At 43.7% G+C, this 57,671-nt stretch carries 45 protein-coding genes and 1 tRNA gene (1 of these 46 running past the window's edge); 24 read left to right on the forward strand and 22 right to left on the reverse strand.

The window, feature by feature from the left end; all coding sequences use genetic code 11:
• The coding region (locus tag G511_RS0113880; RefSeq protein ID WP_028470157.1) for an integrase core domain-containing protein at positions 1-292 on the forward strand (292 nt) is incomplete at its 5' end.
• A gap of 68 nt (positions 293-360) precedes the next feature.
• On the opposite strand, the gene G511_RS0113885 is transcribed toward G511_RS0113880, so the two are convergent.
• Complete coding sequence (locus tag G511_RS0113885) at positions 361-852, reverse strand: Lrp/AsnC family transcriptional regulator (RefSeq protein ID WP_028470158.1); 492 nt, start codon at positions 850-852, stop codon at positions 361-363.
• 244 nt (positions 853-1,096) lie between these two features.
• On the opposite strand from G511_RS0113885, the gene G511_RS0113890 reads away from it, so the two are divergent.
• From G511_RS0113890 to G511_RS0113935, 10 genes are all read left to right on the forward strand, one after another.
• The gene (locus G511_RS0113890) at positions 1,097-1,888 is read left to right on the forward strand and encodes a maleate cis-trans isomerase family protein (protein ID WP_245574045.1); all 792 of its coding nucleotides are present in this window, start codon (positions 1,097-1,099) and stop codon (positions 1,886-1,888) included.
• Positions 1,889-1,911: 23 nt separating this feature from the next.
• Positions 1,912-3,072, forward strand: a complete 1,161-nt coding sequence (locus G511_RS0113895; RefSeq protein ID WP_028470160.1) for a M20 aminoacylase family protein — start codon at positions 1,912-1,914, stop codon at positions 3,070-3,072.
• A 66-nt stretch (positions 3,073-3,138) separates the two neighbouring features.
• The gene (locus G511_RS0113900; protein ID WP_028470161.1) at positions 3,139-4,173 is read left to right on the forward strand and encodes a TRAP transporter substrate-binding protein; all 1,035 of its coding nucleotides are present in this window, start codon (positions 3,139-3,141) and stop codon (positions 4,171-4,173) included.
• A 118-nt stretch (positions 4,174-4,291) separates the two neighbouring features.
• Positions 4,292-4,807 carry a TRAP transporter small permease gene (locus tag G511_RS0113905; protein ID WP_028470162.1) on the forward strand — a complete coding sequence of 172 codons (516 nt, stop codon included), beginning with the start codon at positions 4,292-4,294 and terminating at the stop codon, positions 4,805-4,807.
• Positions 4,808-4,832: 25 nt separating this feature from the next.
• Positions 4,833-6,179 carry a TRAP transporter large permease gene (locus G511_RS0113910; RefSeq protein WP_028470163.1) on the forward strand — a complete coding sequence of 449 codons (1,347 nt, stop codon included), beginning with the start codon at positions 4,833-4,835 and terminating at the stop codon, positions 6,177-6,179.
• 46 nt (positions 6,180-6,225) lie between these two features.
• Entirely contained in the window at positions 6,226-7,407 is a 1,182-nt protein-coding gene (locus G511_RS0113915; protein ID WP_028470164.1) for a M24 family metallopeptidase, read from the forward strand.
• Between the two features lie 115 nt (positions 7,408-7,522).
• Entirely contained in the window at positions 7,523-8,404 is an 882-nt protein-coding gene (locus tag G511_RS0113920; protein WP_028470165.1) for a DMT family transporter, read from the forward strand.
• A gap of 130 nt (positions 8,405-8,534) precedes the next feature.
• Positions 8,535-9,131: a 2-hydroxychromene-2-carboxylate isomerase gene (locus G511_RS0113925; protein WP_028470166.1), complete on the forward strand. Its 597-nt coding sequence runs from the start codon at positions 8,535-8,537 to the stop codon at positions 9,129-9,131.
• Between the two features lie 146 nt (positions 9,132-9,277).
• On the forward strand, positions 9,278-11,161 hold the full coding sequence (locus G511_RS0113930) for a methyl-accepting chemotaxis protein (RefSeq protein ID WP_028470167.1): 1,884 nt from the start codon (positions 9,278-9,280) through the stop codon (positions 11,159-11,161).
• 159 nt (positions 11,162-11,320) lie between these two features.
• Entirely contained in the window at positions 11,321-12,223 is a 903-nt protein-coding gene (locus tag G511_RS0113935) for an HD-GYP domain-containing protein (protein ID WP_084629119.1), read from the forward strand.
• Positions 12,224-12,290: 67 nt separating this feature from the next.
• Here the strand turns inward: G511_RS0113935 and nirD are convergent, their stop codons facing one another.
• The 6 genes from nirD to G511_RS0113965 form a co-directional block, all read right to left on the reverse strand.
• Positions 12,291-12,629, reverse strand: coding sequence for a nitrite reductase small subunit NirD (gene nirD, locus G511_RS0113940; RefSeq protein ID WP_028470169.1), 339 nt, complete (start codon positions 12,627-12,629; stop codon positions 12,291-12,293).
• A gap of 11 nt (positions 12,630-12,640) precedes the next feature.
• Positions 12,641-15,184, reverse strand: coding sequence for a nitrite reductase large subunit NirB (nirB, locus tag G511_RS0113945; RefSeq protein ID WP_028470170.1), 2,544 nt, complete (start codon positions 15,182-15,184; stop codon positions 12,641-12,643).
• Positions 15,181-16,506, reverse strand: a complete 1,326-nt coding sequence (locus G511_RS22975) for an NAD(P)/FAD-dependent oxidoreductase (RefSeq protein WP_051222066.1) — start codon at positions 16,504-16,506, stop codon at positions 15,181-15,183. The genes nirB and G511_RS22975 overlap by 4 nt, the downstream gene beginning before the upstream one ends.
• 312 nt (positions 16,507-16,818) lie before the next feature.
• On the reverse strand, positions 16,819-18,534 hold the full coding sequence (locus G511_RS0113955) for a bifunctional protein-serine/threonine kinase/phosphatase (protein ID WP_028470171.1): 1,716 nt from the start codon (positions 18,532-18,534) through the stop codon (positions 16,819-16,821).
• A 60-nt stretch (positions 18,535-18,594) separates the two neighbouring features.
• Positions 18,595-20,064: a NarK family nitrate/nitrite MFS transporter gene (locus G511_RS0113960; protein ID WP_028470172.1), complete on the reverse strand. Its 1,470-nt coding sequence runs from the start codon at positions 20,062-20,064 to the stop codon at positions 18,595-18,597.
• Positions 20,065-20,334: 270 nt separating this feature from the next.
• Positions 20,335-20,976 (reverse strand): ANTAR domain-containing response regulator, encoded by a 642-nt coding sequence (locus G511_RS0113965; RefSeq protein ID WP_028470173.1) that lies wholly within the window; start codon positions 20,974-20,976, stop codon positions 20,335-20,337.
• A gap of 180 nt (positions 20,977-21,156) precedes the next feature.
• Here G511_RS0113965 and gltX point away from each other — a divergent pair, with 180 nt between their 5' ends.
• Positions 21,157-22,653 carry a glutamate--tRNA ligase gene (gene gltX, locus G511_RS0113975; RefSeq protein ID WP_028470174.1) on the forward strand — a complete coding sequence of 499 codons (1,497 nt, stop codon included), beginning with the start codon at positions 21,157-21,159 and terminating at the stop codon, positions 22,651-22,653.
• 144 nt (positions 22,654-22,797) lie between these two features.
• Here the strand turns inward: gltX and G511_RS0113980 are convergent, their stop codons facing one another.
• Together G511_RS0113980 and G511_RS0113985 are read right to left on the reverse strand one after the other, a co-directional pair.
• Entirely contained in the window at positions 22,798-23,382 is a 585-nt protein-coding gene (locus tag G511_RS0113980) for a VIT1/CCC1 transporter family protein (RefSeq protein ID WP_028470175.1), read from the reverse strand.
• Between the two features lie 5 nt (positions 23,383-23,387).
• Positions 23,388-23,654 carry a DUF211 domain-containing protein gene (locus G511_RS0113985; protein ID WP_028470176.1) on the reverse strand — a complete coding sequence of 89 codons (267 nt, stop codon included), beginning with the start codon at positions 23,652-23,654 and terminating at the stop codon, positions 23,388-23,390.
• A gap of 300 nt (positions 23,655-23,954) precedes the next feature.
• Between G511_RS0113985 and G511_RS0113990 the strand changes: the two genes are divergently transcribed.
• The 4 genes from G511_RS0113990 (at position 23,955) to G511_RS0114005 (ending at position 29,614) form a co-directional block, all read left to right on the forward strand.
• A tRNA-Ala gene (locus G511_RS0113990) sits at positions 23,955-24,030 on the forward strand.
• A gap of 300 nt (positions 24,031-24,330) precedes the next feature.
• Positions 24,331-26,064 carry a protein adenylyltransferase SelO gene (locus G511_RS0113995; RefSeq protein WP_028470177.1) on the forward strand — a complete coding sequence of 578 codons (1,734 nt, stop codon included), beginning with the start codon at positions 24,331-24,333 and terminating at the stop codon, positions 26,062-26,064.
• A 52-nt stretch (positions 26,065-26,116) separates the two neighbouring features.
• A complete protein-coding gene (locus tag G511_RS0114000) occupies positions 26,117-27,007 on the forward strand; it encodes a homocysteine S-methyltransferase family protein (RefSeq protein ID WP_028470178.1) in 891 nt (296 codons plus the stop codon).
• Between the two features lie 513 nt (positions 27,008-27,520).
• On the forward strand, positions 27,521-29,614 hold the full coding sequence (locus tag G511_RS0114005; RefSeq protein WP_028470179.1) for a methyl-accepting chemotaxis protein: 2,094 nt from the start codon (positions 27,521-27,523) through the stop codon (positions 29,612-29,614).
• A 95-nt stretch (positions 29,615-29,709) separates the two neighbouring features.
• Here G511_RS0114005 and G511_RS22980 read toward each other — a convergent pair whose 3' ends face one another.
• Both G511_RS22980 and G511_RS24395 read right to left on the reverse strand, forming a co-directional pair.
• Positions 29,710-31,587 carry an EAL domain-containing protein gene (locus tag G511_RS22980; protein ID WP_342664797.1) on the reverse strand — a complete coding sequence of 626 codons (1,878 nt, stop codon included), beginning with the start codon at positions 31,585-31,587 and terminating at the stop codon, positions 29,710-29,712.
• Entirely contained in the window at positions 31,588-31,761 is a 174-nt protein-coding gene (locus G511_RS24395) for a hypothetical protein (protein WP_156905222.1), read from the reverse strand.
• 301 nt (positions 31,762-32,062) lie between these two features.
• Between G511_RS24395 and G511_RS0114015 the strand changes: the two genes are divergently transcribed.
• Together G511_RS0114015 and G511_RS0114020 are read left to right on the forward strand one after the other, a co-directional pair.
• Positions 32,063-32,908, forward strand: coding sequence for a methylated-DNA--[protein]-cysteine S-methyltransferase (locus tag G511_RS0114015; RefSeq protein WP_028470180.1), 846 nt, complete (start codon positions 32,063-32,065; stop codon positions 32,906-32,908).
• Positions 32,909-32,942: 34 nt separating this feature from the next.
• Positions 32,943-33,554, forward strand: a complete 612-nt coding sequence (locus G511_RS0114020) for an alpha-ketoglutarate-dependent dioxygenase AlkB family protein (RefSeq protein ID WP_028470181.1) — start codon at positions 32,943-32,945, stop codon at positions 33,552-33,554.
• Positions 33,555-33,591: 37 nt separating this feature from the next.
• Here the strand turns inward: G511_RS0114020 and G511_RS0114025 are convergent, their stop codons facing one another.
• Positions 33,592-34,335, reverse strand: a complete 744-nt coding sequence (locus G511_RS0114025) for a sulfite exporter TauE/SafE family protein (protein WP_028470182.1) — start codon at positions 34,333-34,335, stop codon at positions 33,592-33,594.
• 289 nt (positions 34,336-34,624) lie between these two features.
• Positions 34,625-35,902, reverse strand: coding sequence for an aromatic ring-hydroxylating oxygenase subunit alpha (locus tag G511_RS0114030; protein WP_028470183.1), 1,278 nt, complete (start codon positions 35,900-35,902; stop codon positions 34,625-34,627).
• A gap of 319 nt (positions 35,903-36,221) precedes the next feature.
• Here G511_RS0114030 and G511_RS0114035 point away from each other — a divergent pair, with 319 nt between their 5' ends.
• The 3 genes from G511_RS0114035 to G511_RS0114045 are packed head-to-tail and all read left to right on the forward strand — an operon-like array spanning position 36,222 to position 40,007.
• Complete coding sequence (locus G511_RS0114035) at positions 36,222-37,325, forward strand: FAD-binding oxidoreductase (RefSeq protein WP_028470184.1); 1,104 nt, start codon at positions 36,222-36,224, stop codon at positions 37,323-37,325.
• Between the two features lie 58 nt (positions 37,326-37,383).
• Positions 37,384-39,270, forward strand: a complete 1,887-nt coding sequence (locus tag G511_RS0114040; protein ID WP_028470185.1) for a putative nucleotidyltransferase substrate binding domain-containing protein — start codon at positions 37,384-37,386, stop codon at positions 39,268-39,270.
• A 14-nt stretch (positions 39,271-39,284) separates the two neighbouring features.
• The gene (locus G511_RS0114045) at positions 39,285-40,007 is read left to right on the forward strand and encodes a 3'-5' exonuclease (protein WP_028470186.1); all 723 of its coding nucleotides are present in this window, start codon (positions 39,285-39,287) and stop codon (positions 40,005-40,007) included.
• Between the two features lie 186 nt (positions 40,008-40,193).
• Here G511_RS0114045 and fdhA read toward each other — a convergent pair whose 3' ends face one another.
• Positions 40,194-41,393 carry a formaldehyde dehydrogenase, glutathione-independent gene (gene fdhA / locus G511_RS0114050; RefSeq protein WP_028470187.1) on the reverse strand — a complete coding sequence of 400 codons (1,200 nt, stop codon included), beginning with the start codon at positions 41,391-41,393 and terminating at the stop codon, positions 40,194-40,196.
• Between the two features lie 500 nt (positions 41,394-41,893).
• Between fdhA and gbdR the strand changes: the two genes are divergently transcribed.
• Positions 41,894-43,018, forward strand: a complete 1,125-nt coding sequence (gene gbdR / locus G511_RS0114055; protein WP_028470188.1) for a choline metabolism transcriptional regulator GbdR — start codon at positions 41,894-41,896, stop codon at positions 43,016-43,018.
• 86 nt (positions 43,019-43,104) lie between these two features.
• Here the strand turns inward: gbdR and G511_RS0114060 are convergent, their stop codons facing one another.
• Both G511_RS0114060 and G511_RS0114065 read right to left on the reverse strand, forming a co-directional pair.
• Complete coding sequence (locus G511_RS0114060) at positions 43,105-44,301, reverse strand: amino acid aminotransferase (protein WP_028470189.1); 1,197 nt, start codon at positions 44,299-44,301, stop codon at positions 43,105-43,107.
• A 2-nt stretch (positions 44,302-44,303) separates the two neighbouring features.
• Positions 44,304-47,849, reverse strand: coding sequence for an indolepyruvate ferredoxin oxidoreductase family protein (locus tag G511_RS0114065; protein ID WP_028470190.1), 3,546 nt, complete (start codon positions 47,847-47,849; stop codon positions 44,304-44,306).
• 159 nt (positions 47,850-48,008) lie between these two features.
• Here G511_RS0114065 and G511_RS0114070 point away from each other — a divergent pair, with 159 nt between their 5' ends.
• On the forward strand, positions 48,009-48,461 hold the full coding sequence (locus G511_RS0114070; RefSeq protein ID WP_028470191.1) for an Lrp/AsnC family transcriptional regulator: 453 nt from the start codon (positions 48,009-48,011) through the stop codon (positions 48,459-48,461).
• A 121-nt stretch (positions 48,462-48,582) separates the two neighbouring features.
• Positions 48,583-49,317, forward strand: a complete 735-nt coding sequence (locus G511_RS0114075; protein WP_245574048.1) for a lytic transglycosylase domain-containing protein — start codon at positions 48,583-48,585, stop codon at positions 49,315-49,317.
• A gap of 40 nt (positions 49,318-49,357) precedes the next feature.
• On the opposite strand, the gene G511_RS22985 is transcribed toward G511_RS0114075, so the two are convergent.
• From G511_RS22985 to trpB, 6 genes are all read right to left on the reverse strand, one after another.
• Positions 49,358-51,580 (reverse strand): bifunctional diguanylate cyclase/phosphodiesterase, encoded by a 2,223-nt coding sequence (locus G511_RS22985; protein ID WP_051222069.1) that lies wholly within the window; start codon positions 51,578-51,580, stop codon positions 49,358-49,360.
• Between the two features lie 2 nt (positions 51,581-51,582).
• A complete protein-coding gene (locus G511_RS23925; protein WP_051222071.1) occupies positions 51,583-53,106 on the reverse strand; it encodes a sensor histidine kinase in 1,524 nt (507 codons plus the stop codon).
• 21 nt (positions 53,107-53,127) lie between these two features.
• Positions 53,128-53,955 carry a substrate-binding periplasmic protein gene (locus G511_RS22995; RefSeq protein ID WP_156905224.1) on the reverse strand — a complete coding sequence of 276 codons (828 nt, stop codon included), beginning with the start codon at positions 53,953-53,955 and terminating at the stop codon, positions 53,128-53,130.
• Between the two features lie 117 nt (positions 53,956-54,072).
• Entirely contained in the window at positions 54,073-55,176 is a 1,104-nt protein-coding gene (locus G511_RS0114095; protein WP_028470193.1) for a hypothetical protein, read from the reverse strand.
• Between the two features lie 75 nt (positions 55,177-55,251).
• Complete coding sequence (locus G511_RS0114100; protein WP_028470194.1) at positions 55,252-56,517, reverse strand: MFS transporter; 1,266 nt, start codon at positions 56,515-56,517, stop codon at positions 55,252-55,254.
• A 193-nt stretch (positions 56,518-56,710) separates the two neighbouring features.
• Positions 56,711-57,671, reverse strand: the 3' portion of a protein-coding gene (gene trpB, locus G511_RS0114105) for a tryptophan synthase subunit beta (RefSeq protein ID WP_028470195.1). It continues 242 nt past the right edge of the window; 961 of the gene's 1,203 nt are visible here — the last part of the coding sequence; its start codon lies beyond the right edge, outside the window — the gene reads right to left on this strand; the stop codon is at positions 56,711-56,713.

The raw sequence follows: 57,671 nt of genomic DNA on the forward strand, positions 1-57,671 counted from the left end.
AGTCTATCAGAAGGCATTGGAGGATAACGGTATGGTGCCGTCGATGACAGATGGTTATGATTGCTATCAGAATGCACTGGCAGAGAGAGTTAACGGGATACTCAAGCAGGAGTTTCTACTGTATCGATGTAAAACGTTTATTGAATTGAAAGTGTTGGTGGCTGAGTCAATCGCTATCTATAACCAAATGAGGCCGCACTTGAGCCTTGGCATGAAAACGCCAGAAGAGGTGCATAAAAAAAGCGGCTGCCTAGGGCAACCGCTTCTATCAAAAACCGTCAACGTATTTTAGGACGGGACATATTTTATGCCCCAGTATTTATGATGAGATTGCTAACAAAAGCATTCTATCAGTTATGTTTAACTCTCTTCTAAAATAACCGGTACTGAAAGGCCCACTTTCACAGAGTCCATCACGACATTCGTTAAGAAATTACGAATGTTGCGATTATCGAAAAATACCTCGCGGGTAAAAGCCTCGTAGTCTTCCATGTCTGTTGCAGTGACCACTAAAATAAAATCGGCGCTGCCTGTTACGTAATAGCATTGTTGAACTGCAGGGTTTGCCTTCATCTCTTTTTTGAAAGTATCAATTAGATCTGCACGTTCGCGTTCTAGCGTTACCTGTACTAATAAGGTGACGGCACGTCCCGCTGCTTTAGGGTTCACCACGGCGATATCCGCCTGAATAATATTTTGTTCGCGCATGCGTTTAATTCGACGTTGCACTGCGGCAGGGGATAAACCTACTTGCTCTGCTATCTGGTCAGAAGTGGTTCTATTTGAGTGTTGGATTATCGCAAGAATCTTCCGATCAAAACCGTCAATACTTGTCGTTTGAGGATTAGTCATAATTAGCCTTTCTTTCTACCCATGCAACATGATCCTAAGGATATAAGGCCTTGCTGTAAAGAAGTTAGTGCTGGTTAGAAGTTGTGGTGAATTTATGCATATTTTTGATTTTTTTGCGGTTAATCATCAACAAGTAATCGTTATTACACGAATGTCCGCAGATCAACGCCGTAATATTAACTCATAACTTATTCACCATCTAACAATAAAAAAAGCGCATGGCTATGACCGTGAGCAAAGGAACATGATGATGAAACTGACTACGGTTCAGCACAAACAGCCATTGGAACATCTTGCTCCAGCCGGTCGTATTGGCGTTATCTCTTTAGCGACAGATTTTAATATCGAAGCAGACCTGCATCGTATCTTTCCAGGTGATGTGCAGTTTTTCACCAGTCGCGTAAAGAATGTAAACCCACTGACCATTGAGAATTTACGCACGATGACGCCCGGTATTAGCACGACAGCAGATACCATCCTGCCAGGTGTTGAGTTGGATGCCATTATCTATGCCTGCACCTCCGGTACGATTGCTATTGGTGTTGAGCGTGTTACTCAGTTGATTAATGAAGTTCGTCCCGGTGTCCTTGTGACTAATCCGGTAACTGCTGCACTTTCTGCTTTCGAGTGCTTTGGTGCAAAACGGATCTCCATCCTGACGCCTTATACCGAGACTGTTAATCAAGAAGTGGCACAGTTTTTCATTTCACAGGGTTACGAAGTGCTAAGTGTTGCGGGTTTTGGTTTTGAAGACGATACCGCTATGACCTACCTCACACCGCAAGATATTACTGATGCAGCCATTGCCTGTTGTGACCCTGATGCAGAGTTAATGTTTATTTCTTGCACTGCTCTACGAGCATCTCTAGTGCTTGATGATATTGAACGGAGACTTGGAGTTCCTGTAGTCAGTAGTAACCAAGCGTTGGCATGGCACAGCCTTACATTAGTGAATTATCCCACTGCAGTTAACGGGTTTGGTGCATTGCTACGCGAGCACCTGACTGCTGATACTGCATTCGGTGAACTTGTTTAATTATTATCCTTGGAGATTGATCCATGACCATAACCCCGCAATTGATTACCCAGATGACAGAATGGCGTCGCCACATGCATCGTTTCCCAGAATGCGGATTTGATTTGCCATTAACCGCTGATTTTATAGCCGAAAAACTAGAAAGCTTCGGTATAGAAGTAACGCGTAATATCGGGCAGCAAGGCATTGTTGGGGTATTACGTTGCGGAAATGGCGATGCAAGTATTGGTTTGCGAGCAGATATGGATGCGCTGTTTATTCAGGAAGATAATAGTTTTGAACATCGCTCCCTACATGATGGAAAAATGCATGCCTGTGGACATGATGGACACTCCGCTATGTTGCTGGGCGCAGCTTGTTATTTAGCCAATACAAAAAGCTTTAATGGCACAGTGCACTTTATCTTCCAGCCAGATGAGGAGCATGGTGAGGGCGCTCAAGCGATGATTGATGATGGCTTATTTGAACGCTTTCGTATTGATTCTATATACGGGCTGCACAATATGCCGGGCTTAGCTGAAGGGCAGTTTATGGTTCGTCCGGGCTCTTTAATGGCCAGTGAAAGCAGTTTTGAAATTGTTATTAATGGCGTTGGTGGTCATGCAGCTATGCCGCATCGAGGCATAGATCCTATTGTTGTCGGCTCGCAAGTTATCTTGGGCCTGCAAACTATTGTGTCGCGCAACCTCAGTGCCATTGAAGAAACAGCAGTGGTCTCTGCAACTGAGTTTGTTACTAATGGAACCGTGAACGTTATACCTTCTCAGGTGACGATTAAAGGCGATTGTCGCTGCTTTACTGAAGACAGTTTAGCGAAAATTGAACAGTGTATGGAGCGGATTGTTGCCGGTATTTGTCAGGCAGCCGGTGCCCAATACAACTTCACGTTTACTAACACGTTTTACCCCACGGTAAATAACCCGTTACAGACAGAGCATGCTATCCGTGCGGCTATCGCCGTGTTAGGTGAAAGCAATGTCGAAACGAACTGTTTACCTCTCACTATATCAGAAGATTTTTCCAGCATGTTACGCGTCAAACCTGGCTGTTATGCCCTTATGGGTAATGGCGTGGAATCTGTTGGTGGCTGTGCTTTGCATAACCCTGAATACGATTTTAACGACCGTATTCTTGGGCATGGAGCGCACTATTGGGTGCAGCTAGTCTGCGATCAATTGATATAACCTTTAAACCAAAACAACAACCTAAAAAATAACCTTAATTCTAAAAATAAAATTTGAGGAAGACCCATGAAAAAACTATTAACCACTGTATTAGCTCTAGGTATCAGCTTTGGCGTAAGCGCCGAAACATGGAAGTTTGCCTCTGAAGAAGATAAAAAGGATGTACAGGATATTTTTGCGCAGTCTTTTGCTGACACTATCAAAAAAGAATCCGACGGTGATATTCGCGTTAAAGTGTATTACTACGGCCAGTTAGGTACTGAGAACGATATTGTTGAGCTAACGGCTAAAGGAACGGTTCAGTTTGTATCGGTGGGTACCGGCCATTTGGGCTCGTACGTACCGGAAGTTCAAGCACTTAGCGTACCTTACGTATTAGGCACCGAGACTGATGTCGTGCGTAAAGTGCTGACAGGTAGCAAAACTATTTATAATGATCTGGCTGACCGATTTGAGAGTGTAAACCTTAAGCTACTTACTATGATTTCTGAGGGAGAAATGGCATGGGGAGCAAACAAAGCTATCCGTACACCTGAAGATTTTGCAGGGCAGAAAATTAGAACATTTACATCAACTATCCCTGTAGAAACTTACAAAGCTTTTGGTGCAACACCAACGCCTTTGTCTTGGGGTGAAGTCTATGGCGCGCTTCAGTTGAAAACGGTTGATGGCATGGTTAACCCAATCTACTTTGTGTACAACGCTAAGTGGCATGAAGTGCAGGACTACCTGATGTTTCCTGGACAGCAGCCTTATGTAGGTACTGTATCTACTAACAGCAAATGGTTTAATGGGTTGTCGCCTGAGAAGCAAGCGATGGTGCATAAAGCAATTACTGTTGCTGAGCAAGCGGCCCATGATTATCAGTTACGCATTAACTCAGAAAACATGGATAAAATCATGTCTGAGCGCCCTAATATGCAGATCGTGACCTTGAATGCAGAGGAACGTGCACGCTTTAAAGAGTTAAGTAAGTCTTTGCATGAAACTTACTATGACGTAGTAGAAAATGCTTACGATAGCGCTGAAAAATCCGCTGCACGTAAGGGAGCACAAAAAATTCTTGGTAACTTGATCCAAGAAGTTAAGGACGCATCTTAATCCTGGATGATTATCAGGTAGCGTGGGGCTTATCAGTTAGATAAGTCTTTACGCTAATTGATTCATTAATGTGTCAATTAGCCACAAGCGCGTAGTGCGGCTTGTAAGGTGTGTTCTTATGAAAAAGATATTCCTCCACATTAGCAACGTTACTGAGCTGATAGAAAAGTTTGTCGTTATCTCTTCGATTCTACTCATGATGGCTAATTCAACTGCCAATGCCATCGGGCGATATGTTTTCGGTAAGAGCCTATTTTTCTCAGAAGAGTTGAATCAGTTTTTGATCGTAGCAATTACCTTTATTGGCTTCGCCTATGCTGTACGTAAAGGCCGTAATATCCGAATGACTGCTGTGTATGATTCTTTGGGGTATACCGCCAAGAAAACAGTATCGATCTTGATAGCGATTATTAGCGGTGTATTAATGCTTTATCTCTCTTATAAAGCGGTTTTTTATGTCATTGAATTAAAAGACCTTAATCGCTTGAGCCCCGCTTTGCAGCTTCCGGTTTATATCATTTACGCCATTATCCCTGTGGGGTTATTTGTGGCGGGTATCCAGTACCTGATTACTTTCTTTATGAACATTACCCATAAAGAGATCTACTTATCATTTGAAGTAATTGATAGATAATCGATAGTGTTATGGGTGACATATTATGAGTTCGATTTTTGAGTTTTTATCAGATGTTGTAGCGGGTGAGCTCGATACTTACGTTATTACCTTCGCGCTTATCGTAACGATGGTTGTTTTGTTGTTTCTTAGCTTTCCTATGGTTGTGCCTTTAGCCGTTGGAGCATTGTTAGGGTTAGTGCATTTTTCAGGCATAGATACCGGTGTGATTATCCAACAGATGGTCACAGGGATTTCGCCAAATGCACTGATCGCCGTCCCGATGTTTATTCTGGCCGCCGACATTATGACCCGTGGTCATACAGCGCATAATTTGTTGGGCTTGATTGAAGCATTTGTTGGGCACCTTCGTGGTGGTTTACCCATTACAGCGTGTATTAGCTGTACATTGTTTGGTTCTGTATCTGGCTCAACGCAAGCCACGGTAGTCTCTGTTGGCCAAATCATGCGGCCTAAATTATTACAGGCAGGCTATAAAGACAGCTTTGTCATGGCGCTCATCATTAACGCCAGTGATATAGCTTTCTTGATCCCCCCAAGCATTGGTTTGATCCTCTACGGAACATTGGCAAACACCAGTGTGGGCGAGTTATTTATTGCAGGTATTGGTCCTGGAATACTACTGGCTATTATGTTCTCTGTGTATTGCTATGTGTATAGCGTCTACCAAGGAGACAGCATTGCGTTGGTCGAAAAAACATCCAACAAGCAGAAGCTACTGGCCATTAAAAAAGCGCTGCTGCCTTTGGGTTTTCCTGCATTAATCGTAGGTGGGATCTATTCAGGAGCCGTTACGCCGACAGAAGCAGCATCATTCTCAGTGCTCTACGCCATTATTGTTGAGTGCTTCATTTACAGAGAGTTGAAATACAAAGATATCGTGGATGCTGCATTAAGCACGGGGTTAATTACCGCCGTGGTATTTATTCTTGTCGGAATGGGGCAGGCATTTTCTTGGTATATCTCGTTTGAACAGATTCCACAGGACTTATTAGCACCGTTGAATCTTGAAGGCGCATCTCAAGAGTACATTCTATTTGTTATTGCTTTGAGCTTCTTTGTGGGTTGTATGTTTGTTGATTCACTGGTGGTTTTGGTTATTTTAACGCCAATCTTTGTACCCATTGTTGCGGCTGTTGGACTGGACCCAGTACTCGTCGGCGTGATGATTACACTACAGATGGCTATTGGTTCGGCAACGCCACCGTTTGGTTGTGACATCTTCACTGCGATTGCCATTTTTAATAAACCGTATCTGGAAGTGATAAGCGGCACCTTGCCCTTTATTCTGATTCTATTTTTGATGTCTGGTTTGTTGATCTTTTTCCCGAGTATATCTTTGCTCTTGCGTGACCTGGCATTTGGGAATTAAACAAGCTGCATGACAGTGCAAATAAAAATAAAAGTTGAGTAACTCTATGACAAATATACTGACTGCTCCATCGCGTGGTTTTGAACATAGCGAGTTTGAGATACGTACTGAGAAGCTACAAAGCCGTATGGCCGCGCAACAAATAGATGCTGTTTTTTTTACAACTGAGCCTGAATTTCGCTATTTCAGTGGCTTTAAGTCGCAGTTCTGGGAAAGCCCTACGCGACCTTGGTTTTTGGTCGTCCCTGTTAAAGGTAAGCCTATAGCTGTCGTACCGGAGATTGGTGTAGCGGGCTTTGAACAAACCTGGATCGAAGATGTTCGTAGCTGGCCATCTCCAAGGCCGATGGATGATGGTGTAAGTCTGCTTGCTGATACGTTGAAAAGTATTGCTAACGGATCACATCACATTGGTGCGATGCTTGGCCCTGAAACGCATTTACGTATGCCGGCAGCTAACTACCAGGCTTTGCTAGAGCATTTGAGTTCGCACCAAATGGTGGATGTGAGTGAGATAATACGTAACCTGCGTAGTATTAAGTCTGCGGCTGAAGTGGCAAAGCTACGTTTTGCATGTGATGTAACGGCAGCGGGTTTTGATTACCTGCTAAATAACTTAAAAGCAGGTATGACTGAACGCGAAGCCTGCAAAGCCATGAATTTAGAAATGTTGCGCTTAGGTGCTGATTCATGTCCGTATCTGATCTCAGCATCGGGGCAGGGAGGCTACGACAACATCATTATGGGGCCAACAGACCGTAAGCTCACTCAAGGTGATGTATTGATTATTGATACGGGGGCAAACTTTGACGGTTACTTCAGTGATTATGATCGTAACTTTGCTTTTGGTGACGTTGACCGGGCAACCCATGATGCTTATGAGGCTGTTTATGCTTCGACTGAAGCGGGTTTAAGTATTGCGGCTCCAGGGCGCACTACAGGGGATGTATGGCAAGCCATGTGGTCGGTTTTGGAAGATGCCGGAGCATTAGGCAATGATGTAGGCCGCATGGGACATGGGCTAGGTATGCAGTTAACAGAATGGCCATCGAATGTGGAGGGCGGCGATGTGATTTTACAAGCGGGGATGATCTTGACCCTAGAGCCTGGGATGACATTTGCCTCTGGAAAAATGATGGTTCACGAAGAAAATATCCTGATCACGGATAATGGCTGTGAAATGCTACATAAACGTGCATGGTCGACGCTTCCTGTCATAACACGCTAACAATACTGTCTACACCTAACAATGGCTTTGTATAAACAGAGCCATTGTTAGTCATTTCGAATGTAGGCTTTTTGTACACATCAACCGCTTAAACTCTCTTCTGCACAGGTTTCCTATGAGTACTCATCAAGAGGGGGCATGGACCCGCTCAACAGGCATGTTGTACAGCTTAGTCGGAGCGCTTCTGTTAACGCCCGATGCTGTGGTTCTACGTTGGATCAATATCGAACATGCCGAAGTGTTATTATGGCGTGGTGTGTTTTTTACGTTAGGTTTTACACTAATAGTGTTAATGCGTCATCGCTCAAGGGCGTTCTCAGCTATTAAATTAGCGGGTTTGCCAGGAGTGTTTTGTGGTTTGTTTTTTGCGCTTAATACGTATTTTTATACGCAGGCATTACTGCAAACAAGTGCGGCTGCCGCCATGATGATTATCAGTACTGCGCCCATATTTGCTGCGCTGATAGGATGGTTTTGGTTGCGAGAACGGTTAAGTCTTAGTGTCGGTTTAACGATTGTCGTAACCATGATTGGTATGGGAATCATCGTCAGTGATGAAAGTGGAGAAAACAGTTTGTTCGGCAATTTTATGGCCATCGGATGTGCTGCTTTTATGGCCATTAATTTTAATTGGGCACGCCGCTATGCGCCTCGCGATATATCGCCTGGGCTTATCTTTGGCGGGATGTTCGTTTTTATTTTTGGTTGGTTAGAAACAGGAACTATACAGGCGCGTCCTGATGAGTTGGGGGCTATGTTTCTGTCAGCAGCGATTGCTATGCCCATTGGTTTTGTACTACTACAAATTGCGCCGCGTTATATCAGTGCAACAGAAGTGAGCTTGTTTTTACTATTAGAATCAATCGTAGCGCCTATTTGGGTGTGGTTAGTACTAGATGAAGCACCTAGCGTCACTACACTGGTTGGCAGTGCTGTTGTTGTTTTTGCTCTGCTGCTTTATAGCTATCAGATGCTGAAGAGGTCAAGGCGTATTTAAGCCTTAGGTAATTGTTTTTTAGGTTTAATTATCAATATAACTTTTAAACTATTTGTAACTCTAGGGCGTATATATCCTTTTATAGAAGACTTATTATCAGCTTAACTGACAATATTAATGAGCTTTCAAAATGACTAAAACAATACAGTATTACTTCGTTTTAAATTCGCCTTGGAGTTATTTTTCGGGCTCTCGTTTAGCCTATATAGCTAAAGATAAGAACGCCACAATAGATCTAAAGCCAGTAGTGCTTAGTGAGCTATTTCCACGTACCGGTGGGCAGCCTTTAAAGCAACGTTCTGAGCAGCGCCAAGCTTATCGAATAATAGAGTTACAGCGTTGGAGCCGCCAGCTAGGCTTGCCTATTCATCTTGAACCAACTTTTTTCCCTGTTGATGAAAGCCTTGCCGTACGTACGGTGCTTGCTGCTATTGAAGGTGATCATGACGCCCTTCAGCTCGTTATTGCATTAGGCGCTTCACTTTGGAGAGATAATCTTAATTTAGCCGACGAGCAGGTTATAGCGGATGTATTAGTTGATTTACAGTTACCAGTAACGCTTATTCAGGCTGCAAAAAATCAACAAAGCTACTCTCAACTGTTAAGCGACAATACGAGTGAGGCTATCTCTCAAGGTGTGTTTGGAGTGCCATCGTTTATTGTTGAGTCAGAACTTTTTTGGGGACAAGACCGATTAGATTTTCTTGAGCAAGCGCTTACTGATTAAGGACCAGTTAAAGGGCTGATAAAAACAACCAGCGAGTAAATTGCTTTAAAGAGAAACCAGTACTAAAGTTTACGAGTGTTTTTTTGTAAATTGGTATTACCAATTTATATGTAGTATTAAAACTAAATAATAAAAATGAGTACGCTATGCCCAAACTGTCCTTTAAGCAAAAACTGATCGCTTTAATTATTATTACTCTTGTTGGGATTATATGTATTAGTGCAGTCGCATTTAATACGCTGTATACGTTAAATAGCGCTGCATCACGAGTGTCTCAGTTGACCTCTGTTAGCGACACGTTATCCAGCATACAACTGGATATGATCACCACAGAGAATAATTTAGCTCAACTAAACGATAAAAACTCATCAACATTTACAGCGAATGTCACAAAACTGGTAAGCAAGTACCAGCCATTGCTCAAACAATATGTTGCAAATACGGACTCTTTGCCATTAAAAGAAGCACTAAGGGACACAGAGAGTGCTTTTCTTAAATATCATGCATCTATTCTTTCTCAAATAGGGTCACTTAAAAATTTAGGGTTTGATGATAGCTCTGGTGTGCTGTTATCACTGCAAAAAAGTGCAGTCCAGCTTGATAGCCAGCTTTCATCATTTAGCTCGTTTTATAAATTATTTGTAATTGCTCGCCAATTAGAAAAAGAGTATCTCATAAGCCCAAGCAACATGACCGCGGATAAGCTTACAACACAAGTGGAACTTGTCGTTAAAAGCTTAAAAGATGCTGAGTTTTACGACGCTTTTGATAAAGATGTTGAAGCTTATCAAGCGTCGCTTAAGCAAGTTATTGTGGCTGCCTCTGCTAAGAATAAGACTCAGCAGCAGATGTTAAATACAAGAACTGCATTTAGTAATAATAGCCAGCAAACACAAAAACTAGTAAAAACAGATCTATTGATCAGCGCGCAAGCAAAAGCGGAAAAAGCGACCAGTAACGCTGAGTGGACCTTAGGGGGCGTCAGTATTGCGGTTGGTATTATTGTTACCTTTGTTTTGATTATGATTAGTCTGAAAACAACCGCAACACTTAAACGAATTATCCGCCACCTACGTGCTATTGCCCAAGGCGAGCTAAACCAAAATATCGCTGTGGATACCAATCACCCCGATGAGTTTGACCAAGTGTCCTCTGCGGTAAATACGACGGCCAACGATTTAAGAACATTGATCGGGCAGGTTATTAGTAGCCAAAAAATGCTCAATCAACAAGCCGCAGAGTTAAGTACGTCTGTACAAACTATCGCAGAAAACAACAATATAGTGTCTGACCAATCTAATACGTTAGCCAGCGCCACAGAGCAGATTAGTGTTACGGCAAACCATGTTGCAGACAGTATAAAAAGTCTTAATAGTGAAACAGATAGTGCGCATAGTGCTGCTATCAACGGTGGTAATACGATACAGTTAGCCATGCAAGCACTGACCAGTACTTCTGATATTGTTGAGCAATCATCTCAGCAGTTAGTGCAGTTGCAGAAAGATTCTCAGAAAATCGACAGCGTGCTTGAAATCATTAATGGCTTAGCCGACCAAACTAACTTGCTTGCACTTAATGCGGCCATTGAAGCGGCACGAGCAGGTGATGCCGGAAGAGGCTTTTCTGTGGTTGCTGATGAGGTACGTTCTCTTGCTGAAAGAACCGTATCGGCTACCGGCGAAATAACGCAAACCGTTAGAGCAATCCAGAAACAAACGGATTGTGTCATTACCACTATGGAGCAAAGCCAGAGCAGCATCGACAATGTGAAAAAGCAAAGTGATGATGCTCAAAGTGCGGTTAAGCAAATAGAGGAACAAACGCGACAAGCCTCACTGACTAGCAATGACATTTATGATTCGATTGCAGAAGTCGCAAGAACAACCAGCGAGATGGCTACTAGCATGGATAGCATTGCGCACGTAATTGAAGACAACAAAGACGCCTCACAAGCTATTGTCGTGTCTAGTGATAGCTTGTTAAGCAGCGCTGCGAAAATGGGTCAGATGACCAGCAAATTCACATTATAAACTGATAAAGGCGCAGAGTAGTCAGCAGGCTTTGCAGTGATTTTGGGTTCGATCAATAGCAGATATTGATCGAATCTGGAATAACTGAGAAGTCGTTCTATACTGCAAAGCAAGCGTTTGGATTATGTATTTTTTTGCTTTCATTTTTCAGGGTTATATATGAGCTTATTCAATGATATAAGTCGCTTTCTTGGTAACGGTACAGCGCAAAAACAGAACCTTCAGGAAGATCTATTACGCAGTCTTTTAGTGATGGCGTGGATGGTCGAAGCACGTGACCCTTATACTGGAGGGCACCTATGGCGTGTGTCGCGTTTCTCGTACTTATTGGCAAGTGCATCAGGGTTACCAGAAGCCGATGTTGCTCGCATTGCTTTAGGCGGTTTTTTACATGACCTTGGTAAAATTGGTGTACCAGACCATATCTTGAATAAGACCGACAGACTTAGTGAAGAAGAATACGCTGTTATTAAAACTCACCCTGAAGTTGGCTGGCGTACATTGGCTGGTCATCCTCTGGCCTGGTTAGCTGAGGCCGCTATCCGCTCTCATCATGAGATGCCTAATGGCAAAGGTTACCCTAATGGTTTGTCGGGAGATGATATCCCAATCGATGCGCGCATTGTGGGTATCTGTGATGCTTTTGATGCAATGACCAGCACACGGCCATATCGGCGAGAAATGCCGATTAAAAAAGCACTCTCCATTATTGAAGAAAACCTCGGTAGTCAGTTTGATCGTACTTTCGGGGAGCGTTTTCTAGCGTTGGGAGCCGCCGGTAAACTTGACCATATTGTGGGTCATAGTGACCAAGGTATTCCACTGCATGAGTGTGTAATGTGTGGGCCAACATTGGTGCTACGTAAAGATCAAGTCGCTGGTGAGCATGTGTATTGTCGAAATTGTACGGGTGAATATCTAGTTGAAGAACAAGACGGTGCTTTGGTAACAACACCAACACAAAGAGCGGGAAGTGCGAAGGATCTCGAGCCGGATGTTGATAACGCTTTAATTGCACGGCTTATTCATGAATCGGCAAGTGCGCTGTTGCTGAAGAACTAATACCACTGCCCTGATACTTGCCCATCTATTACTTAGATAACGAATAATAGATGGGCGATCTGTTTTTTTACGCTGTATTAATCATCACTCTCTCGTTGATAATCTGGGTTTTCCAAACGGGCAGGCTGATAGCTGCATCTTCTAAGCAGCTACCATCTTCCAGCAGAAAGTGTTGCTTATAAAGAGGAGAGGCGACAAACAGTTGCCCCTGTTTAGAGCCGATAATACCGCGCGACATCACATTGGCATTACCAAAGGGGTCGTATTGGCCAACGGCAAATACCTTTTGTTCGTTTGGTAGGTAGAAAAGGGCAACTTGCTCCTCTTTTAATAGTGCACATACACCACTGTTTGCGACTAGGTCGTTGATGCTGCACAGGTCAAGCCATTCGTTTGTAGTTGTCATTTTTTCTCTCCTCACACCATCATCTTGATGGGTTCAGCAACTGATTTTTCGACTTCATTGGCTGGACGAATTTGGCCGCGTTCTTGGATAAAGACAATGTTATTGTCGGTTTTTTCGCTGTTAACGAAGGTGCGGAAGCGTTTTAATGCGTCTTCATCGTTGAGGGTGCGTTTCCATTCGCACTCGTAAGCATCAATTACATGAGCCATTTGGCTTTCGAGTGTTTCATTCAATGCTAGATGATCGTCGATGATCACTTTTCTGAGGTAGTCTAAACCACCTTCGAGGTTCTCCATCCAGACGGATGTACGCTGTAAGCGTTTACCGGTTTTGATATAAAACATCAGAAAGCGATCGATATATTTAATCAGGGTTTCTTTATCTAAATCGGTAACAAATAGATCACCGTGGCGAGGTTTCATGCCGCCGTTACCACACAGATAAAGGTTCCAGCCTTTTTCCGTGGCTATTATTCCAACATCTTTGCTCTGTGCTTCAGCACATTCGCGTGTGCAGCCTGATACACCAAATTTGATTTTATGCGGTGCTCGCAAGCCTTTGTAACGGTTCTCAAGCTCAATAGCGAGGCCAGCACTATCATCTACACCATAGCGGCACCAGGTACTACCAACGCAAGATTTAACTGTACGTAGAGACTTACCGTAAGCGTGGCCGGTTTCCATTCCGGCATCAATTAGCTCTTTCCAGATAGTCGGTAGTTGCTCAAGGCGTGCACCAAACAGGTCGATACGTTGCCCACCAGTAACCTTGGTATAGAGGTTATATTTTTTACCTACCTGCCCGATGGCAATAAGTTGGTCGGGTGTAATCTCACCACCAGGTACACGAGGCACCACCGAGTAGGTGCCGTCTTTTTGCATGTTGGCCATAAAGGTGTCGTTGGTATCTTGTAAACCAACATGTGGCGTATCAAGAATGTACTCATTCCAACAGGATGCCAGTAATGAGCCAACTAACGGTTTACAGATCTCACAACCATGACCTTGGCCATGTGCGCTGAGTAAGCTCTCAAATGTTTTGATCTCTTCTATGCGGATAATGTTGTATAGATCTTCGCGGGTATAGGCAAAGTGCTCGCAGATGTCTGTACACACTTCAACACCGCGCTGCTCTAACTCATAATTGACAAGATCGGTTAGCAACTGATTACAACCACCGCAACCAGAAGCTGCTTTCGTGTCAGCTTTAACGTCGCACACGGTTTGTGCACCTGCTTCAATTGAGCAGAAAATGGCACCTTTGGTTACATCATGGCATGAGCAGATATGTGCCGTATCTGGGAGCGCGCTAACACCTAAACCGGTTTCTGCATCGTCCCCACCAAAGTTAGGTACGATTAATGTTTCGGGGTTAGCAGGTAATTTTATTCCGTTGAGCGCGTACTGCAGTAAGGTACCATAGTCATTGGCCTCGCCTACCAAAATAGCACCGAGTAATTCATTGCCGGTTTCTGATACGACAATCTTTTTATAGATACCGTTTACTTGGTCATTATAGGTATAGTTGAGCGCCCCTTTGGTATGGCCGTGTGCATCGCCGATACTCGCAACATCAATGCCCATCAGTTTAAGTTTGGTGCTCATGTCGGCACCAAGGAACTGTTTTTCTCCACCAATAAGCTGCTCGACTACCACTTTTGCCATGGTATAGCCGGGTGCAACCAGTCCGTATATGCGGCCATTCCATAGAGCACATTCGCCAATAGAGTAAATTTTCTCATCGGATGTTTGGCAGTTATTATTGATCACGATACCGCCACGCTCACCGACCTCAAGGCCACACTCGCGTGCCAAGTTGTCGCGTGGGCGTATGCCCGCAGAGAAGAGAATCAGGTCTGTTTCTAATACTTCACCATCAGCAAATTCCATTCGGTGGAAAGCATCGTCACCATCGACAATTTGTTGGGTGTTTTTACCGGTATGTACTTGTACACCGAGATCTTCAATTTTTCTGCGTAGAAGGTCACCACCGCCCTCATCTAGCTGTACAGCCATTAAGCGGGGTGCAAATTCAACGACGTGTGTTTCTAGCCCTAAGTCTTTGATCGCTTTAGCCGCTTCTAAACCCAGTAGACCACCGCCTACAACAACTCCGGTTTTAGCACCGCTTGCTGATGCTTTAATCGCCTCAAGATCTTCAATTGTGCGATAAACCAAGCAATGTTCACGGTCATGCCCGGGAACAGGGGGAACAAAAGGAAAAGAACCTGTAGCAAGCACCAGCTTGTCGTAGAAGAGGGTCGTGCCTTTGTTCGTATGCACACGTTGTGTGTCTCGATCGATAGAGATAACCGCTTCACCAATCAGAACGTTTAAACCCCAGCTTTGGTACTCTTCAATATGCCCCATCGCTAGATCATCTGCGGTGGCACCACTAAAGTAGCTGCTAAGATAAACACGGTCATAAGCTAAGCGAGGCTCTTCACAGAAGACGGTTACATTGAACTGCTCCATTTGGCCGCTATCGGCAAGGCTTTGAAGGAATTGGTGTCCTACCATTCCGTTACCAACAACAACGAGGTTTTGCTTGTTCATAGGGTGGCTCCTGTCAGCGCACTATGTGGCTGATTTTCTGTATCTGAAAAGAAATGATCTGCCGATTCACAAGATGGTGTATCGGTTGTCTGTTGAAGGCTTGAACAAAACGCTTGTCCAAACAGTAAGGTTGGTAGTAGGTGGTTTACATTTATCTGTTGCTCTAATAGTTCGAAGTACCAGTTGCCGTCTTGTACATCGCCGAATAACACGATGCCAACAATGTGTTGGTTTCTGATAATAAGTTTGCGATAGACGCGGCGTGTTTCATCTTGAAGGACGAAAACACGGTCTTGCTGTAAGCCATCAACTTCCCCTGCTGAGAACAGATCGATACCGGATATTTTTAGTTTGGTGGGTGTGGCGGTTGTGCTGTAATCGGACTGCACATTAAAGACTAAACGGTCCGCCAGGATACGTGCCTGGTCCCATATAGGAGCGACTAAGCCGAATGTTTCGCCACGATGCTCTATACACTCGCCTAATGCGCTAATCTGCTTATCTGATGTGACCAACTGATCGTTTACAACGATACCGCGTGCGACCTCTAAAGAGGCTGCTTTTGCCAAAAGAGTATTGGGTGTGATGCCTATGGCAACAATGGCTAAGTCTGCATCGAGTGTTTTGCCACTCTTTAATGTGATGCTGCTAAGCGCTTCACTTTGAACACAAGCGATGCCATGAAAAGCCTCTACTTCGGTATTAAGTAAAGTTTCTATACCGCGCTCTTGTAACGAAAGGCGTAACATCTCGGCAGAGCGGGCATCCAGTTGTCGATTCAGAAGATGCTCAGCGCGATGAATAACGGTCGTTTTAATGCCTTTTACAGCTAAGCCGTAAGCGGCTTCAAGGCCAAGTAAACCGCCACCAATGACAACAGCATGCTTGGATGATTGTGCGCTTGCTATAATGGAATCAACATCTTCGAGTGTTCTGAAATCAAAAATGTTGTTGAGGTGCTGGCCATTGGCAGAAATGCTTGTTGGGCGGGAGCCTGTAGCAAAGACCAGTTGATCGTAAGTGATCTCAGTACCTGCACTGCTCAATAAACGTTGCTTGCTACGGTCGATAGAAACAATTCGTTCGCCCGAATAAAGGGTGATGTTGTGCTCTGCATACCACTCGTGTGAGTTAAGCACTATCTCATCTTTTGATACCTCACCTGCTAATAGTGGCGATAGCATAATGCGGTTGTAATTGGGATGAGGCTCTTCGCCAAACACAGAGATTTTGAAACGTTCTGGCTGGCGACGAATGATTTCATCAAGAAGTCTGCTTCCTGCCATACCGCTACCGATAATCACTAAATGTGGCTGTGTCATCGCTAATCTCCAGAATAAAAAAAGGCGCTCAACTCAATACATCAATGTGATGATTGAGAAGAACGCCATTGTTCAGAGCACAAGGCTCAAAGTTAAATTGTGGTTAACGCTTTTTATACTTGTCTAGATATAAGCGAATAGTGTGCCAATCTAATTATTTTTAATAAAATCATATAGTTAATATTTTTTATGCACATGTAGGCACTATTGTTTTATGTGCGGTGCACCAAAAGAATATTGATTCGATGCAGTAAGATCGCTTTTGGTGCGTGGCAGGCTTGGCGTAGCACTAGATTGGCCTGTTAGTAAGCACTAGTTGAGAGAGAGTTGTAGTAGGTTGATTATGAAGAGCAGTGCAGCAATACCTTGCCAAAAGCGAATAGGATGCTTTTCGAGCAGTGGCTGTTTTAATATCCCGGCCTCTAGGTGGCGGTTCGGTATGGTGAGGTCCTGCATAAATTCTGAAAAGGCGTTATAACGGTGCACTGGGTTAGGCTGTAGTGCTTTTTTTAAACAGGCTTCAATCCAGACAGGAAGCTGTTTGCGATGATGAGTACTGGGGATGTAGTCGAGATCGCAGTAGTTGGCTAGTACCGCTTGTTTTGCATCGGCTTCTTTGTAGGGCAAAGTCCCTGTCAGCATCTCATATACAATCACCGCTAATGAGTAAAGATCTGATTTAAAGCTACCAGACTCACCCACTAAATACTCGGGAGCAATATAGTTAACGCTGCCTTGAGGAACCGATTTATCTAAGGGGGAGTTGATCTCTTCTGAGCCTGCAACAAGGACGGTGCCAAAATCTAGAATCTTTATTTGGCCGTCATTGTTGATCATGATGTTTTCTGGCTTAAGATCTTGATGGATCATATCCTTACGCTGGAAGGCACGTAAGCCACTGATTATTTGGCGTGTCCATTGGCGGACTTGATCAATAGACGGTGCGGGGTTGTCGTGCATCCATTGGCGCAAGTTAGTCCCTTCAATATATTCGCCTAAGTAATACATAAAACGTTTAGGGCGCTTAGGGCGATATGTTTTCATCACATGAGCATGATCTAGTGTTAGTCCAACCCATTCTTCACGAATAAACCCATCCAGATAAACAAGATCTTCTGAAAAGTTTTCAGAGGGAGCTTTTAAAATAAATAGCTCAGCTGACTCTACGTCTTTCACCAAGTACATATGGCTGCGCGTGCCACTAAAAATAACGCTTAATACTTCGTAGCCATCAATATTGTTTTCAGGCTTAAGAACCGGTGGAATAGGCAATTGTGTTAGGCGTTTGTGCGATTCATCTAACGTCTCTAATGGTAATTGAGCCACCTCTACAATTAATGCAGTGAGGTTATCATCACTGCCATTCTCGTAGGCTTCATCGACAACCTGTTGTGCGATATCTTCGACGCTTTTTGAGCGGTTGCCCAATAGCTGTTTGATTCTGGCTAAAGGTAAGTGGCCATGTACGCCGTCGGTCGTCAGTAATAAACGGTCATGCTGATTTAAGACACGTTTAAAGAAATCGACCTCTAAGTGCGAGTCAGCACCTAAAGCGCGAGATAAGTATTCATCGTTTTTAGTGGTTAAGACATGGTCAGAGGTTAGCTGCTCTAGCTCGCCATCACATAGATGGTAAATGCGCGAGTCACCCACATGAAAGCAAAACACGGTAGATGATTTAACCACAACAGCAGAAAAGGTAGTGAGCATGCTTTCGCGGTGCTCCATTCGGCTTTGGTTTTCATGATAGAGCCATCGGTTTAGGCCGGTGAGTACGCGTGAGGCAGAATGCCCAACACTCCAGCTAGGAGGCGTGCTTAAGTAATCCTCAATAAAGCCTGTGACGGCTGTTTGGCTAGCAATATGGGAGTCTTCGCAACTGCTAACGCCGTCAGCAATGGCTGCAGCGGCGCCTTTATATTGGCGTTCGGTACCCGAAGGATGAGAGGCCGCAAATGCGTCTTGATTTAGCGCTTTTTTTCCTTTGGTTGAATACCCACCAAAGCGAACTTCTAGCTGCTTACTCATTTACGGCTCCCATCTATTACTGCTTTCTTAAACCATCGAAGTTAAATACACGAGTATTAATCAGTTCACTTGAATAAGTTCAACGCTGCCATCTTCATTTACTTCAGCCATATGGCCTTTAGGCTCTTTGAGAAACAGCAAGGTCACAAAGCCTAGTACGGCAGTAGCAGCAATCACAGAGAAGAAGGTTGAGTAATCAACCATCGACAAGACGGTTAGATAAAACACTGCACCAACGTTTCCGTAAGCACCGGTCATACCCGCAATCTGGCCTGTTAAACGGCGTTTGATTAAGGGCACTACGGCAAATACTGCGCCTTCGCCTGCCTGTACAAAGAAAGAGCAGGCCATGGCTGCAATAACTGCCAGTGCTAAAGGCCAGCTGCTATCAATAGTAGACATAACGGCATAGCCAGCAGCTAAACCTGCTGTGAGAATTAACAAGGTCTTTTTTCGACCAAATCGGTCGCTGATCCAACCGCCACCAGGGCGAGACATCAGGTTCATAAATGCATATGCAGAGGCAAGTAATCCGGCATAGACCATGTCGAGTGCAAAAACATCAGAGAAAAACAGCGGCAGCATTGATACCACGGCAAGTTCAGAGCCAAATGTCGCAAAGTAAAGTACGTTTAATACCGCCACTTGTTTAAAGGCATAGCGCTGTACTTCGGGTACAGGTGTATGGAAAATCTCTTTATTAACGTCATATGCGCTGTAGCAATCGTAAATGAAGATAGCGGCCAATATAAGGTAGATGCTTAGTGCCGCTGTATCTGAAAGAATCGACACGCCCGCAGGAGATAGTTTCCATGTTAATAGTGAAAGCGCCGCATACAATGGGATTTTCATAATCAGCAAAAATACAAAGTCAGCTTTACTTGTGACTTCTAACCCACCAATACGTTTTGGTTTGAAGTAGGTAGAGCCTTTAGGGGTATCAGTAACATTTTTATACCAAATAAAGCTGAATATCAGACTAAACAAGCCAGAGAGACCTACGGCATAACGCCAGCCATCGTCACCACCAAAGATAAGCGCCAGTGTAGGTAGGCTCATTGCAGCAGCGGCAGAACCGAAGTTACCCCAACCACCGTAAACACCTTCCGCTGTACCTAGTTCATTGGCAGGGAACCACTCACTTACCATTCGAATACCGACAACAAAGCCTGCACCAATAAACCCTAAGAAAAAGCGGGAAATCGCTGCTTCAGCGAAGTTTGTGGACAATGCAAATGCAAAGCAAGGAATGCTGGCAAGAAACAGCAAGGCCGCATAGGTAATACGCGGACCATATTTGTCGGTCAACATACCGATGATAATACGTGCCGGAATAGTGAGCGCGACATTGAGAATCAGCAAGGTTTTGATCTCAGACTTAGTCAACCCGAGGGATTCAGCAATCATGCCGAGTAGGGGCGCGTGGTTAAACCACACAAAGAAGGTGATAAAAAAGGCGATCCAGCTGAAATGCAGGATCTTCATCTTTCCGCCGAAAGATAGCAGGTTAAACGATTTTTCCTGAGTCATAGTCATTTTCCGCCTGTTAAAAAAAGAAAAGGCGCCAACAAACCGAAAGGGTGAGATCCCGGTTGTTGGCGCCTTTGCCTGAAAAAACATTGTTTTAAAATGGTTTATAAATATGTATTAGCTTCTTTGGAATACAATGCAGTGAGTGTGCCAACTTAATAAAGGATCTGTTTTATAGGGGCTAGCGTGAGATTATAAAGATAAAGAGGACGTGAAATTTACTAAAAACATGCCCTCTTTGGTGCGGTGCACAAATGTGGTGCCGTATGTTTAAGAGTGGCCTCTAGTTATGCTATTACTTTGCTTGCCCAATACAGCAATAATGCTTTTAGCAACCTCACTGAGTGGTTTTTGTTGATCCATCGCCATTTTCTGTAAGGCTTTAAATGCTTGGCTTTCTGCGCAATGGTTGTGCTTCATGATAAGCCCTTTAGCTTTTTCGATAAGCTTACGCTCTGCTAATTCCGCCCGTGCTTGATCAAGTTCATTATGCGCGTGCCTGAGCGCATCGTGCATTGCTTGTAATTCTTCAAAGCGAGCCACTGCCACATCAACAATGTGCTTAATCCTATGTGGCTCAAGCCCATCCACTACGCAGGCGCTCACGCCCGTGCGAATGGCTTGTTCGGTCATTTGTTGGTTACCTTGTTCTGCAAAGATAACGATAGGGCGTGAGCAGTGCTCGGCCATCAATGCGATATTTTCTAGATCAGCTTTATCGAGGGAAGTAAGACTGATGATGACAAGGTTGGGTTGTAACGCATTGGCCTTATCTGCCAAATATTGAGTTGACGTAAGCTCTTCTACAATGTCGTACCCTTGCTCACGTAAAGGGCGCAGTAGAGTGTTCTCTAGCTCGCTCTCACGCGCAATGTTTTCATTAATGACAAGCACGGTTAATCTGCTTTTCAAATGGATCACCTGCTTTAGTAATGAATATTTCTTAGATATTTAGCAAGTTACGGGCCAGTCTTTGTTTTAAATGTAAGGAACTCTCATGGACTTGGCATGGCAAGGGTTGGCAGGCAGCTGTATAATGCCGCTTTATTTTCGTATTCTTTTGGCAACCACGTTAGCTTTGGCAGGAACATAATGACCGTACGTACTCGCGTTGCGCCTTCTCCAACAGGCGATCCGCATGTAGGCACAGCCTATATTGCACTTTTTAATCTGGCGTTTGCTCGCCAGCACGGTGGGCAGTTTATCTTACGTATAGAAGACACCGACCAAACGCGCAGTACGGGCGAATCGGAACAGAAGATCTTAGATTCACTTCGCTGGTTAGGTCTTGAGTGGGATGAAGGCCCAGATGTAGGTGGCCCACATGGCCCTTACCGCCAGAGTGAGCGTAAAGGTATGTATGCCCAGTATGCACACGACCTAGTAGAAAAAGGCCATGCATTTCATTGCTACCGTACCTCAGAAGAGCTGGACGAACTACGTACTGCTCGCCGTGCTGCTGGTGGACACACCGCACTAAAACAAAGTGACTTAGCGTTACCTGCTGATGAAGTAGAAAAGCGCAGAGCTGCGGGTGCACCGTTTGTTATTCGTATGGTTGTGCCTGAAGGCGAGGGTGTTTGTGTCGTTGATGATTTGCTGCGTGGCACTATCGAATTGGAGTGGGGCATGGTCGATGCACAGATCCTGCTTAAATCTGATGGTATGCCGACTTACCATTTAGCTAACGTCGTTGATGATCATCTCATGGAGATCACACATGTGATCCGTGGTGAAGAGTGGATTAACTCGGCTCCTAAGCACAAATTGCTGTATCAGTACTTTGGCTGGGAAATGCCGGTTCTGTGCCACATGCCATTATTGCGTAACCCAGATAAGTCCAAGCTATCTAAGCGTAAAAATCCAACCAGTATCTTGTATTACCAGCGTATGGGTTATATGGCAGAAGCACTGCTGAATTACCTCGGCCGTATGGGGTGGTCGATGCCGGATGAGAGCGAAAAATTCAGCCGTGAAGAGATGTTCTCCAATTTTGATATTACGCGTGTCTCTTTAGGCGGCCCGGTTTTTGATCAAGAAAAACTTAGCTGGCTTAACGGTGTATGGCTACGTGAAGACCTTAACCCAGAGCAGTTTGCTGCTAAATATCAGGAGTGGGCACTTAATCCACAGTACTTGATGCAGATTTTGCCACTGATCCAGCAACGTGTAGAAAAGTTCTCTGATGTAGCACCGCTAGCGGGCTTCTTCCTATCGGGTATGTTACCGATTAAAGAATCAGACTTTGAACACAAAAGCGTAACGCTAGATGATGCTAAGCGCATTTTGCAATTTAGTGTTTGGTTCTTGGATACAGAAAGCAACTGGGATAAAGACCACCTGTTCGCACAGCTCAAACAGCTAGCAGAGCAGATGGGCTACAAGCTACGTGACTTCTTGTTCCCGTTGTTTATCGCCATTGCGGGTACTAACCAAACGGTTTCTGTCATGGACTCTATGTCGATTCTTGGCCCAGATATGAGCCGTGCGCGTTTGCGCCACGCGGTTAATCTATTGGGCGGCCCATCGAAGAAAGAAGCAAAACGATGGGAAAAAGAGTTTAGAGAGGTTGTTGCTGGTATCGAGTAGCTAGCAATAGATAAAGTAAACGATAGATAAATCAAAGGCCTGCCATTGCAGGCCTTTTTTATATCTGCTTGGTTGAACTCTGCGCTCAAGTAGTTGACGTATTTCAGCTGCGGTTTGATTACAAAAAATCTTAGCTGCGTATGGCTAGTAACCTGTGAATAAGAAGATGAGAACAGATGTCGTTATAGCAATAAACAAGGTTTGCACACCACTGCGTAACCAAGATGTACCAGCGATTCGACCCAGAAAAACACCCAGCAGGAAAACAATAATCAAGGCTAAAATAATGGCTAGAAAAAGAGGTGAAATCGGTAATACAACTCCTGCATGAGTCAATAGCAGAGGGCTAAGGATCACTAACGAAATGAATAGCGGTGCTGATCCATTCACCAGTGCAATCATGATAGGCACCCAGCGGGCTGCTTCAGAATGTGCAGATTCCTGTAAATCCTCCAGCATAGCTTCTTCCAGCTTAAGAAGAGCACGCCGTCTTTCGGCCAGCTCACTAATGTAAGCGCTGCTCACGCCGCTCACACCTAAAGCAATGGAGGCACCTAAACACGCGTTAATGGTAATGCTTAGTTGGGTAGAAGCGCTGAACTGGAAACCAAGAATCATTCCGAGCATAGTTAACGCACCGTCAAAACCATTCACAACAAAATATCGCCGTGCAATCCCTTGAGAGCGTGTGATGTTTAACAGAAATTCAGCTCTTGTGAAAATATTCATAAGCGTCAGCTGTTTGGCTCGTTTTTAACTTCGACCTCATCGATGCTGTGCAAGGCGCCACCCATTTTATTAATCACATCTTGCAGAAGATCAAAATCAATCAGCGCTGCTTCAACCGATACTTCCAGTGACTCAGTTTTTTCATCGACAGCGATCACTGTTACGTTAACGGTACTGCCTTCAATAACAGCGCTTAATGCTTGGCAAAACTCAAGCGCGTTAGGGTGATGAGGCTTTAAAACATCAAGTACTACTCTTTTAACAGCGATCATAAAGAGGCCCTCTGTCTGTTCTTTTTATTGGTTCCTTAACTCATCTTGCCTAAAAGTGGCGCATAGGTCACTGCCTTACATCATAAGTTAGTGATATAGAGGCCGCAGCAGAAAGGATAAAACGATAGGTTCTAGGTGAGTATCTACATTCGTTGATGTCATGTTTTGATGGTAGGCGCCCCAATAGATTGAATCGCTTAGATAAAGCCTAAAAATGTGTTTGACATTAATGTGAAATATGGGATGATACGCGTCGTTTCAAAGCGCACTTATTTTACTCCCCCAAGTGTGTTTAAAGATGGGGCCTTAGCTCAGCTGGGAGAGCGGTTCGCTGGCAGCGAACAGGTCAGCGGTTCGATCCCGCTAGGCTCCACCATCTAAAGCAGTTTTCTCGTTACTCTCAGAGTCTTTACATATGTCTTCTTTCGTTTTGTGCTGCACCTGTTATATCTAGGTTGTAATGAACGAAAAATTCCGAACTATGTATTGTCTTAAAAATGGCACTGATTAAGTCTTTCTCAAGTTGTCTACTGCGCTCTACCTGGTTATCGCATTAGAGGGACATAAGTAGCCGCAGATCGTATAATCCAATAAACCTGTCCTCTTTATTATCAGAATGTAATGATGTTGCAATAGCGGGAACACAGTGACTTTACCCGCGTTATGAGATGCCCTTATGAAAAAGCCATTGACCCAAGAAACCTCACCAACTGTCGAGACGCTTGATGATCTAGCAACGCTGGCAAACTACTCGCTCATGGATACTCTCAACCCCGATCCTGATGCGAAAGCAAACGGTGTCGATCATGCGCCGCGGCAGGTCTTTTCGGGGCATTATGTTCCCGTCAAGCCTACGCCAATAAAAGACCCTGAGTACGTTACGCATAGCAAGGACTTCTTTAGCGAACTAGGCTTTACAGACAGTCTGGCGCAGTCAGATGATTTTGTTCGAATGTTCTCTGGTGATATCTCACAGGTGCCTGCACCGATGCGTAAGGTCGGTTGGGCTTGTGGTTACGCGCTTTCTATCTTTGGAACCGAATACTACCAGCAGTGCCCGTTCCAAACGGGTAACGGATACGGTGACGGACGTGCCGTTTCCGTGCTTGAGGCCGTTATCAAGGGTAAACGTTGGGAGATGCAGCTCAAAGGAGGCGGCCGTACACCATATTGTCGCGGAGGGGATGGCCGTGCTGTCCTGCGATCAAGTATCCGGGAGTTTCTGGCACAGGAATATATGCACGCACTTGGGGTGCCAACGTCACGGTCTTTGAGTTTGTTCGTGTCTAAAACAGAGAAGGTTCAGCGGCCGTGGTACTCACCGGGTTCGCGCTTGCAAGACCCAGACAGAATGATATCGGAGCCTGTTGCTATCTCGACGCGTGTCGCGCCGTCGTTCATTAGGGTCGGGCAACTCGAACTTTTTGGTCGCCGTGCCCGTAAGCAAGAGCATCCAAAAGCGATGGAGGAGCTCGAAAAGATTGTTTTGCACTTGGTCGATCGTGAGTACGCTAACGTTATCGATAATAAGCTACCCACCGCCGAAAAAGTGGTGTTGCTTGCGCGTGAGTTTCGTAGCCGCCTTGCTTCGCTTGTTGCTAACTGGATTCGTGTTGGTTATTGCCAGGGCAACTTTAACGGTGATAATTGCGCCGCAGGAGGTTTTACTCTCGACTACGGCCCGTTCGGGTTTTGTGAAGAGTTCGACCCGCAATTTCAACCTTGGACGGGTGGCGGGCAGCACTTCTCGTTTCTTAACCAGCCTATAGCTGCGGAACGTAACTTCCACATGTTTTGGGCAACACTACGGCCGTTGCTGGCATCGCAGCCGGACTCTTTGCAACAGCTCGACGAGATACGCAGTGGTTTTGCAGATGAGATGCAAATGAGAATGGAAGCAATGTGGGCTGCCAAGCTTGGGCTTGGCGCTTTTCATGCAAATTTGTTCAGCGAACTCGAAACACTTATGGTGCAAACGCCTGTTGATTACACCGTCTTCTTTCGTGAGCTATCGAATGTGCCTAACGACATTAGCACACTGCAAAAAAGCTTCTATATAGGAGCAGCGTATGAGTCCGACCCCGAAGGGATGGGTAAACGCTGGTCAGAATGGCTGACACAATGGAAGTCGCTCATCACCAGTGGGCATTATGCTCAGTCCTGTTCCCGTGAAGAGCTCTCTAAACAGATGAAACTCGTTAACCCAAAATACAGTTTGCGAGAGTGGTTCGTTGTGCCCGCGTATCAGCAAGCAGCCGCAGGGAACTACTCCCTAGTGAGAGAACTGCAAGAAGTTATGACGCAGCCATATGCTGAGCAATCGAAAGAGGTTGAAGATAAATATTATAGACTGAAGCCGCCGGAGTTCTGTGAACTCGGTGGCGTGTCACACTATAGCTGTTCATCGTGAGTTATCAGGTCTTTAGATAATACGGTGATAAACATAGACTGGAGTAAAAAGATTGAATCACATCACATTGCTTGATGGGGGCATGGGGCAAGAGCTATTACGCAGAAGCTCTCGTGCAACTACACCTCTTTGGTCTGCCGATATTATGTTGCATGAGCCAACGCTGGTTCGAGATTTACACCTTGATTTTATTAAGAGTGGAGCCCGAGTCATCACGCTCAATACCTATACGGCAACACCGCAGCGCCTTGCCCGTGAAAATGAGCTTGCTCAATTAAAGAACCTTCATCGGTCTGCTATGGATGCAGCCTTAGGTGCAGTACAGCTAGCCGAGTCTAATGATGTTGCAATAGCGGGGTGTTTGCCGCCGTTAGTCGCAAGTTATCGCCCAGATGTATCGCTATCGTATGAGGATTCACTTGATGCTTATCGTCGTCTTGTTGAGTTGCAAGCACCTGCCAGTGACCTTTTCTTGTGTGAAACTATGGCTTCAATAAATGAGGCGCGCGCAGCTTGTACAGCGGCAATGGAAAGTGGCAAGCCCGCATGGGTAGCACTAACAGTCAGTGATTTTCATCCGGGGCAGCTACGTAGTGGCGAGTCACTAAATGAAGCGCTGCAAGTACTCGAATCTTTGGGGGCCGATGCGATCCTATTAAATTGCAGCCACCCCGAGGCTATTAATGGTTGTTGGCCTCAGTTGCGTAGCGTAGATAAGAAGATTGGTGCTTATGCCAATGGCTTTGTTTCGGTAGGACCGCTGCTGCCGGGTGGCACTGTTGAGCAGCTAGAAGTGCGCCAAGACTTGAGCCCACAACAGTACGCTGAATATGCTATGGGTTGGGCAAGAGGTGGAGCATCGATTATTGGTGGCTGCTGCGAGATTGGCCCAGCACACATAAAAGCGCTGCATGAAAGTTTGTGCAGTGAAGGATTTCTCTAAACTAGAACCCATAGCCAGTTAGGCTTACATAGCCTCAAGCCATTTAGTCTTGTCTCAGAAGCCCGCTTATTGCGGGCTTTGTTGTTTTCTGTGTTCAATGTTGTCTGTTTAGTGGCTCCCAAAGAATGTAGTGGAGGCACATAGCGCTTACAAATCTAAAAATTAAGCATGCATGAAGGGCGTTTTTTAAGAGTACTGCTATACTTTGAATTATGTATTTCACCTACATATAGTGAGGTGTTTTTGATCGGTTAACTCACAAAGTAATTTAGTCGATGTACGTTATGTTGGGGCAATCTCTTAAGTAGGTGTGTGGAGTTAATTAGTCAGCTTAATAGTATAAGTTGACGGCATATTGGGTTAGGTGTTTTACGAATAGTGTTCAATACAGCTAATACTGGTGGGCAATTTTCATCGCTAAATTAAGTATTAAATATAACCATATTTATAGCATGCTCTAAAAAATCATTATAAAAATAAATAAAGTCTATCCTCTGCGATTGAGATATCTGAATGAAAATTAAAAATAGAATTGCCTTAGCTACCGGTGCATGTCTTACGCTTTCTTCCGTTATTTTATTAAGCGTTGTTGCTTGGAAAAATAATGAAGTAGAAGCCCAAACAGTAGCTCTGGTTAGCCAAGAACTAACAGATAAAGCTCGTGAACAACTATCTACCTTGTCTGATGCTCAAGCAGGAAAAACTGCAGCCGAGCTGAATAAAGCGCTATATGTTGCTAAGAGCATGGCAGACACTATGGGTAGTTTCATCAGCCAAAATGGACGAGATACTCAGCGGCAACCTTTTTATGAATATACCAAAGACGTCCTTGAGCAAAACACGAACGTCATGGGAACCTATATTGCGTGGAAAAAGAATGCGGTAGATGGTAAAGATCAAGATTTTATCGGTAACAAGCATACTTTTGAAAACGGGCAATTTGCACCCTATTGGTTTCGTAATGGTGATGGCAGTTTAGGTTATCGACCGTTAAACCTTACAAAAGTTTATGCAGATATAGAAAAAGGAAGTACCGATTCTGCATGGTATACCTGCCCTTTGGAGACAACTAAAACTTGCTTAGCCGAGCCTTATTCGTGGGAAGCGGGGGGGCGTACCATTGTCGGCACATCGATTACCTTGCCAGTGTTAGTTGATGGCAAAGTTAAAGGTATTACAGGCATTGATATGGAGCTTAGTTTTTTAAGCAAGCTGGTAAACGAAGCAGATCAATCACTTTACTCTGGCCAAGGGCAAGTTCTATTGATCAGTAATACAGGGCTTGTCGCAGCCGATTCAGATGGACAGCACGCTCTTGCTAAAGTCTATCAAGGTGAGCTGAAAGAGCAGTTATTAACGTTAGTTGCCAATGGTGAGAAACAAATACTGCAAGCTGATGGGCACTTATGGGCAGTTCAACCTATTCGCCTTGATAGTGTTAATACTCCTTGGGCTGTTGTTATTAACTTGGATGAATCAGTCGTATTAGCGGGTGCGATCAAGACCCAGCAATCCATGTCTAAACAATTTAATGAAAGCCTAGTAACATCTATTATCATAGGTTTAATCATCACGGGCTTAGGTATCATCTTACTCACCATTATTGCTCAGAGTATCGCTGCTCCTATTCGTCGTGCAGCAGATATGATTAACCAACTCGTCTCCCACGATGGTGATCTTACACAACGACTGACATTGCAAAGAGATGATGAGGTAGGTGACTTAGCCAATGGTATTGATGCCTTTATCGAAAAGACCCATGTCATTGTCAAAGATATAGCCGCTGAGATGGTAAATGTTGAACGCTCAACCTGTCGAGCTTCTGATATATCTAGTAATAGTGCTCTAGGTATTGAGAAGCAACGGGCTGAAGTGGATCAGATTGCTGCAGCCATTACCCAGTTGGCTGCATCTGCTAGTGAAGTTGCGCAAATTGCGATAACCACTGCCGATTCATCCAGTGAAGCTAAAGGCTCTGTCGATAGTAGCGCCATGAATCTTGACGAGAGTACCAGCTCTATTCGTGAGCTTTCTGAACAGATTAGTAACACAACAGAGCTGATGGATCTGCTTGCTCAAGACAGTAACAATATCAGCCAAATCGTAGATGCTATTCAAGGTATTTCCGAACAAACTAACCTTTTGGCGCTAAACGCTGCGATTGAAGCGGCCCGTGCAGGTGAGTCTGGTCGAGGCTTTTCCGTTGTTGCCGATGAAGTGCGTAACCTGGCATCAAAAACACAACAGTCGACAGGAGAAATCCAGACACTGATCGATAAACTGCAGGGACGTGCTAAAAGTGCAGTGCATGCGATGCAAAAAGGGAATGAGCAATCAGGTAACTGCTTAGTATTGTCAGAAGAAGCCTCTCAACATTTGCAACATGTTGTTACAGCGATTTCTGAAATAGATAACATGACTACTCAAATGGCGAGTGTGGTTGAAGAGCAAAGAGCGGTTACAGAAGATATCACTCGTAACATTGTTAATATAAGTGATGAGACCAATTTAGTATCAGACGGTGTTGCTGAGGCTAACCAGGAAAGCCAATCACTGCTCAGTCTGGTGAAAAAACTGGAAAACCAACTGGGTCGCTTCCGCTACTAATGGTGTTAGTTGAGTAGATGATTTAGTAGTTGTAGCGTTTGCTCAACACACACGTTAAGCATTTTCCGCCCATCGGGCGGAAAATTCCTGAATGATTAATGTTTGTTAAAGTAGTCTATGCAGTCTTTTTCTGAAAGGGCTTTGCTGTGGTAGTAACCTTGAAAAATAGTGCAGCCTAGATCAACGAGCCTTTCTCGTTGTTCAATTGTTTCTACATATTCGGCAACAATGTCAATTTGTTGCGATCGACCAAGTTCGGCTATTGTATGGATAATATTTGAGTTGGCCTCATTTACAAGAACGTCAACAGTGAGTGATCCATCAATTTTAAGCGTGTGTACTTTAAATCTGCGCATATATAACAGTGACGAGTGACCCATTCCAAAATCATCCATCGCTAAACGTATTCCCATGTTAGATAATTTCGAAAGTGTTTCATTCACTGTGGGCGTATCGTAGATTGTATGAGATTCAGTGATTTCAAGTTCGATATCTTGCGGAGCTAAAGAATATTTTTGTAATGTATTTGAAATTAGGGTCGGCAGTTCTTTATCCAGTAGCTGTAATGGCGATATATTAATTGCCATGTTTATGTTGTAACCCAGAGTTTTCCAACGAGCCGTGCAGGCGCAAGCGTTTTCTATCACCCAGGCGCCTAGTCTGTTAATTTCGTTATTCTCTTCTGCTAAGTTTACAGCTAGTAATGGTGGTAAGTTGCCATGCCTTTCATGTTTCCATCGGAGCAGTGCTTCGACTCCGACAATTTGTCCTTTAATGTTGTGCTTTGGCTGGTAAGCTAAAGATAGCTTGTCATTTTCTAAATCAGACTTCAGTTCTGTTAATAGCCCTCTTGCAATCAGCCCTATATGGTCCTGTCGAACTGACACCGTTATTTTTTGCTCATTTGTCTGAATTACTTTTGCGGCCTTAGCAAAGGATACCTTTTGAAGTTGCAGGCGTTTTTTTTCAGCCTTTTTAACAAACGGAATGTATAGCAGGGTACCGATAACAATTTCTGTAAATTGAAACAAGGCGCCATGCCATGAACCGGTTATTATCCATCCTGAAATAATAGGAGGGGTGGTCCAAGGAATTGATATGGGTAGAAAAACTAAAAATCCCAGTTGAACCGACAGTACCGTTATCACACTGAACAGTACTGGTATTCCTATGAACGGGATTAAATAGGAAGGGTTAAGTACTAGTGGTAATCCATATAAAACGGGTTCGTTAATATTGAAGATCGAAGGTAGTATGGATATTTGAGCAATTTTTCTTTGTTGCCCTTCTTTCACAACTAGTGCTATCGCTATCAATAAACTCATAGTTGCACCGGCGCCACCGAGTAGCACAAAATTGTTTAGTAAAGGGCGTGATGCAAAGTTCTCGTTATAGGCTAATTGAGTTAAATCAAAAAAATCTCTGGCGTACGTATCTAATATGTAACCGCCATGAACGCCTAAGTACCAAAAAATTTGGTTAATTAATGTCACTAAGCTATTTAAAACTAGCGCAGAGTACTCACTATCTTGAAGTAGATTAATAACAGGGAGAAAAAGGTGTTCATCCAGTGGAGGGGTTTTAGAGAGTAATATAGAAATAACTAATATTAATAGGCCAGTAAATATAATAGGTACGCTCATTTTAATCGAATTATATACTGTTAAATCGGTATCGTATGGCATATCAAACCAATCTAGTGATCGACTTTTAATGACTGTAAATAATACCTCAGTGGTGACAATTCCAATAATAATGGCAGGTAATACGGAGCTCTGTCCCATAGCGTCATAGGTTAGTGAACCGGTGCCCTCTAAAAACAATATAAAGTTCATGAAAGCTGATATTCCAACCATCAAAGGTGAAATTTTACTGGCGCTAGGAAGGCTTGAGTTTAAACGTAAGGTAAGGTGAACAGAAACCGCAATCGCTAGAGCACAACTTAAAATGCCATGAGAAGAGTTGATGGCTATTTATAAGTGTTCAACCCAGGTGCTTCCAAATAAACCTATCATCAAGTCTTGATAGCCCTGATAAGGGAAGTGAAGCAGCAGGATTGAAATGACGCCAAAAAATGTTAGCGGTAATAGGGTGATGAAACCATCTCGGATGGAGTATAGCCATACAGAACCCCTGTTATTCGTCATACGATCCTTTTATGAAAACTAAATAAGAAAGGCTGTTTGAAATACATTTTTATCAGGAAAAAAGTTATGCTGCAAATATCCACAATTTTTATATAGAGTTTTCTTGATGGTTTTTTTATTTAGTGGTCATAAAATTGTAAGCCAATAGCTAGCATCTCTTGAGTTTTCATTGTGGCTCTACTAGAGAAGGTGTGACTTTTTAAAGCAAGATTCGGGTCGATTCTTTTCTGCTAGGTTCTTATTATCTACTCTATATTCCATTGATAAATTCGTAGCATGTTAGCTGGAGACGCGATGCATCATGATTGATCAAGACAGTATGAATTACACTCGCATTGCTGAGGCAATCGCATATATAAAAGATAACTTTAAAGAGCAGCCTTCTTTGAATGAAGTTGCAGCGGCAATTAGCCTTAGTCCGTTTCATTTTCAACGGCTGTTTTCTGATTGGGCTGGTGTGAGCCCTAAAAAATTCATGCAATATATCAGCATTGAACATGCAAAAGGGCTACTTAAAGATCAGCACTTGAGCTTGCTTGATACAGCTTATGAAACAGGGCTTTCAGGTACCAGTCGTTTGCATGATTTGTTCATCAATATAGAAGGGATGACACCAGGAGAATTCAAAAAAGGAGGCGACGCCCTGCAGATAAACTACAGTTTTTCGCAGACTCCTTTTGGCCAAGTTATTGTTGCATCCACGGGAAAAGGTGTTTGCCATATAGCCTTTGAAGAAAATGCAGAGCAAGCTTTAACAACGCTTAAGCAGCGCTTCCCTTATGCCTTGTATCAACAAAGCACTGATAAATTACAACAGGATGCCTTGTTAATTTTTCAAAAGGATTGGCAGCAATTAGATAAAATTAAGCTCCATCTTCATGGCACTGCATTCCAATTAAAAGTGTGGGATAGCTTACTTAAAATACCCAAAGGACGCCTTGCTAGCTACGGAGAGATTGCAACTGCCATTGGTAACCCTAAAGCCTCTCGTGCTGTTGGTACGGCTATTGGTAGTAACCCAGTGGCTTTTCTTATCCCTTGTCATCGCGTTATTCAAGCCAGTGGTAGTGTTGGTGGTTATATGTGGGGATCTACCCGAAAATCTGCCATTATCGGTTGGGAAGCATCCCAAAAAGCGACTTTATAGTTATCTTTAATCGTATGAGAAGTAAATACTAAACATGGACCTTTTCGAGCAAATGGAGGGTGCGCCACGTAATCTGCTCCCTTATGATGGCATCGTGCAATATTATGGTACTGTCATGTCGTTATCTGAGGCAGACAATTACTATGAGACTTTGCTCAGCGCTATTGAATGGAAAAATGACGAGGCAGTGATCTTTGGTAAAAAAATTGTCACCAAGCGTAAAGTTGCTTGGTATGGCGATATCCCTTTTCCCTATACCTATTCCAACACCACTAAAACGGCATTACCGTGGACAAAAGCGCTGTTGGCGCTTAAAGCGCTAGTCGAAAAAGAAAGTGGCGAAACTTATAATTCTTGTTTGCTCAACCTTTATCATGAGGGCAGCGAAGGTATGGCTTGGCACAGTGATGCCGAACTCGACTTAAAGAAAAACGGTGCTATTGGTTCTTTGAGTTTGGGGGCGGTAAGAAAATTTTCTTTCAAGCACAAAAGATCAAAAGAGAGCATTTCACACGTGTTACAACATGGCAGCTTGCTCGTTATGAAAGGGGAAACTCAAACGCATTGGTTACATCGTCTCCCGCCCACAAAAGTGGTTTTTACGCCACGTATTAACCTGACTTTCCGTACCATTGAAGCGAGCTAAGTTGTGCTCGATATTCATCGGTTAATATAAAAGGCATTTACGCGCTATAAACAAGATTAATGCCGATGGTGATTAGTAAAGAAAAGGCAATTCTACGCATGTTCTTGTTGCTTAAAGGAGGAGGGTAATACTTCCCTAATAAGGTAAATGCTGCGACAACGGGTAAGCAGAGTAAGCTTGTCCAAAGCATTTCAAAGCTGAGCTGACCCTGAATACCTAAAACACATAATCGTAAAATGTTCATGACCAGGAATGCGGTAATTAAGCATAAGCGAATCGTTTGTAATGGTAATGGCTGGCGATAGAATTGATAAACCAACGGTGGGCCAGCGATACTGAATAAGCCTCCAAATAAGCCAGCGGCAAAGCCCGCAGCGGTGAAAGATAAGTGACAGCTACGTTCTTTTTTAGGTTCGGGCTTAAGTAAAATAAAAAGTCCTCCTCCGATGATAGTAATGCCTAAAATCCACTGTAATACCTGTGTAAATTCGTTGCTTAAATAGCTTAATAACATTACGCCAAGCACTAATGCAGGGAATAGCCCTAAAAGGGAATACAGCAAAGCAGGTTTATCAAGCGATTTTAGGTTTCCGTATAAGGCAATAGGGCCGTTGGCAAGCATCAAAAAACTGATGATTACAGATGAAAAAGTGACTGATGCTAGCTCAAACTGTACAACGAAACCCAATATGATCATGCCTAAAGCAAAGCCGGTAACGGTCTGCACATAGGTACCCAAAGCAACTGTCAGCAAAAAAGGCAGTAACTGTTCAAGCTGCATAAAAGTAGTCGCTCTAGTGAAAGTAAAGAGGTAGAAGATGATACGTGAGGTATTTTCTTCATAATCTCAATTGGTTGACATAGCAGCATAAGTAAGTGATGGATAGAGTGCTAGAGCCAGTTTTAGAATAAAAAAAGACCTCTGTACGCACATAGCTATTAACTTATAAGGTTGTTTTTTTGTATGTGAAGAGAAGGAGATTAGTCGTTATCACAATGGTGCGCTAAACCTGACCTAACATGGGATGAGAGATCAGGTTTGCGTTTATCAACTGATGTTATATCAGGGATTATTTCTCTTTGTTTAGGTTGGCTCTAACGGTCTCGCTATACCATTGCATAAAGTTGATCACCGCGAACTCGTATGTTTCAGAGTAAGGACCGGGCTGGTAACCAATCGAGTTAATACCTCGTTGGTTTTCTTCACCCAAGATGCGGTCTTGATCATTGGTTGCATCCCATACTTGACGTAGTCTTTCTACATCATAATCAACACCTTCAACGGCATCTTTATGTACAAACCATTTAGTGGTTACCAATGATTCTTGTGCAGAAATAGGTAAAACGCGGAATACAACAAAGTGGTCACTTTGCATGTGGTTCCACGAGTTTGGTAGGTGCAAAATACGCATAGAACCAAGCTGTGGATTCTTGATGCGCCCGAGTAGTTTTTTGCTACCTTCCATGCCATCTATGGTCATAGCCTGCGTGCCTTTTTTCAATGGCATACGGACGATACGGTTACGCTTACCAGGGCCAAAGCTGCGATGCTCGTGTGGAATACCTTCTGCATCCCATTCAGCGGCTTGTGCGTTGTAATGTTCTACAAAATCTTTGGGTGCGCGAGGATCATTAGTGTCGTCCCATTCTAGCAAGCTGTTAAGTAATTCTGGATGGTTAGCAGCACAATGATAGCATTCTCGGTTGTTCTCGATAACGAGCTTCCAGTTAGCTTTTTCATACATGTTGGACTCCACCGCAAGCTTGGTGTTTTCCACATCGTACGGTTCCATGTATTCATTAAGTGTTGCTAGAAACTCATCAAAGTCGCCCTGAGGTTCTTCTTTTGCAAGGCTAATAAAAATGAATCCGCCAGCGTTTTTACAAAAGGCTTTCTTTAAGCCGTTCTGTTTCATGTCGAAGCTTTCGCCCATTTCGGAGCCAGCAAAAAGTAAGTTGCCTTTTAAGTCGTAAGTCCATGTATGGTAAGGACAAACTAGATTAGCAACCTTGCCTCGGTGCTTAGTACAAATACGTGAGCCACGGTGGCGGCAGGTATTGTGGAATGCGTTAATATTGCCTTCTGCATCACGTACAATCAGAACAGGGTTTTGGCCGATTTCGACAGTGAAGTAGTCACCTTTAGTAGGGATTTCGCTGGTCATGCCAACAAATAACCACTCCTTCTGGAAAACCTCTTCCATATCTACGCGGAACATCTGTGGGTCGTTGTACAAGGGCTGTGGAAGTGAGTAGTCAGGCTCACGTGTTTCTAACAGCTGCTCCATCTCCTTTCGTGCATCAGCATAGGAGGCGCTGGTGACGTTTAGCAGATCGTTCTGGTTCATTTGTTCTTATCCTCGTTAGCACCAGAGTGTGCGTAAATTTTTTCTTGTTTCGGCGTAAAACCCCTACGTTATGTAGCAGCATTGACCTTGTGCTAATCCTCTTATAATAGGGCGCAGGCAGTTTGACCATTTACGACACGAAAGCATCTCTAAATCGACCTACTGGTGCAGTGAAATTGGATAAGTGTCGCTATGAGCAAGTTTTTGTCGCTATTGGCTAAATGAGTAATGAGTACAGGGCTGAGAATGCACGCATAAAGTTCCATTCATGCGAAGAATAATAGAGAGAAGAGCGATGGCAAATCCAGCAGCGGTAGCGGTGAATACCGATGCATTCATACCGGTTAATACACAAACATGGGTGAATGGTCGTCATAATGTACGTTGTGTAAAAGTTATTGATGAAACCTGGGATGTAAAAACGTTTTGTTTTATGGCAGAACAGCCGGTTATGTTCTTTTTTAAACCGGGGCAATTTGTCACGCTGGAGCTAGAGATTGAAGGCCAGCAGGTGATGCGTTCTTATACGATATCGAGTTCTCCTTCGGTACCTTATAGCTTTTCCATTAGTGTTAAGCGTGCGCCGGGCGGGCATGTGTCTAATTGGTTGCATGACAACTTAGAAGAAGGGCATGAATTAGCAGTACATGGCCCGGTAGGTCAGTTTAACTGTATCGATTACCCAGCAACCAAAGTCTTGATGTTATCAGGTGGTGTTGGCATTACGCCTGTGATGTCGATGGCACGTTGGTTTTTTGATACCAATGCCGATGTAGATATGGCGTTTGTCCATAGCGCGCGTACATCAAAAGATATTGTGTATCAGCGTGAACTTGAGCATATGTCCTCGCGAATCACTAACTTCACCTTACATGTGATTTGTGAAAAAGTTGAGCGTGGTCAGTCTTGGTCGGGTTATCGTGGTTATCTTGATCAGGCGAAGTTGTTAATGATGGCGCCAGACTTTATGGAGCGTGAAGTCTTTTGCTGCGGGCCAACACCTTATATGAAAGCGGTTAAAGCGTTGCTAGAAAGCAATGGTTTTGATATGGACCGTTACCATGAGGAGTCGTTTGGTGCGACACCAGTTGATGTTGAGGAAGATGCAATAGAGCAGGCTGAGATCGCTCAGGAAGAAACTGACGCACTTGTTCCAGCGGACATGGTACGAGTTGAGTTCTTCTCTGCTGGTAAAAGCATACAAATCTCTCCGGGTGAAACGGTGCATGCCGCGGCTTCTAAGTTGGATCTACAGATTCCAAAAGCATGTGGTATGGGGATTTGCGGTACCTGTAAAGTGTTAGTGACAGCGGGTGAGGTAACAATGGAGCATAATGGTGGTATTACAGATGAAGACGTTGCTGCCGGTTATGTCTTATCATGTTGTAGTGTGCCTAACGGTGATGTGGTCGTTGATTTTTAATAACGGCTATGTACGGTTTAGCTGTTGTACTTACCTTGATGCGTAAATAGAGAGTCTGATGGAAGCAGAACATATAGAGATTGCGGGGTTTCTAAAACAGTTTCAGCCTTTTAGTGGCTTGCCTGATGAAACCATCAATACGGTTGCTCAACAGATAGAAATTGCTTATTACCGAGCTGATAGCGATATTTATCAATTTGGGGATGAAATACACGACTTGTGTGTGATCCGTAGCGGTTCTGTTGAAATCTATCGCCGTAATGGTGATCTCTATAATCGCTTAAGCCCTGGTGGGCTGTTTGGGCAGATGGGGTTGTTGATGAATAATCGCGTTCGCCTGCCCGTTCGTGCGTTAGAAGACACGCTGATCTACTTTATTCCTGAGTCAGTTTTTGTTTTATTGTGTGAGCAGTTTGAAGCATTCGCCTATTTTGTCGAAATGGATGACCACTCAAACTTACAGCATGCGGTATCAGGTAAGGAGAGTAATAATTTAATGGTCTCTAAGGCGACCATGATGATTTCTCGCCAGCCTGTGATTGTTGAAAGCAGCGCTACTATTCGTGAAGCAGCAATAAAGATGACCGAAGAGGGAGTGTCATCTCTACTCATTGTTGATACGTTATCATCTGATGACAATGAGTCTGAAAACCAAGAGCAAAGTGGTGAACCCCAAGTTGTGGGTATTATTACTGATCGAGATATGCGTACCCGAGTGGTATCGACAGGAATTTCATCGGATGTTGCGATAGAGCAGGTGATGACGACCGATCTTCTTACTCTCGATAGTGATGCATATGCGTTTGAAGCGATGCTTTGTATGCTTCGCTATAACCTGCATCACCTTCCTATCTTGGATAAAGGCAGGCCGGTGGGTGTCATCGCTGTGTCAGATATTGTCCGCTATGAGTCACAAAGCAGCTTATATATGGTGAGTACTGTATTTCGTCAGAACAGTGTGGAAGAACTTAAACTGTTGTCTGAAGAGGTATCTCCCTGTTTTGTACGTTTAGTGAATGAAGATGCTAACTCTCATATGATTGGTAGTGCTATGTCTGTTATAGGACGTAGCTTTAAGCAGCGCTTACTAGAATTAGCCGAAGAGCACTTAGGCGCACCTCCTATACCTTATTGCTTTTTGGCGCTTGGTTCGATGGCGCGAGATGAGCAGCTGATTATTACCGATCAGGATAACGCCCTAATTTTAGACAATAGCTACAACCCAAAACTACACGCTGAGTATTTTGAGGCACTGGCTAAATTTGTGAGTGATGGCTTGGCCGCTTGTGGGTATACCTATTGTACCGGCGGTATTATGGCAACCAATCCGCAGTGGCGAAAAACCAGGAAGGAGTGGGAGGCGTGCTTTGCCGACTGGATTGATAACCCTGTGCCTGAAGCATTACTTAATTGCTCGATATTTTTTGACCTTGAAGGTGTTTGGGGAAAGGTGAAATGGGCTGAACAGCTTAACTTTTTTGTGGCAAAAAAAGCATCTCGTGAACCACGGTTCTTGTCTAACTTGGCGCGTAATGCTTTGAGTCGAACGCCTCCATTGGGTTTCTTTAAAAGTTTTGTTATGGAAAAAGATGGTGAGCATCGCAACTCAATCAATTTGAAGCGTCGAGGGACAGCACCCATCGCTGATTTAATTCGAGTGCATGCACTGGCTGTAGGTTCCCAAGCAAGAAATTCTTTTGAAAGGCTAGAGGATATTATTAAGGCGGGGATTGTTCCTGAAGGGCGTATTTCGGACTTAAGAGATGCGCTTGAGTTTATATCGATGGTAAGAATCCGCCATCAAGCTTTAGATATTGCCGCACAACGTCCAGCAGATAATAATATTGAGCCTGAGCACTTATCTGAGTTTGAGCGGCGCAATCTGAAAGATGCTTTTCAGGTACTTAGTAACAGCCAGCGCTTCCTTAAATTTCGTTACCCCTAAATCTGGAATTCAGAATGTCGGGCTTTAACAATAAACATCAAGACAGCATTGATTGGTCGCTTAGAATGAGCGAACAAGCCGCTGCTGCACGTGATTCACGCTTACGTACATTCTATGAAAGCGGCAGTTTTTCTAAAGAGACGCCATTGAAAGAGGTATCTTTTGTTGCGCTGGATTTTGAAACTACTGGTTTAAATGCAAAAAAAGACGACATTGTCAGTATTGGATTGGTACCTTTTACACTGCAGCGTATCTACTGCAAAGAAGCAAAGCAGTGGATATTAAACCCTCGTCAGCACCTAGCGGAGGAATCGGTGGTGATTCATGGGATCACGCATTCTGATATCGATAATGCGCCAGATTTAATGGGTGTCCTTGAGCCTTTATTAAAAGCGCTGGCCGGACGAGTAGTGGTTGTTCATTATCGTTATATGGAGCGGGAGTTTCTTAATGAAGTGCTAATAAAGCGCTTGGGTGAAGGCGTCTATTTTCCGGTAGTGGATACCATGGATTTGGAAGCACGTGTATATCGTAATGGTTTTACGGCGCTGTGCTTACGCTTGATTGGCCGTAAACGAGCGTCAATTCGTCTTTCTGATAGTCGTACGCGTTATAGCCTGCCTTTCTATAGACAGCATGAAGCACTCACTGATGCGATTGCTACGGCGGAGCTGTTGCAAGCACAAATAGCTCACCGTTACTCTCCTGATACCCCTATTTCAGATCTATGGCTTTAAGCTATTCAACTGTATCTACAGTTTCTGATTTTCTCTTTGAGCACAAAAAACGCACCTATTGTAAGCAGAACATTTAATCAATAATGGCAGCTTAACAATGATACGTTTTTCGTGCTGTGTTAGTAGCGCTATAATTTATAGCGCTACTAACGTCCTAGCCTTGTTGTAATACTAGAGGCTGTAACGTTAAGATTTAACGCTATTATGTGGATCAATAACGTATTTCTTCGCCGCACCACCATCAAAGTCAGCATAGCCTTCAGGCGCTTGATCCAAAGAGATCATTTGAACATTAACTGCGTCAGCAATTTTCACTTTATCAAAAAGAATCGCCTGCATTAATGGGCGGTGGTATTTCATGACTGGACATTGGCCAGTATGGAATGAGTGGGACTTAGCCCAGCCTAAACCAAAGCGCATGCTAAGAGCACCTACTTTTGCTGCATCATCCATAGCACCAGGGTCTTCAGTTACATATAGACCCGGAATACCGATTTGTCCGCCTGCGCGGGTAATCTGCATCGCTGAGTTCAACACTGTTGCCGGAGCTTCTTGGCCGTGGTTGCAGCCACATGCATGCGCTTCAAAGCCAACGCAGTCTACAAAGGCATCAACTTCACGCTCACCCAGAATAACTTCTAGCTTATCGGCCATATCGCCATCTTCGCGAAGGTCGATCGTTTCGCAGCCAAAGCTTTCTGCTTGCTTGAGACGGTCTGTCACCATGTCTCCAACAATAACGCATGCAGCACCTAATAAATGTGCGGCAGCTGCCGCAGCTAGGCCTACAGGGCCAGCACCGGCGATGTATACGGTTGAACCTGGACCAACACCGGCAGTAACACAGCCGTGAAATCCAGTTGGGAAGATGTCAGACAGTAATGTTAAGTCTTTAATCTTTTCCATTGCTTGTTCAGGGTCTGGGAACTTAAGTAAGTTAAAGTCAGCGTAAGGCACCATGACGTATTCTGCCTGGCCTCCAACCCAACCACCCATATCGACATAACCATACGCAGCACCTGGGCGCGCAGGGTTAACGTTAAGACAAATACCTGTGTTGCCTTCTTTACAGTTACGACAACGCCCGCAAGCGATATTGAAGGGAACTGATACAACGTCACCAGGATGAAGGAATTCGACATCTGAGCCGCATTCAATTATTTGTCCGGTAATCTCATGGCCTAATACTAAACCGGCTTCTGCCGTTGTTCTTCCGCGCACCATGTGTTGGTCAGAACCACAGATATTGGTTGTTAACACACGTAAAATAACACCGTGGTTGCACTTTCTTTTACCAATGGAGAGTTCTGGAAATGCGATCGATTCAACGGCAACTTCGCCGGGGCCTTTATAAACAACCCCACGGTTATCAAAGTGACTAGTCATGTATACACTCCTGTTATTTTTATGGTTGGATCTATTTTAAAAACCACTCTATGCTGAGCGGCGTTTTACGACATGACTGTAACGACCAGATACGTGTCTATTTCAGACATTTTAGAAATTTATAATACTTTTATGCTGCTGGGGGCTAAGCAAAAAGATTGCTGGCATACAGCAACATTTGATATTTATCAGGTAATAAATATTCATGTGTCGTTTTTGAGTAGGATTTGCTGTTTAATCGTCGTTTTTTGATGTGTTTGATTTTATTTGAGGGATATTATTGGTGATAATTCCACGATAAATTTTGTGCGAAAATAGCAGGGTTACAACAGTTGAATTTTAGCTGCCATTAATGCCATTCAAGCTTAAAAAATTGACGTTCTGGAAGGTATGAACTGACAATGAAACCGAAATTTGAACTAATAGTTCTTAGATAATAATTATAAATAAGTATCCACCTCTTACTGTGAAAAACAGAGGAGTTTGGTGAGGACTCTACAATGACTTCAATTGATACGCTTAGCCCTGCGCTCAAAAACAAAAAACTAACTCGTGTTGGCTTCTTACTGCTAGATAACTTTACTATGATTGCTTTATCGTCGGCGATAGAGACGCTAAGGATGGCTAATCAATTGTCGGGTGAAGAGCTTTTTAGTTGGCAATTAATTTCAGAAGATGGCTGTTTGGTTAAAGCCAGTGATGGACTCTCGTTCACACCTGATTTTTCTATACAAAATGCTCCCGCATTAGATATTGTGATTGTAGCGGGTGGTGTTGATATAACCCGCAGTTTTACGCACAAGCAGGTAAGTTGGTTGCGTATGTTGGGCCGCAAGAACTATACATTAGGTGGTATCTGTACAGGCGCTTATGCACTAGCGCATGCCGGCTTGTTAGATGACCATGAGAGCAGCATTCATTGGGAATGTTTGGCTTCTTTGCAAGAGCATTACCCTAAAGTGCGCTGCAATAACCGCTTGTACAGTATAGATAGAAACCGCATGACATCATCTGGGGGCACGACGCCTATGGATATGTTTTTGAATTATATTGCGCTTCAGTATGGTGGTAAGTTATCCAGTGCCGTATCGGATATGTTTATCTGCGATCGAGTACGTGGTGAGTTTGATCAGCAGCGCGTGTCATTACGCCAGCTGCATACCAATGGCCAGCCGATGCCGAAGTTAGTTGATATTATAGAATTGATGGAAGCTAATCTTGAAGAGCCCATTGAGTTGGATGAGCTAGCCAGCTTTGTGTCGGTATCTCGCCGCCAGCTAGAAAGAATGTTTTTAAAACATCTGGACTGCTCGCCTTCCCGTTACTATTTGAAACTGCGTTTAGATCGTGCAAGGCAATTACTGAAGCAATCTAGCTTGTCTATTGTTGAGATTTCAGCCGCGTGTGGATTTGTGTCCACGCCGCACTTTAGCCGCTGCTATCGCAAGCATATAGGTATTTCTCCACGTGACGAGCGTAAAGGTATCTGGTCAGATACGGCACGCTCTAACGTGTTACGTGAGCCTCTAATAGATCAAGAGATCACTATTGCAGCAGGAATCAGATCAGCAACGGCTCTATTGCATGCGCAAACAGAGCCGAGTTACGGTTCGGTTGCTATTTAACAATTGGTTAACTAACTTTTAGCCTCGCAGTTAAATAAGCATCGACCTGTAAAGTGGTTGATGCTTATTTGTTTCATTAAAAGCTTTTAGTCTTTTAATACACTGCTTAACGACTGTGCCACATAGCTTAGGTTGTGCGCCGAAAGCCCTGCGATATTGATACGGCTTGAGTCCACCATATAGATCGAGTACTCATCACGTAATCGAGCCACTTGCTGTTTGTTAATACCCAAGAAAGAAAACATGCCTTTCTGTTGCGGTATAAAGCTAAAGTCCTGTGTGCATCCTGTTGCTGCAATTTCGTTTGCCAGCTGGTGGCGAAGTTGTAGAATACGGTTGCGCATAAGTGTTAGTTCGTCGTCCCAGCTTTTTGTCAGTTCTGCATTGCCTAATATGGTTTCGACAATAGCAGCGCCATGTGCTGGTGGCATTGAGTAGTGACCACGGATAATGCTGAAGAGGTTACTCGCTGTAATAGCTGCTTGTTTCTGGTTAGGTGCAATAACCATAACTGAGCCGGTGCGTTCGCGGTACAGGCCAAAGTTTTTTGAGCATGAACTAGCGATCAACATTTCAGGTGCTTTATCTGCCAATAAGCGAACACCATAAGCATCTTCAGCTAAGCCGTCACCTAAACCCTGATATGCAATATCTACAAAAGGAATCAAGTTTTTGCGAATCAGTAGTTCTGCAATCGTATCCCACTGTGCTGTGGAAAGGTCAGCCCCGCTTGGGTTATGGCAGCAGCCGTGTAGTAGGACAAGATCACCTGCTTTAGCCGTTTCTAATGCACTACACATAGCATCAAACCGAATACCTTTTGTCTCGCCATCATAATACGGGTATTCAGTGATGTTTAATCCGGCACCTTTTAGCAATGGAATGTGATTTGCCCATGTGGGGTCGCTGACCCAGACCGTTGTTCCTGACGCACATTTTGCCGTAAATTCAGCAGCCATCCGTAGTGCACCACACCCTCCTGGTGTTTGTGCAACGGTGATGCGCTGATCTTTTATAGCGCTATGATCATCACCCAGCAGTAAGCGGCTAATGTGGTAATTAAAACCTTCAGCACCGGTAGGGCCGATGTAAGTTTTGGTGGTTTCTGTTGCGAGCAAGTGTGTTTCAGCCGCCGTGACGGCTTGCATAATAGCTGTATGGCCTTGCTCGTCTTTATAAACCCCCACGCCTAGGTCTACTTTGCGTGGGTTGTTATCCTGACGGTGCTGCACCATCAGGTTTAAAATAGGGTCTGCGGGTAGCGCTTGCAGATGTTCGAACATGGCTATTCTCCTGCGCCTTCTGTGGCTTGTTGGTACTGTGCCATCAATGTATTTAACTGTTTTTCAGCTTTTTCAGCTGCTGTTTCTCGAACCGGGCCGTAACCGCGAACCTCTTTTGGAAGGTTGGCAAGTCGTAGTGCGATATCGTAATTATGCAGTGTAGTTCCGCTTTGTAGCGTTGCTATCACTTGTTTGTAGCTGGCTAACAGCTGCCTGTCCAGCTTTCGGTCAGCAGAAAAGCGAAACGGATCGAGTATCGAGTGGCGTATGCCGCGCATTTTGGCGAGCATTCGTAAGGATTTCAACACCCAAGGGCCAAATTTTCGTTTAACAGGTCGTCCATTGAGAACTTTGCCACCTAAAATGGGCGGAGCGAAGTTGAAATTGATTTTATAGTCGCCTTCAAAAGTATCAGCTACTTCTTTAAGGAAGTCGGTATCGGTATATAAACGAGCCACTTCGTATTCGTCTTTGGTTGCCATTAAGCGGTATAGCTGTGTGGCGACAATATTAGTAAGCTGCTCTTTGTTGGTGTCTTGTTGGTCGCAAAGTTGGTTGTCGAGTGTACGAATACTGTTTACGTATTGTAAGTACTCATCCGCAAGCGCTTTGTTTTGGTAGCCTATCAGTGTGTTTTTTAAACGTTCGATTTTCTGATCAAGCGTTTCATCTGCTAGGTTGGGTTTCGGGTTTGCTGCTTGAGTTACATAGTCAGGCATTGTGGCAGCTAAACGTCCCCAGTTGAAGGCGGTTTTGTTCTTCTCAACAGCCACGGCGTTGAGCTCAATTGCACGAATGAGTGCTGTTTGAGAGATAGGAATAAGGCCTTTTTGCCATGCGTAACCAAGCATCATTACATTTGAAAAAACCGTATCGCCTAATAAATGCAGTGCTAAGTTATTGGCATCTAATGTGGAGAACTGAGCGTCACCTACGGCATCAGCGAGTAAATTTACACGTTTACTACTTTCAATATCGGCATCGCGATAAAGTACGTGATCAGCCGTAGCCATTTCTGCAAGGTTAACAACCGCTTTGGTATGGCTGTGACGTAATACGTCCAGTGCTTTGGCTGAAGACGCTACCACCATGTCGCAGGCGATAAGCGCATCAGCACGGCCGTGATCGGTTCGCACTTGATGAATATTCTCAGGTGAAGGCGCTAGGCGTACATAACTGAGTACGGCCCCTCCTTTTTGAGCGAAACCCATAAAGTCGAGTACGCTTGAGCCTTTGCCTTCAAGGTGCGCTGCCATAGTGATTAGCGCACCTACCGTCACAACACCTGTACCACCTACGCCACTGACGAGTAAGTCATAGGTTCCACTCAGCGGTGGAATGAGTGGCGCGGATATTTTGCTGAGCTGCTCGGTGACAGCATCAACACTGAGGCCTGTGGGTTTACGCAGCAGGCCGCCTTCAATAGTAACAAAGCTTGGACAGAAGCCATTAACGCAGCTGAAATCTTTATTACATGAAGACTGGTCTATCTGGCGTTTAATCCCCATCTTGGTGCTACGGGGAACGATGGATAAGCAATTTGATTGCACAGAGCAGTCGCCACAGCTTTCACAGACATGGTGATTAATCATGATGCGTTTAGCGGGGTCAGGGAACTGGCCACGCTTACGACGACGTCGCTTTTCGGCCGCACAGGTTTGGTCATAAATAAGAACAGTCACGCCTTTTATTTCGCGCAACTCACGCTGGACGGTATCCAGCTCATCGCGGTGAAAAAAGCGGGTCGATTTTGGAAACTCACCTTCATGGCCGTTATATTTCTCGGGTTCATCGCTGAGTACTACAACACGTTTAGCGCCTTCTGAATGAACTTGTTGTGCAATGGCTGGAACGGTGATTTGTCCATCGACCGGCTGTCCGCCCGTCATGGCAACAGCATCATTGAATAGAATTTTGTAAGTGATATTGGAGCCGGCAGCAATTGACTGGCGAATAGCCATAGAGCCTGAGTGAAAGTAAGTACCCTCACCTAGGTTCTGAAAAATATGGCCATTACCGGTAAAGCGAGATTTGCTTGCCCAGTTAACACCTTCACCACCCATTTGGATGAGGGACTCTGTATCGCGGCCCATCCACGAAGCCATAAAATGACAACCAATACCGGCGAGTGCTTTGCTCCCTTCAGGTACTTTTGTTGAACGGTTGTGTGGGCATCCAGAGCAGAAGTAGGGCATACGCCGTACACCACCGGGGTCTTTTACGGTGACGCCTGATTCTTTAATCTGCTCAAGTTCATCGGCAAAGGTAAATCCAAATAAACGTTGTAAACGTGCTGCCAGAAAAGAGGCAAGCATAGAGGGACTAAGTTCACCAACGTAAGGAATCAATGGCTGGCCGTTTTCATCTTGTTTGCCGGTAACTAATACTTCCCCAGGGTGGTCAGGTTCAGACATTGCTTCTTTGATTTGGCTTTCAATAATGCCACGTTTTTCTTCGATAACAAGGATCTCTTGCTTGCCATGAACAAAGTTCAACATGCCATTTTTTTCGAGTGGCCATACTAGCCCGACTTTAAAAATTTCAATGCCCACATCAGACAATGCTTGTTCAGATAGGCTTAGTAACTCAAGCGCTTCCATTAAATCTAGATGTGCTTTGCCGGTACTAACAATGCCAAATTTAGGGTTGGCAGAGGTAATGATTTTTTTATCAATGGGGTTGGCTCTAGCAAATGCTTGAACGGCTGCAAGCTTGTGTTCAATGCGTGTTTCTAGCTGTGGGCCAGGAAGGTCAGGCCAGCGATAATGTAAGCCTTGAGTGGGTGGCGTGAAATCGTCTGGGATTTTAAATGTAGGGAGGGCTTTTAACTCAACACTACAAGCGCTTTCTACGGTTTCTGAGATAGCTTTAAAGCCCACCCACATGCCTGAAAAGCGCGATAGTGCGTATCCCCATAAACCAAACTCTTCATATTCGGCAATGCTAGCAGGGTTAATAGTTGGCATAAACCACGCCATAAAAGCAACGTCGGACTGGTGTGGCATAGAAGATGAGACACAACCGTGATCATCACCAGCAATGACTAAAACACCACCATGAGGGGAGCTTCCATAAGTATTACCGTGTTTTAGCGCATCGCCAGCTCTATCAACACCGGGACCTTTTCCGTACCAAATGGAAAATACACCATCGACATTTTTGTCTGGGTCTGTTTCAACTTGTTGGGTGCCTAGAACAAGCGTCGCGGCTAGATCCTCATTGATAGCAGGAATGAACTCAACCTTGTGTTGTTTCAATAATGGCTTAGCAGCCCATAGCGCCTGATCGTAACCACCTAAAGGTGAGCCTCTATAGCCACTGATAAAGCCACCGGTATTTAAACCATTTTTTTTATCCAACTGAGCTTGTACTAATGGAATGCGAACGAGTGCTTGAGTGCCGGTTAGAAACACTCGCCCCTGAGTACGTGTATAGCGGTCATTAAGAGCGTAGTTATCTAGCTGATCAGGTATTGCTGTAGCTGTGCTGGAATCTGTACTTGATGCTATAGATACAGGTGCGACAGATGTGGGTGTTGGACTTGTCATAGTAATGGCTGCTTTTATTGTTGATTATTTAACCAGTTTAGGTGGTTTTTTTAGAAAGGTGCTTTCTTATTAATCTGTAAAATTGCAATAATATGAAATATTCTTTCTATTTTATTGTTAAAGTAGATTGATTATTTCTTATTTTGTGAGTTTTATTATATGGATTCTTTTGATAGGCATATTTTGAGGGTTCTTCAGCAGGACGGACGAATCAGTAATCAGCATCTAGCAGGCGAGGTCGGTTTGTCTGCTGCTGCCTGTTGGCGCCGGGTCAAGGCATTAGAAGAATCAAAAGCTATTCGTAAGTATGCGGCGCTGGTAGATGCTGACATAGTGCAACAAGGGTTATGTGTGTTGGTGATGGTGTCACTGTTACGCCACTCAGTTATTCATACAAAAGCGTTTGAAGAGGCGATGACGGTTTGTGAAGAAGTACTGCAGTGCTATGCGGTTGCTGGCAATGCGGATTTTGTATTGCGTGTTATGGTTTCGGATATCAAAGCATACGATCAATTTTTAAACGATAAAGTATTCCCATTAGAAGGCATATCGCAAGTGAATTCAAACTTTGCATTGCGTGAAATCAAGTGTGAAACTGCGCTAAAGGTGTGAGCTAGGGGTATTAGTGATTGATATGACTTTTCTATTGTTGTTAGGTCGCTGAATCAATTATTTGTGACTATATTTAATCTAGATAGTTTTTTAGCGATCGGTATATTTCAGGGATCATTGATTGAATAAGCAGATGACTAGCGCAGTGTTAATGACATGCTTAATGCTTCCCGTTCATGCAGTGGCGGTGGAGGGCATTCGTAAAATTGTGCGTGCTGATGGTGTTATTGAATATACTAATATCTCTAGCGGGCAGTCGAGAAGTACGGGGAGCATAAGTAAAAGTCGCTCTCGTAAAAAGAATACTTATGAATCTATATACAAGTACCGTGAGTCGAACGGAGTTCTGACATTTTCGGATAAAAAGCCTAAAAAGGGAACGCAGTTTGCGACGCTCAAGTTTGCATGCTTTGCCTGTAATCCAAGTTCTAGTGTTAATTGGCACAACACGCCATTGAACCTTACTTCGTATACTGTTGATGTTAGTCAAAGTGCAAAAAAATATGCGGTTGATCCTGCACTAGTACGTGCGGTTATGCATGCAGAGTCCTTTTTTAATTCTCTGGCGGTCTCAAGCCAGGGAGCGCAGGGGCTAATGCAATTGATGCCTGCTACCGCTAAGGAATTAGGTGTAAGTAACGCTTTGGATGCAGCGCAGAATATCCAAGGAGGAGTTAAGTACTTAGGGGTATTGCTTGCTATGTACCAAGGAGATGTTTCTCGTGCTACGGCAGCTTACAATGCAGGACCTGGAGCGGTTAGAAAATACAGTGGCATTCCACCTTACGCCGAAACACAAGCGTATGTTAAGCGCGTCGGTATTTTGCATAAGCGTTACCAGCGCGCCATTCCGTGAGTTATTAATACCTGAGATGAGCAAACAGTAGAGTTGGTAGCTATTTGTTCATCAAAACCAGCAGTTCTTTAAATTCAGTTTTTGATACAGGTTTTGAGTATAAATACCCTTGGGCTTCGCAGCAGCCAAGTTTTATCAGCTCTTCTTGCTGCTCGTAGGTTTCAACACCTTCTGCAATAACTTTAAGATTAAGCAACTCTCCGATACTAATCATGAGTGCAGTTATGGCACTATCTTGGCTACTTTGAGTTATTTTACTAATAAATGATTGATCAATTTTAAGGCGATCGATTGGTAGCTGTTGAAGGTAACTAAGAGATGAATAGCCAGTACCGAAATCGTCTAATGCTACTTGAATACCACGCTTTCTGATGTCGTTAAGCACAGCGTGTAATGCGTTGCTATCTTCCATCATCATCGATTCGGTAATTTCGAGTTCTAATGAGTTTGGATTGATACCAGTCTTTGCTAAAATTTGATCAGTACGGTTTAAGAATTGCGGGTCTTTTAGCTGCCTTATAGAAACATTCACGGCAATAGCACTTTCATAGTTTAATTCTGTTTTCCACTGTACTTGTTGTCGGCAGGCTTCTTCAAGAATCCAGTAGCCCATCTTTACGATATAACCTGAAGACTCTGCTGTTGAAATAAAGTCATTAGGAGGAATGGTAATTCCTTGGTGCGTCCAGCGAACGAGCGCTTCTGCACCAAGTATTTTCTTTGTTTTAAGGCAAATTTGTGCCTGATACATTAGATGCAGTTCATTACGTTCTACGCAATGTCTAAGTTCGGCAGCCATATGTAAGCGTTGTTGGAGCTCCTGTTCAAATTCATGCCCAAACTCTGAGTATCCCGCACGGTGTTTCTTTTTAGCATATTTAAGTGCAATACTGGCATTTTGTAATAGAGTGGCTGCATTTTTTCCATGTTGTGGGAAGGTTGCTATGCCAATGGTAAGACTTAAAGGGATTTCGTAACCTTGGATAGAGAAGCTATGCTCAAGAGAGGCTTCTAACTCTTCTAGTTTCTCAGCTATGAGTTTTTTATCAGTGGAGGGTATATCTATACAAAAGGTATCAGCTGATATTCTACCTAATAAACACGTCGGCCCAAATAACGTTTTTAAGTGTTGAGCCATTGCAGTGAGTGTTAGGTCGCCAATTTGGTAACCTAATCCATCGTTGACAGTCTGAAACGTATCTATATCAGCGAGCAGCAAAGTGAAACTAGACTGCGTCTGAATCTGTTTTTCTAGCTGGAAAATTAGACCCGTCCTGTTAGGTAATTTTGTTAGTGTGTCTATATAAGCTAACTCTTCCATTTTTTCAAAAAGACGGGCGTTATCAAAGCCAACGGAAATACTCACAGAAAATAATTCGAGTAGATGTAAGTCTATTTCAGTCAGTAAGCGTGTGGTTTCAACACGTACTATGAGTGTATCTGAGTGGGGAGACTGCATATACAGCATGACATGATGGTCACTAAACAGGTGTTGTTTAGTGTTGAGTACATGCATTATTTCTTTATTTAATTCAGTATGCTCATATGCATTGATCGTTTCCCCGTGTAATAACGAGTAGCTCCCGAAAGCAGCAAGGACTTTAATGGTGTGCGTGTCGGTATCTTCATGACAACATAAAAAGCCATTGTTTTCTATCTGCAATAAACTGCACAGCTGTAGCAATACTCCTTTTGCAAATGAACCAACAGCTCTTTCACGAAAAAGGTTAGGTGCTCCATCAATGATCATTGCAAGACCTGTTTTATTGGCTTTAATGGTCTTTATTTGTTGAAAGGAGCGAATAGAGGAGGTAAGCGCTGTAATTAGGTGATTGCGGGTTAATTCATCTTTAGATTTGTAATCATTAATGTCATATTTTTCAATAACGGCAATTTCAGGTGCGTAACCTGGTTGCCCAGTTCTAAGAATAATACGTGTTGTATCTTCTTTAAGAGTATTTCGAATAAACCCGACCAGTAGTAGCCCTGCATCTGGGGTTTCCATGACAACATCGAGCAAAATACAGGCGAATTTCTCGTTCTGTTCTAAGCATGCTCTAGCTTCTTCAGCTGTATATGCGCTGGTGATATCAAGCGGTTTGCCTAGAATTAGTAGATCTTTCAGCGCAAAGCGCGTTGCGTCATGAACTTCGGGTTCGTCATCCACAATGAGAATACGCCAATGATCGTGTCTTGAAGTAGAATCAGCTGAAACTGCTTCATTAGCAAATGCTATCAGATCGTTATTTTCCGGAGTCCGCATACCTATACATAGCCTTGAGTTCTGTGTGCACCAGGTGCGCTAATGGGAAGCTTGAAATTCAGTGTTACACCCATATTTATTTTACTATTAATATCAACAGTTCCACCGAGAATGGTTGTTGTTAAATTATAGACTAGATTTAGCCCTAAGCCGGAACCTCCATATCCTAACTTCGTTGTAAAAAACGGGTCGAAGGCTTTCTCGCACTCTGCTGGAGACATTCCATTGCCATTATCGGAAATGATAAGTGATAAGTACTTCTCATTAATAAGGTTTGCTTCTATACGGATTAAGCCGCTACTTTTTCCTTCGAAGCCATGCAATAACGTATTGTTAAAACAGTTGGTAATGATCTGCCCTAGTGGTCCTGGGTAGCTATCTAGACTGATATCAGGTGGTACAGATACTTCTATGTCAAAGGGAGTGTGCTTAATTAGAGGGTTTAGTGTGTAGATTATCTCGTCGATGACCTGCTTCAGATCAAATTTACGACGTTTTTCGCTAGTCTGATCAACCGCCACGTTTTTAAAGTTTCGTATTTGTTTGGCCGCTGTTTCTAAGTTTCGTTCCAAGATGGTGGATGCTTCAGTAATGGACTCGATAAAGCTATCCAGTGCGCTCTTTGTTAGGGCGCCTGATTCAATATCTTTGCTGATGTTACGAGTGATGTCTGAAACAGTGGTGGCTACTGTGAGGCTATTGCCTAGTGGGGTATTAATTTCATGCGCTATACCAGCGACTAAGCTACCAAGCGAAGCCATTTTTTCAGAATGAATCAGGTTGGTTTGTGCCTCCTTAAGGCTGGATAAAGCATTTTCTGTTTTCAAATGTGCTTCTTTTAAATCGGCTTCTATCTCGGTTTGCCTGGCTAAGTTACGGTTATAATTACTAATTAACTGACCAAGTTCGTCGGTCGAGTCCCAGTTAACTGGGACTCGTTGACCTGTTTGTCGATAATACTTCAACGATTTAGAAACACGTGATAAAGGAGTAATGATTGTGCTGCGAAAGGCAACAGAGGTAATAATGATTAGTGTGATGAAGAGTGTTAGGGATAGCGCTGTTAATGTTATTAGCTGTTTGGTTATGCTGCTCCATTGCGTAGCATTTTTTGTATAAAGATACACTATCCCTAGACTTCTACTCGTATTACGCAAATCAAGATAAATAATGGGGCTGTTAAATTCTAATACTTCTTCTGAAGATAGGTCGTTGCATTCTCCTTCCATAATTAATGGTGTTATATCTGAGTCTTGCTCAAGTTTGATACAAATAATATCAGAAGCATCTAATGTCGTTTTTAGAATATTTACAGATAATTTAGTGGAAAGTTGCCATACGGGCTCAGTTAGTAATCGAGCTAGGTTATCAGTTTTTTCTTGGACTAGCTGATTGTGGGATTTTTTTGCATTGTTGAGTTCAAAATAAGACAGTGTAACCAAAAAAAATAATGATACTAAAAAGAAAGCAGGTAGTATTTTTAATAAAAATCGAGAGTTTACCGTGTCATTTGGCTTTAATCTCATACATATTCCAATAAGTGGGAATTATGGCGTTTGTTGCTTATTGGCCCAGAGTGCATGAGCACGCTTTAATAAAACCTCAGCTCTATTTTCTTGTATAAATTTATTTAAAGTCTTTGATATTTTAGCTCTCAGGCTAGGTGAGTTGCATGGAGATTTTTTGGACATTGTTAGATAAAGCTTTTGGCGGGTGATCTCTATGGGCATGGTTTGTAGGTTGTTAACACTCAGTTTCTGTGCGTAAGCTTTTCCTGGGTTTTCTTCATAAATAAGGTAATCGACTCGGTTGGCACTAAGCATACGAAGTCCTTGGTCAAGGCTTGCTACTTCTTCAATATTGAGCTGTTGCTTAGCGTATTCATCAAATTCTTGACCAAAACTGTTATTGATAACAGTGACCCCATGGTAGCTTTTTAGATCTTTCCATTGTGTGTATGGGAATGGGTTTTTGGTGTTCATCCAGACAGCAGTTTTAGTGAGCATCATATCTGGGTAGATGTAATCCATGTAATGGGTTCGCGGCAGTGTAAAAAAAGCTCCAGCTATCATATCAATTCGACCTGCTGCAACATCTTCTTGTACGCGTCCCCAAGGGCCGCTGTAAACTAGTTCAATCTCTGTATTTATCTCTTGTGATAACTCTTTCAAAAGCATAGCAATAGCGCCATGTAAATAAACTGACTTATCCGAGTGCCATAGGTAAGGTGGGTATTCAGCATTACCACTGGCTCGGATTAGCTTACAAGAGGCAGTTTCATTAGAAGAAGTGTTTAAAACGGAATCGGCTTCGCTAGCAAACGCCGATAGTGTTAAAACACTAGAAAGCATTATGATTAGTGGAAGTAGTTTCAAAATAATTGTCCCCGTGCCTAATCCAAACCTATTGATTTAAGTCTAGTTTAAATGTGCAAAGGAGCAAGTTTAAGCTTCACGAGTTATTTTGTATCAGTCTGTCAAAGACTTTAGATCTCATCCAGATTCTAGTATTGCGATTCCCTGACGATAGCCTAGGCCTCCATTACCATGTACTAAGCCGTATTGATTTTTTCCCGAAGGGGAAGCAGCGTTTGAATTTAACAAGTGATACATCTCAATTAACCCGTTAAGTGCAGGGTTGTTCCAAGGCGCTCGTGCTAAGTTCATACCACCGGTAATAGTCATTAAATGTTGGCTTATAAACTCAGGAGCTTCATTCAGCGATTTTATCAATCCACTGCTCACAAGAAATGCCAGAGGTACTATTGGGTAACAGGTATAAATTTCCATGAGCACTTTGTCTTCAGCAATGAGCGTATTAAGATCAATATCTGCTTGTAGACACGCTTGCTGATAGGCGTGAGATAAATGTTCATATCGAGCAATGAGGGGAAGTTGTTGTGCTTCGTCAATATCAAGTAGGCCCAAACCAACTCCCGCAACGCGAACACGCAGATCCTGGTCAACATTGAGTTGTTGGGTTAGTGATTCGCTACACAGTAATAAACGGCCGGAGAAATCCACCAAAGGATTAGCGCAATCAACACCGCGAAATAGCTTAGTGACATGGTTAAACCATTTAATATCCGGGGTAGGGAAATGAGCACGATGTTCTTGTTTAGCAATGTAATGGCTGCGACTGTGGTTAGTAAATAATGCCTCAGCAAGCTCAAGAAATTTTGTATCACTAATCTTGTGGTATTTTATGAACTCATCAGCAAGGTCGTTATATAACTGGGCAATGGAGTAGTCATCAGCATAAACAGACATCAGCTGGTGACGTTCTTCACGCTGGTAGCCGCTTTTTACTGCATCATCACCACCAATGATGACGGCCTGATGTCCTTGTCCTATTAACTGTTGCGCATGTTCCAGTGCCATGATCGGAGCACAACCGCTACGAAAGTGATTAGGCTGCAGTTCACTGTGCCAATCAGTCGATAGAGGCTCAATGATGAGTTGTGTTGGCGTTATGCCTAGTGCTGCAATGGCGTCTACAGAAGATTGATAGCGCGCAATTTCTTGTTGAAGTTGCTCACTATTATCTTGATCAATTTTCGCATAAGCCGCGATTATGTTTACTGTTGTAGCCGTCATACAAAGATAATCCTATTGAATGAATAGGGTTCGATAGTATCAGAGAACGCTATCCATTTTTCAGTGAAAATTTGTTTAAGATGCTGCAAATTGAGGCTGCCGTTCAGCCCAAGGGCGCTCTTGGATTGGTAAGTGGACTAATGCTGAAAGAGCACCGACGCCAATGCCAACCCACCAAACTAGAGTGTAATTACCGTATAAGTCAAACATTGCTCCACCAAGCCATACGCCAATGAAACCGCCTAGTTGATGTGAGAAAAATACCAAGCCGTATAGTGTGCCCATGTAACGTACCCCGTAAATCTGAGCAACAAGACCTGATGTAAGTGGAACTGTTGCTAGCCATAGGGCGCCCATTAAGATAGAAAAAAGTACTACCGATTCTGGAGTGACGGGGTTGAGAATGAAGACAGCAGCAACGATGGTGCGCATCAAATAGATGCCTGATAATAAATACTTGCGTGAGTATTTACTGCCGAGCCAACCTGCCAGTATGGTCCCTACAATATTTGATACACCTATCAGGGCTATAGCAATAGCGCCGAGGGTTGATGTAGAAGAAACCCCTAATGATTGAAGGACGCTGTCGGGGGTAACGACACTACACATCTCCGTAATAAATGCTGGGAAATGTGCTGTAATAAAAGCCAATTGGTAGCCGCAGGAAAAGAAACCAATAAAAATAAATGCAAAGGAGGGATCTTTAACCGCCTGCATAATTACCCTGCTCATTTTTTCATCGCTTTGCTGCTTGGTAGGCGGTGCAGGAATACGCATAAAAAATAGAGCAACTAGAGACACGAGAACAAAACCTGCAAGGGCTATGAAAACTGATTGCCAAGGCATTTGCTGTAATAAATACTGCGTTATAGGCGGGCCGACAATTTGCCCTGCAGAACCTGCTGCGGTAGTAATGCCTAACGCTAAAGAGCGGTGTTTATCAGATACTGCTCGACCAACAATAGCGAGAATAACGCCAAACCCCGTTCCGGCAATACCAAATCCGACAAGTGCTTCAAGTAATTGGTGTTGGCCAGGTGTAATCGCAAATGCTGATAATACCAACCCGGTTACATAGCATGCTACACCAGCCACAATAGCTTTCTTGTCACCATACTTTTCAGCAAAAGCGCTAAATAATGGTTGCCCAATTCCCCAAAACAAATTCTGTATTGCAATAGCAAAAGAGAAGTCTGCTCTAAGCCAATTGAACTCTGTTGCAATAGGTATCTGAAATAGGCCAAACGAGGCGCGAATAGAGAAGCTAACGAGTAGTATGATGCAGCCAGCAATGAGTATCGGATTGAATAGTGAGCTTTCTTTGTTGGTTGTTACTGTCATTTTAAGTACATGCTCGATTGATCGAGTCCGATCAATTTATAGGGGCCGATAAACATTGAGAAAATTTATACTTTTTATTGTACGAAATAACGTAGGCTTTAAGAGGTGCTTTAGCAGAATAGAAAGAATTAGGTTTCTTATAAATCAGTCATTAATTGATAGATAATCTAATCCTTTCTATTTATTTCAGAGTTTACAGCCCCAGCATCTCCGCGACGTAGTCGGCATCTTTATCGCCACGACCTGAAAGATTCACTAAAATTGTCTGTTCAGGTGTCAGTGTGGCAGCTTTGCGAATAGCCCAAGCAACAGCATGCGCGCTCTCTAATGCCGGGATAATGCCTTCAACCCGCGATAGCATCATAAAAGCATCAAGGCATTCTTCATCACTTGCTACATCGTATTGAACGCGCTCAAGATCTTTCAGATGGCAGTGCTGCGGTCCAACACCTGGATAATCTAGGCCTGAAGCAATTGAGTGAACAGGCAGAGGCTGGCCGTTGTTGTCTTGCAATACATAACATTTAAAGCCATGAATCTCACCGGGAGAGCCTTTAGTCATGGTAGCTGAATGATGCGGTGTATCTAAGCCTTTACCTGACGGTTCTACGCCGACAATGTTTACGCTTTCATCATTCAAAAATTCTGTAAATAATCCCATAGCGTTAGAGCCACCACCGACACAAGCAGTGATGAAGTTTGGCAGTTGCTTTTCTTTTGCTAAAAACTGCTCGCGCGCTTCACGACCAATGACGCTCTGAAAATCACGTACCATTTTAGGGAAAGGGTGAGGGCCAACGACTGAGCCAATGGCATATATGAAGTTAACCGGATCTTTAAGGTACTCTTCAAAGGCGCTATCAACAGCATCTTTTAGTGTTGCTGTGCCACGTGTTACAGGGATAAGTGTGCAACCCAAGATTTTCATTTTGGTGACATTTGGGTGTTCTTTTTCAATATCAACCTGACCCATATGGATTTCACAGGGAATACCGACTAATGCACAGGCTGTTGCTAAGGCAACTCCATGCTGACCTGCCCCTGTTTCTGCAATGACTTTGGTTTTACCCATATACTTTGCGAGTAGTGCTTCGCCAAGGCAGTGGTTAATTTTGTGCGCACCCGTATGGTTTAAGTCTTCGCGTTTGAGAAAG

It is taken from the genome of Neptunomonas japonica DSM 18939 (assembly GCF_000422765.1).
Lineage (GTDB): Bacteria > Pseudomonadota > Gammaproteobacteria > Pseudomonadales > Balneatricaceae > Neptunomonas > Neptunomonas japonica.

What these genes read in the sequence shown, in the direction of transcription:
- G511_RS0114030 (WP_028470183.1), bottom strand. Translation starts at nt 35,902, where the DNA reads ATGAACCAGAACGATCTGCTAAACGTCACCAGCGCCTCCTATGCTGAT.
- nirB (WP_028470170.1), bottom strand. Translation starts at nt 15,184, where the DNA reads ATGAACAAGCAAAACCTCGTTGTTGTTGGTAACGGAATGGTAGGACAC.
- G511_RS0114100 (WP_028470194.1), bottom strand. Translation starts at nt 56,517, where the DNA reads ATGACAGTAACAACCAACAAAGAAAGCTCACTATTCAATCCGATACTC.
- G511_RS0114005 (WP_028470179.1), top strand. Translation starts at nt 27,521, where the DNA reads ATGAAAATTAAAAATAGAATTGCCTTAGCTACCGGTGCATGTCTTACG.
- G511_RS0114095 (WP_028470193.1), bottom strand. Translation starts at nt 55,176, where the DNA reads ATGACGGCTACAACAGTAAACATAATCGCGGCTTATGCGAAAATTGAT.
- G511_RS0114060 (WP_028470189.1), bottom strand. Translation starts at nt 44,301, where the DNA reads ATGTTCGAACATCTGCAAGCGCTACCCGCAGACCCTATTTTAAACCTG.
- G511_RS0113960 (WP_028470172.1), bottom strand. Translation starts at nt 20,064, where the DNA reads ATGACTCAGGAAAAATCGTTTAACCTGCTATCTTTCGGCGGAAAGATG.
- G511_RS22985 (WP_051222069.1), bottom strand. Translation starts at nt 51,580, where the DNA reads ATGCGGACTCCGGAAAATAACGATCTGATAGCATTTGCTAATGAAGCA.
- G511_RS0114015 (WP_028470180.1), top strand. Translation starts at nt 32,063, where the DNA reads ATGATTGATCAAGACAGTATGAATTACACTCGCATTGCTGAGGCAATC.
- gltX (WP_028470174.1), top strand. Translation starts at nt 21,157, where the DNA reads ATGACCGTACGTACTCGCGTTGCGCCTTCTCCAACAGGCGATCCGCAT.
- G511_RS0113890 (WP_245574045.1), top strand. Translation starts at nt 1,097, where the DNA reads ATGATGATGAAACTGACTACGGTTCAGCACAAACAGCCATTGGAACAT.
- G511_RS0113925 (WP_028470166.1), top strand. Translation starts at nt 8,535, where the DNA reads ATGACTAAAACAATACAGTATTACTTCGTTTTAAATTCGCCTTGGAGT.
- G511_RS0113910 (WP_028470163.1), top strand. Translation starts at nt 4,833, where the DNA reads ATGAGTTCGATTTTTGAGTTTTTATCAGATGTTGTAGCGGGTGAGCTC.
- nirD (WP_028470169.1), bottom strand. Translation starts at nt 12,629, where the DNA reads ATGACAACTACAAACGAATGGCTTGACCTGTGCAGCATCAACGACCTA.
- G511_RS23925 (WP_051222071.1), bottom strand. Translation starts at nt 53,106, where the DNA reads ATGAGATTAAAGCCAAATGACACGGTAAACTCTCGATTTTTATTAAAA.
- G511_RS0114070 (WP_028470191.1), top strand. Translation starts at nt 48,009, where the DNA reads ATGGATTCTTTTGATAGGCATATTTTGAGGGTTCTTCAGCAGGACGGA.
- G511_RS0113920 (WP_028470165.1), top strand. Translation starts at nt 7,523, where the DNA reads ATGAGTACTCATCAAGAGGGGGCATGGACCCGCTCAACAGGCATGTTG.
- G511_RS0114025 (WP_028470182.1), bottom strand. Translation starts at nt 34,335, where the DNA reads ATGCAGCTTGAACAGTTACTGCCTTTTTTGCTGACAGTTGCTTTGGGT.
- G511_RS0113900 (WP_028470161.1), top strand. Translation starts at nt 3,139, where the DNA reads ATGAAAAAACTATTAACCACTGTATTAGCTCTAGGTATCAGCTTTGGC.
- G511_RS0114065 (WP_028470190.1), bottom strand. Translation starts at nt 47,849, where the DNA reads ATGACAAGTCCAACACCCACATCTGTCGCACCTGTATCTATAGCATCA.
- G511_RS0113885 (WP_028470158.1), bottom strand. Translation starts at nt 852, where the DNA reads ATGACTAATCCTCAAACGACAAGTATTGACGGTTTTGATCGGAAGATT.
- G511_RS0113895 (WP_028470160.1), top strand. Translation starts at nt 1,912, where the DNA reads ATGACCATAACCCCGCAATTGATTACCCAGATGACAGAATGGCGTCGC.
- fdhA (WP_028470187.1), bottom strand. Translation starts at nt 41,393, where the DNA reads ATGACTAGTCACTTTGATAACCGTGGGGTTGTTTATAAAGGCCCCGGC.
- G511_RS0113995 (WP_028470177.1), top strand. Translation starts at nt 24,331, where the DNA reads ATGAAAAAGCCATTGACCCAAGAAACCTCACCAACTGTCGAGACGCTT.
- G511_RS0114045 (WP_028470186.1), top strand. Translation starts at nt 39,285, where the DNA reads ATGTCGGGCTTTAACAATAAACATCAAGACAGCATTGATTGGTCGCTT.
- G511_RS22975 (WP_051222066.1), bottom strand. Translation starts at nt 16,506, where the DNA reads ATGACACAGCCACATTTAGTGATTATCGGTAGCGGTATGGCAGGAAGC.
- G511_RS0113955 (WP_028470171.1), bottom strand. Translation starts at nt 18,534, where the DNA reads ATGAGTAAGCAGCTAGAAGTTCGCTTTGGTGGGTATTCAACCAAAGGA.
- gbdR (WP_028470188.1), top strand. Translation starts at nt 41,894, where the DNA reads ATGACTTCAATTGATACGCTTAGCCCTGCGCTCAAAAACAAAAAACTA.
- G511_RS0114040 (WP_028470185.1), top strand. Translation starts at nt 37,384, where the DNA reads ATGGAAGCAGAACATATAGAGATTGCGGGGTTTCTAAAACAGTTTCAG.
- G511_RS0113930 (WP_028470167.1), top strand. Translation starts at nt 9,278, where the DNA reads ATGCCCAAACTGTCCTTTAAGCAAAAACTGATCGCTTTAATTATTATT.
- G511_RS24395 (WP_156905222.1), bottom strand. Translation starts at nt 31,761, where the DNA reads ATGACGAATAACAGGGGTTCTGTATGGCTATACTCCATCCGAGATGGT.
- G511_RS0113985 (WP_028470176.1), bottom strand. Translation starts at nt 23,654, where the DNA reads ATGATCGCTGTTAAAAGAGTAGTACTTGATGTTTTAAAGCCTCATCAC.
- G511_RS0114020 (WP_028470181.1), top strand. Translation starts at nt 32,943, where the DNA reads ATGGACCTTTTCGAGCAAATGGAGGGTGCGCCACGTAATCTGCTCCCT.
- G511_RS0113980 (WP_028470175.1), bottom strand. Translation starts at nt 23,382, where the DNA reads ATGAATATTTTCACAAGAGCTGAATTTCTGTTAAACATCACACGCTCT.
- G511_RS0113935 (WP_084629119.1), top strand. Translation starts at nt 11,321, where the DNA reads ATGAGCTTATTCAATGATATAAGTCGCTTTCTTGGTAACGGTACAGCG.
- G511_RS0113915 (WP_028470164.1), top strand. Translation starts at nt 6,226, where the DNA reads ATGACAAATATACTGACTGCTCCATCGCGTGGTTTTGAACATAGCGAG.
- G511_RS0113905 (WP_028470162.1), top strand. Translation starts at nt 4,292, where the DNA reads ATGAAAAAGATATTCCTCCACATTAGCAACGTTACTGAGCTGATAGAA.